Source organism: Chryseobacterium sp. OV279 (assembly GCF_900128945.1).
Classification (GTDB): Bacteria; Bacteroidota; Bacteroidia; order Flavobacteriales; family Weeksellaceae; genus Chryseobacterium.
Genome location: NZ_FQUD01000002.1, coordinates 220,951 through 278,621 on the forward strand (window position 1 = coordinate 220,951; position 57,671 = coordinate 278,621).

The following is a 57,671-nucleotide window of genomic DNA, read 5'->3' on the forward strand; positions in this document are numbered from 1 at the left end:
TTGTACGCTCCGGTTTCTGCAAAAATAAAAAAGCAAAAGGTGAATAGGTCACAGTTCCGCAAGAATGTTTATACAAAAGAGATGATTGATTTTATTATAGAACAGATTAATACCCATGAGAAAACTAAACAACAAATAATTGATGAATACAGGATACCAAAAACTACATTGTATAAATGGGTTAATAAATACAACATGGGGAGTGATTCAAACTAATGACCTAAGCTTTTCGATCTTAATCAAAACCTATTTTTTTGATTAAGAAGATAATATTTAAATTATAAATTAAATGAGGAACTCACTAAAGCCTAATTATAATAAAATATATAACGACATTATTGCAAAAAAGTTTCCTGATAAAAAAGAACTTTGTTGTCATTTACTAAGAAAGAAAAGTCTATCAGTATTGGATATAATTGAGATTAATGAATTATTATTTCAAAGCAAAAAGCAAAATTCCAATATAGCCAATCAAAAGTTTCGTGCTTATGATAAATCAACAATCCTTCAGATATTGGATTTTCAAGAAAAAAATGGATTGAGTAATACGCAATTGGCTTTGCATTATAAATTAAGCAGAAATACTGTTGCAAAATGGAAAAAACAATTTTACGTTAAGTTCTTTTAAAAAAACATATAGTATGAAAAAAACAATTATCCTTTTGGGAGTCATGTTCTGTGGATTTATTTCCGCTCAAAGTGTAGGGATTAATACTCCTACACCCAACTCTAACTCTATATTAGATATAGTTTCAACGAAGATTTTTCGCTCTCGTTTCATAAGTTAAAATTAAGGTTTTATGCTTAACTCTAACTGGAAGCTAAATTAGGATATCCACTTGTCTTATGTATTGTATTGTATTGTATTGTATAAAAGCCCAATAGGCAAGAAATGAAACAAGTTTTAACTTGTAAGGCAGAGAAAACTCTTAATTATTAACTTAAAAATATAAATAAAATGAAAGAAATTTTTTTTCTGATCATGTTAATGTTCGGATTTGCCAGTAATTTTGAATGTCAGGCATATGATAAAATGAAAATTATAGGTGGATTTAATGCCGATGTAATTGCTAACGGAACTGGATTAGCGGTGGGATCTACGTCTGTTGGTTTTGATGGATCTAATAATAATTTAGTTTCAATTGATTTTAAGGCTGCATCCGGAAGTTTGTCTCGGAGTTTTGGATTACCAGCAAATGGTATTATCAATTCAGTAGTTGCATCAACATTCGGACTTAGCTATCAGTTAGCATCATACTCTATGTCTAATTCATTAAGAATGACGGCTAATGGAATTCCATCAACTATTACCTTTGCTACTCCTAAAGCATCCAAAACTTTATATATGCTTGCGTCTAATAGCGGCGGGTCATCTACTCTTGTTATCAATGTTATTTTTACAGATGGAACATCACAGTCTTTTTCAGGAGTTATATTGCCTGATTGGTATAACGGAGTAAACTTTGCTGTAGAAGGTGTAGGTAGGATTAATAGACTTACTAATGCCTCTGAACAAGCTTCACCTAATCCAAAATTATATCAGATACCATTGTCTATTGCTCCAAATAATCAATCAAAACCTATTCAGACGGTAAGTATAAACAGAATGACTGGAGCTGGCAGTATTTCAAATATTTTTGCTTTTTCAATTGAAACCTCAACATTAGGGCTAAATGAAGTCAAATTAGAAGATGGAAAAGTTAGTATTTATCCTAATCCTGTAAAAAACCGTGAATTATTTATTAAAGGAGAAAGCTTTAAGAAAGTTTTAAAAGCTGAAATTTATGATATGAAAGGTTCTCTTATGAAGTCTATTACAGATCCGTTAAGAAATTCTAATAAAATTAATCTTGAAAATTTGAATCCAGGAAACTACATCCTTAAACTTGATAATTTTTCTTCAGAAATAATTATTGAATAGGAGAGGTGGGATAGAAGTCTATTCCAAGACTTTAAATAGAAAGAGCAAGAGATACAGTATGCTTGCACAGAATTTACCTCAATAGTCGGAAAAAACATTACCCGAAGTATGAGCGGAAAAGGAAATTGTTATGATAATGCTGTAACTGAGAGTTTTTTCAAGTCCTGAAAATCCTCACAATACGATAATTCAAGAGTGCACGATTATATACATTTTAATCTTGATAGTAAATGGGCATCAGCTAGCCTTTCAACATTGGTGCCGCAGTATGATCCACAAGTTTTGGATATTAACGGCCGATTTACTTTCGGACTTATTTCTTATTTAAACGTGACAGCAACACAGATATTGACTTTAGAGTCGACAAGAAGTAAGAATGGGATCGTCTACGACGGAATTATTAAATACGATATCAACAGTCTTTCTAGTTTAGCTTTAATAAAAATTAAATAATGACAAAGTTTAAAGTTTTTAAACCATATTTCTACTTTTAGATAGCTGCTTTTTTGACATAATTACAGGTGTTATACTGAAGATAAAGTTGGTATGGTAGCCAATGGCTGAAAACCAGAATTGAAGAAAAATAACTCAAAAACTTAAACTTGGTGGAATTATCCCAACAATGAACTAAGCAAAAATTTTATACATCACTTAAAAATATACCTAATTTAAAATGGATAGCATTTGTTTTCGGTCCTCTTTATTATTTGTTTTATTTTTTGTCAGCCTTGAAACTGTTTGCAGCATCAAAAAAAGTGCTTACAATTTCGACAATGTAAATGTTTCAGGAAGTATGCCGCTTCAGGATGTGGATATTTTAAATTACAGTCCAGAAATTTTTCAAAATATTGCTGACATAAGTGCTATTAAAAATAATTGTAACGACCAAGACGCACATAAAGAGAGCAGAACTGAAGAAATTCCCAAAAATAAAAATGGGGTTAACCTAATATCCAAAGAAAAAATATTATCAAAAAAGAGTGGCAATGTAGATAAGTTTATTAACATAATTTATGTGTTCGGTTCTTTTCTTACTGCTGTATTAACAGTACTATCTAGTTTTTTTTATAAAAACTATATGAAAGTCCATACCAAAATTAATTACTTGAATATAGAAAAAGAAGTATTTGAAAATAGAGTTAAGAGCGTAGCTGTTGATGATCTGATACAGCTTGTAAAAGCAAACGATCCTTCTTTTTTAACCAGATTTGAGAGCATTTACCCAAGTTTCGTTGATAAGTTGCTGATCATGAACCCTAACCTGTCCAATGGAGACATCGTGTTTTGTGCAATGCTCAAACTTAACTTTTCTTCAAAAGAAATCGCAAGTTTTACATTTGTTCAGCATAAATCTATTCAGCAGAAAAAATATAGAATCAGAAAAAAGCTTCAAATTCTCAGTGATCAGGATTTATACTTATTCTTCAAAAAAATTGAATAAATAGAGATGAAATGCAACTCACTAAATCTTAATCTGTAGAAGCGGAGAAGGTGTTAAATGACAGTTGATATGCAACATCAATGATAATATAAAAACTAAACTGACATTCTAAAAATGTAAATATATTAGTTAATGTAATATGTATTATACTAGAGCAAAAGGTAGATTTAAGAGGTTTTTATATCCCAACATCAACATTCATAACCGTTTTGTTCTCTTTCTGTGAACCTTTGCTCATTTTTTTAATGCTGTGATACAAAAGTGTGTTGATGTTTTTTCAGACTTCAGGGAAGTGCGTGGTGGTAGTTCGTACAGAATCTTGTCGATCTTTTTAAAATAAGATGGACTAAAAAAGACATTCAGTCTTGAGGATATTTCAAATAAAACAAGTTATAAGTGCAATTGGGCTACAAGACCTTGAAAAATGCTCCTACAAATATACTACATCTGGGGTGTTCAGTAACAATCTATATACGTAATTGATAGCGAATTTAGATATTTGTAAAATAAAAAAATGATATATGAATAAAAAATTAATTGATATTAACGCTTTTGTTGTAATTTCGGGTAACGCAAGGTGCTATAATCTTTCAGAAGAAGATTCTGTAAATCAAAACAACAGCAGTTTGAAGTTTTACTTTTTGGCTTTATTATTACTTATCCCTTTTTTAGGATATTCACAATGGACAGAAACCTCCTTACGAGCGCAGAAAGTAAAACCGTCTAATGAAAAATTAGAGTATGCAGCACTTTATTCACTGGATGCTGATCAACTCAAGATGATGTTGAAAGATGCTCCAGAGCGTTTTTCCAGATCTAAAGGAGTTACTGTTTCGCTTCCTGTGGCAAGTGGAAAAATTGAAAAGTTTCAGGTCTGGGAATCTTCCAATATGGATTCTGAGCTTCAGAAAAAATATCCGGACATCAAATCATATGTAGGAGCCAGTGTTTATGATCCTTGTGTATATCTGAGATTCAGTCTGTCACCAGTAGGGTTTTCTTCCATGATCACCCGTTCTGGGATAACTGAATTTATCGAACCCTATACGGAAGACCGAACAGTATATGCTGTATTTGACTCAAATGCTAAAAGGGGGCAAGAGAAACAGCCTTTTGAGTGTTCTGTTGAAGAGACCGTAGAGAAAAGTATTCTCGAAAATAATAAGGGGATTGTCAGTAAGAAAATGGCAGGTTTTAATGTTTTCAGACTTGCTTTGTCCTGTACGGGAGAATATGCACAATATCATTTAACTGCAGCGGGTACACCTGTCACAGCTACAGATGGCGAGAAAAAGGCGGTGATTCTCTCTGCAATGAATGCTTCCTTAACCAGAATGAATGGCGTTTTTGAAAAAGATCTATCATTGCATTTTAATTTAATAGCAAATAATGAAACAATTATATTTTTGGACCCGACTGCAGATCCGTATATAAATGGGGGACCAAATGAAGCCCACACGCAGATATCTACAAGAATTGCAGCTGCAGATTATGATATGGGACATTTGATAGATAGAAAATATGCAAGCGGAGCTGCTGGTCTAGGGGTTATCTGTAATGATAACGGAAAAGGGGCTGGATGGACTGCCCATAATTTTCCTGAAGGAGATAAATTTGATATAGACTATATTGCTCATGAAATGGGACATCAGCTGGGAGCAGGACATTCTTACACCTTCAGATCTTCACAAGCAGACCAGAAAGTAGAACCAGGAAGTGGGAGCACTATAATGGCATATACTGGAATTACAGAAAAATCTAATGTGCAGTTTAATTCCAATGATTATTTTCACACCAACAGTATTACACAAATTAAAAATAAAATAAACAGTATTGCCTGTGGGGTCAATACATCTTTTGTAAGCCAAGCTCCGCATATCAATGCGGGTGCAGATTATATAATTCCAAAGTCGACAGCATTTGTTTTAAAAGCGACTACAGCTGATGCCGCTAATGCTGGTTATACATATACCTGGGAGCAGGCAGATCAGGCAGCTGCCGCACAGATAGGAGCAGGGAATATTTCTTCAGCTTATCCTACAAAGCCTACAGGCCCTACATTTAGATCATTTACTCCGATAAGTTCTCCGGTAAGGTATTTTCCAGATTTCAATAAAGTACTTTCAGGAGTTTTATCAACCCGATGGGAAGCAGTATCAAGTGTAGCGAGAAATCTTAATTTTGTAGCTACAGTAAGAAACAACAACCCAGTGCAGCCGCAGGTCTCCAAAGATGCAATGATAATAACAGTAAATGCTGGATCTGGACCATTTCAGGTAACAGCTCCGATATTCGGACAGTCATTATCCTCAGGAGGGACTGCTAGTGTGACTTGGGATGTTGCCAATTCAAATCAGGCACCGGTCAATACAGCCAACGTTAATGTAAAACTGTCTACAGACGGTGGGCAGACATTTACTGTTATTGCAGCCAATACACCCAATGATGGAAATGAGCAACTAACAATACCTCCAGGATCTACTTCTGCAAATGCCTATATTTTGATAGAAGCTGTAGGGAATGTTTACTATGCGGTAAGCCCAAGTTTTGTGATAGATTACAACGCAACAGGAGAAAGTTGTAACACCTATACTTATAGCGGAGCTGCAGTTCCTATTCCGGATGGGCAAAATGGACCAAATGATGGGCAAAATGGTCCTATATCGGGTCCTAAACTGGAAGTTCCTTTATTGATAAACAATACAGGAGTTGTTACCAGAATAAAAGTAATCCCTTCTATTTCGCATACTACTGTCAGGGATTTGGCAATTGGTATAGAAAGCCCTAGTGGATCGTCAGCCCTTATATGGGACCATCAGTGTAATACACAGTCTGGTATTACTGCTGCATTTAGCGATACAGGTAATGCTGCCATCTGTACGTCACCGATTCAAGGGGAAACAAAATCTGTTGAATCTTTAGCAATCTTTAAAGGACATCGGGCGCAAGGAGAATGGAAATTATTTGTTTCAGATCAATTCACTGACAATATAGGAACACTCAATTCATGGGCTCTTGAAGTATGTACAAGAGAAACTCAGACTTTAGGAACTAATGATTCTTCTTCGCCACTGTCCGATGATATTAAGATCTATCCTAACCCAAATGACGGTCACTTTTTTATAAAGTCCAGAAACTTAAAAGGAGAAGTTAAGGTTGTTTTATTTGATTCCAGTGGAAGATTAATTCACACTTCCGCATACAATAGTGAGGGTGACAGTACAAAAGAATTTAATATTAATGCACCAAAGGGCGTCTACATTATAAATATCAATTCTTCAAAAGGTGTTTATAATAGTAAATTAATCATAAAATAATTAATCTTTATATATAGTTAATTCGAGAATACAGGAACCAGTTGATAACTAGTTCCTGTATTTGTGATCTTCATAATAATCACTTCTATGTATTGAGAAAACTTCTCCTGTTTTGAGTGGTAATATGCTTTGGGAATTAATCGAAAAAATTCATTATTAAAAATGAAATACAAATACATCCTTTTTAACCGGGATATAGTGAAATATTTTAAATATGAATCAGGTAAATATAATAGATGAAGTATGATTTTAGTAGCTAAATACCTTGGACTTTATAAAGCAGGAATAAAAATATTTGATTAAGCTTTTTAGACCAAACACTTGAATCTGGTGAAAAATGAAGAGAGAAGCACAGTCTTAAAATCAACCGAGAAGCTTGGAATTAATATTGAATTATTATTCAAAGTGGCCAAAAGAACACAAAATAAACATTATAAAAGCTGTGTACTATCTTCAATTCTTAATAACCCTGTTTCAATACACTAAGCTTCAATTCTACATAGCTTTCTTCATTTTGTGAATTTCAGTTTCTCAAATAGACTTATTATCAGACATGAAGTATATGTGTAGGTGATTTGTAGTGTCGGGTTTATGTAATTTATTTTCAGAAACTTATATTTTTGAAAAATAATTTGTTAGGTATGATATATCACTGTCTTAAAAATTACAGTTAATAACATTCAGTTAAGGAAAACTGATTATTAATTTTTTAGGTTTGCCGTTACTTAGAGAATGAAGAACATCATCATAGATGTGATAAATGTTGCTTGAGGAAAAATAATACTGAAATGATTTTAAATATTTCATAGAATCTATGAGCAAAGTGTTTCAGGCATACATGTAATATTACATAATTCTTTGTCTTTATACTCTGAAACCTTTGTTCATTTCTTTACATAGTTGAGACTGAATAAAAATGATTACCAACATACTTTATGTAAAAATTAGATGAACGCTATTACATACAAATCCTAAATTTACACAGGATGATGACTTTTATGGTATGCTCGATGATTTTAAGGATAATAAATGATTGAGCTACAGAATATACAATACTAAAAATATTTTTTTGGCAATAACATGAAATTCAGCTCTAATTAAATTATTAAAACTATGAAGAAATCCTTTATCTATTTTTTACTTCTATCCTTTCTAACACATTTGGGTTTAATTCCATTAATGAATGGTCAAATACCTGCGAATTTACCTTATAGTCAGAACTTCTCTGTGAGTAATGATTTTGAATTTATCAATGGAACCCAAATCAATAAGTGGTTTTACGGTTCTGCTACGGGAAATCCTACCAATTCAATATATATATCTAACAACAACGGAACTTCCAATACCTATTCAACCAATTCAACCAGTATAACTCATGCGTATAGGGATATTGTGATTCCTGCAGGAGCTTCTATTGCTACTTTGTCTTTTGACTGGAAAGCAAACGGGGGAGTCTTTTCTTATGATTATTTAAGAGTATGGCTTGTTCCTGCCTCTTATATGCCTGTTGCTGGAACTCAAATTACCGCAGGAGCGGGAAGGATTAAGCTGGGTAATAATTATAATCAACAGAATGCGTGGCAATCCTATGTGAATACGACTTTAAACATCAGTAGTTTTGCAGGTAACACAATGCGTCTGGTTTTCGAGTGGACCAATGATGATTTCTTCAGTGCCCAACCACCATCGGCTGCTGTGGATAACATCAATCTGCTTATTCCCACATGCATAGTCCCTTCAGGTCTTTCTGTAGCTTCGGTGACTTCTAATACAAGTACTATAAGCTGGACGGCGCCAAGTCCGTTGCCTGGTAATGGTTATGCATATTATATTACAACAGCGAATGTTCCTCCTGTCGCAGGGACCCTTCCAACAGGGACAAATTCTGGAACATCTGTAAATTTAACAGCTCTGGTATCTAATACAACTTATTACTGGTGGGTAAAATCTGTCTGCAGTCCTACTGAAAGCAGTTCGTGGGTGGCCGGGCCAAGTTTCATGACAACTCAGATACCGGCAACGATTCCTTATAGCCAAGACTTTTCTGCAGGTAATGACTTTGGATTTGTCAATGGAACCCAGATCAATAAATGGTTTTATGGTTCTGCTACGGGAAATCCCGCCAATTCAATTTATATATCTGATAACAGTGGAACTTCCAATACCTATTCAACCAGTTCAATCAGTATAACTCACGCCTATAGGGATATTGCGATTCCTGCAGGAGCTTCTATTGTTACTTTGTCTTTTGACTGGAAAGCAAACGGGGGAATCTTTTCTTATGATTATTTAAGAGTATGGCTTGTTCCGGTCTCTTATATGCCTGTTGCCGGAACTCAAATTACTGCTGGTGCAGGAAGAATTAAACTGGGTAATAATTATAATCAACAGAATGCCTGGCAATCCTATCTTAATACGAATTTAGACATTAGTAGTTTTGCGGGTAATACAATGCGCTTGGTTTTCGAGTGGACCAATGATGATTTCTTCAGTGCCACACCGCCGCCTGCAGCAGTAGATAACATTAAATTGTTTAGGTGCACTCCTACTACGCCAGTGGTAACGGTAAATGGTATTACTCATAATGCAGCAACAGTGACTTGGCCTCAGGCTAGTGGTGGAACTTCATATATATTAAGATATAGACCTGTCTCAAATGGGACCTGGACTACATTGAATCTGCCGGCCGTCGTTGCTCCGGGAATGACTAATACTTTTAATCTATTAAATTTACTTCCATTAACCCAGTATGAAGTTGAGATTGCTGCAGTTTGTAATGGCAGCACGACTGTTTACTCTCATAATGAATTTTCAACGAAATGTGATCCGTCACCTCCAAGTGTTACGATAAGTAATATTATAGCAACTTCTGCTTTGGTAACTTGGGCTCCGCTTGCTGCCGGTTCTACCTATTATATGAGATGGAAAAAAGTAGGCGTAACAGGGTGGCCAAATCCGATCATTAGCCTGCCTGCTGCTCCGGCAAACACCTACGTACTAGGCAGTATAAATTCTTTGGAACCAGATACTGCTTATGAGGTTGAGATAGCCAGCCAATGTGCAGGACAGGTCACTCCGAATCTATATTCCAACCCTGCAGTATTTACCACAGAGAGAGTCTGTGAAATGCCTCCGCCGGGATTAACGATCACTAACCTTGCACCTACCTCTGCTGAAATTCGGTGGGATCCTTTTCCGGGCGCTGCATATATATTTAGATACAGAAAAGTTGGAATTCCAAGCTGGACAAACATTTCTTTAGTAACAAATAAATATCTGCTGACCGGATTGACAGAACTGACTAAGTATGAGATGCAAGTTGCCAATATTTGTAATGGTGTTTCAGGTACATGTACCCCTCTGTATTATTTTACAACCCCAACAGTGATCTACTGTAATATGTCATCAGGAGATTCAACAAATGAATACCTTTCAAAAGTTACGATAAAACCATACGGGAAGGTTAAAATGGAAAACATTTCAGAATCATCAAAATATACAGATTACACAGAAAACCCTGCAACAATGATAGATTTGATCCAAGGGTCTGTAGGCAATGAGATTTCTGTCGAAAAATCATGGAAAGGAACTAATCATGATCAAGGAATTGTAGCATGGATTGATTTTAACCGAAACGGAGATTTTGATATTGATGAGAGAATACTTGTTTCTCATCCAAATACCACAACTCCGGTTAGTGCAACTTTCAATGTTCCAGTAGATGCATTCGTAAGTATGACTGATTACAAATATGTTGTCATGAGAGTAGCGATGCAGAGAAACGGGCTTCCTGTCAACTGCACTGATTCTAGTAATGGTGAAGTAGAAGACTACCGCGTAAGAATTTCTAAGCAGCCAGTACTCAACTCTATCAACCAGACAGATATTTTAATCTATCCTAATCCGGTAAGTTCAGTATTGTATGTGAAGAATATCAGCAAAAAAGCTGATTACAAAATTTACAGCGCAACAGGTCAGCTTATAAAAAGCGGAATACTGCTGAATAATAAAATAGATGTAAGTAAACTGATCAATGGGGTATTTATCATAGATATTAAAGATGATGAAAAATCAGTTCAAAAGAAATTCATTAAAGAACAATAACTATATCATAGAGCCTTATTTAGGCTCTATGTTTAACCTAAGAGGTATGTATAAACATCGTTAATTGAGCACTGATTATTGGCTATAATGCATCTCCGTAGTAAGCAGTATAATGATAAGGGAAAATTATGTTAATATAATAAATTATGAAAAAAAATACTATTTTGAGTGCTTTTTTAGGATTATATTCCTTGAATGCACAAACTACCATTTTTGAAGACAGTTTCGAAAATTATTCTGATTTTGCCTATATTACAGGCACCGTGGGCAGCTGGACTTTAACAGATCTGGATGGTCAGGGATCCTACTCGTTGGATGAAAGTGAATTTCCGAATGAGGGTATTCCTAAAGCTTTTATCGTCTTTAATAGAGGAGGAATAGTTCCTGCTACTACTAGCATGCAGACAACAGCAAGAACTGGTAATAAGGCAATGGCTTGTTTTAATGTGAGTGAAGGAGATCCTCTTGCGAATAATGACTGGTTGATAAGTCCAAGGATTACTTTGGGATCTTCTGGAAATAGTCTTAGTTTTTGGGCTAAGTCTATAAATGAGTTGTATGGTCTTGAAAAATTTAATATTTGGATTTCCACAACAAATACTGCCATAGCAAGTTTTACAAAGCTTAATCCTGTAACTATAGTAACTCCTCCGGTTACACAATGGAACCAGCATAATTTCAATTTAGATGCCTATTCCGGGCAAAATGTATACATAGCTATACAGTGTGTTTCGGATGATCAGTTTGCGTTGTTTATTGATGATTTTAAAGTTACAGCAACAGGTGCGCTGGATACTTCTGAAGTAAGTAAGAAAGCGATCGGGATTTCTGTTTATCCTAATCCTGCAGTAGATGTACTTACTTTAAAATCTAAAGAAAAAGTCGTGAGTACTGAAGTTTTTGATATGAGCGGAAGAAAAGTAAATGCCAGCCTGAATAATAATCAAGTTGATGTCAGAAATTTAAAATCTGGAAATTACATCATCAACATTGAAACAAAAGAAGGTAGAACAACAGAGAAGTTTATCAAAAAGTAATTTCTTCAATTGTATTTGAAAGAAACTTTTTTCATCATTAAGTGTTTTTGTTTGTAACCTCCTACTCATTGTGGGAGGTTTTTATTGAATGCTGGGGCATGACTCAGAAAAGATGGGTCTTCTTGGTATTTTAATGTTCGAACAGGGGTGCTTTTTCTTGCAGTTATAGTGCTTAAAATAAGTCTTTTAAATATTTTAAGGAAGTTGTGTAGGGTAATTGTAGTATTTCATTTTTATATTTTTTTAAAGTGCCAACGTAAACTTCCCTGTTTTTGAAGACTTTCCCTTTTTCAAACAGTTGATAAATATAAAATACACTCTAATAGACTAAAACTTCTTTAGCATACAGCCAAGGACTAAGTCCATTTAACGATTTATGCGGATGATTACTGTTGTAATCGATCTGCGACTCATAAGCAATTGCATTTACTTCTATTAAAGATCCGAACAAGTATGCATCTAAAACATCTTCTCTGAATGTGCGGTTTAAGCGTTCAATATATGCATTTTGTGCGGGCTTTCCCGGTTGTATATATTGCAATTCAATGTCATTATCTTTACAGAAGTCCACAAAAATCTTGGATAAAAACTCAGGACCGTTGTCGGATCTTATGCGCTTTGGCTTAGGTCTGTATGTGATTAATTCTTTTAATCTTTGTACCAATCTGACACCTGGAATTGAATAAAATGCTTCATTAACCAATGACTTCCTATTATAATCATCAATGACATTCAGAACCCTAAACCTTCGTCCATTAGACAAAGCATCGCTCATGAAGTCAATTGACCATCTCTCATTGACTGTACTTGGGACAATCAGCTTTTCTTTAATCCGACACGGAATACGACGTTTGCGCTTAACTCTTAGTTTTAAATTAATATTTCGATAAACACAAAGGACTCTTTTTCTGTTCCAAAGCAGACCATCCAAACGTATCTTACCATAATAGGTTTCAAATCCCCTTGTAGGATACCTCGCTGCCAAATCCAGTAATTTTGAGATAGCCGCTTGGTCGTCTTTTTTATGCCCATAATAATACATACTTCGGCTCATGCACACGATCTTACAAGCCCTATTAATACTGATTCCTGTTTCGCTAATAACCCCCTCTGCCAGTTCTTTTCGTTCACAGAGTGGCAACAGAAAACTGAAGTTTCTTTACTTCTCCGTTGTCTTTATCAATAATGGAAAGTGTTTTTCCTGCATAATCGACATACATTCTATCTCCGGATTTGTGATTCATGTGCATAACAGGACTCACACACTTTCCCTAAACCTTGTAATGATACCTAAATTGTGAATTCTGAAAACTTACTCCCAATAATATTGGATCTACTACTGAAGGTGCTCCTTTCTGTTTGGAAAAATGAATGATGGAACTGTCAAAACTACTAAAGCTATTAAAAAATAATTTGGAAATGTAAATATGATAGGAAAAAAAGGAAATACAAATAAGGAAAACATATTCTATTTGATTTAACCTTTATGCTTATTGGTTTTTGATAGATGTAGTAGTTAAGTAGGAGGTCTTTATAGTCTATTTATAATAGATACATCTATCTTTGGATCTCATTTATAATTATAAAAACGGTGTGTCTCTAAATAAATTTAGGTGTGGAATTATGGGATAAATAGTATATAATTAGTTTTTATGGTTAATAGTTTATTGGGCTTAGGGAATTTTTTATGTAATAAGAATTTTCTCTTCATAAGTTTTGTTAATCAAGGAAAGTATGATAGTTGTTGTAAAAAATGTAAGAATATTATGTAATGCTAATGTGTTTAGATGTCCAAAAATATATAATTAGAATTCAAATCTCTTAAAATGATAAGCAAATTATTTTATTATGCCACTACATTGTCCAATTTTTATACATCCTAATTAATGAATAAGAAATTACTATTTTATTTTACTCTACTTTTATTCTGCTTATCCGGAAAACTCTTTTCCCAAACTTATCAACTCACAGGAAACCCAGTGAACACCACGGGTTGGACCGTGGTTCCTTCTGCAGCAGTAAATGGAGATTTTGTCATGCTTACTGATGACTTAACAAATAAATCCGGAGCTATAAAGCTGAATGACCCTATTAATTTAAAATACTGCGACAAGTGGAGAATTGAATTCGATTTCAGACTTGATGGAAACGGTACATCTGCCGGAAGAGGAGACGGTTTCTCATTTTGGTATTTACAAAATCCTCCTATAACAAGTCAGTTAGGCTCAGGTTTAGGAATTCCGCAAAATGCAATCGGTTTGATGATCGGCTTTGACCTTTATAACAATACGACAGCCGGTCAAATGAATAAAGTACATCTTGCCTATGGTGTTGTACAAAATACCACAGACACAAACAATATAGAATTTTTCAACACTGCCGGGAGCTCATTTCACTCTGCCGACCTGACTTCTACCCTTCCATTGGTTGGGCCAACCTTTAAACATGTTGAAGTAACGGGAGAAGTAGATCCTGCAATTCCAACCAATTGGATTATTACCTTAAAAATTGATGGAACCACAGTTATCAATCAATCTTTTGTACCAGCAGGAGCAGCGGCAGCAATGACTGTTGGATACTTTGGATTTTCAGCTTCTACAGGAGCAGCATCTGTGAGAAATTCTATTAAAAATGTAAAGATTTACACTGATAAAGTTACTATTTTACAAAATTCTGTAACTCAATCTTTCTGCCCGAATCCTTCCGCAGGAAACGGTGCCGTAAATCTTACTACATTCAATTCGCAATTTGTTACTACACCTGCTAATTACACATTTACTTACTATGTTCTAGGCAGTTCAACACCAATAGCGAATCCCACCAATTATGAATTCAACGCCAATACTACGGTTTCTGTTGTTATTAAAGACAATGCAGGCGTATTGTGTGATAATCCAAATGGGAAAATACTGGTCGTCCTTGCTCCATTTACAGCAAATAATGTAACGATATCCGAATGTAACAATAACAAAGCCGGTACTGCGACATTTAATCTTACAACAGCACCTGTAACCGGAGTACCAGGAGTTATAAAGAAATTTTACAAAACGTTAAGTGACCTCAATACAGGAACCAATGAAATTACCAACCCTGCAAGTTATACTTCAGCACCAGGAATTGTTTATGTGAAAGTAACAACCCCTCAGGGCTGTACCGGAACAGCACAAATTACTCTGGCGTTTCTTCCCGAAGTGATTGCTAATGATGACACCATACGTTCATGTTTTATTGAAACAAATATTACATCCGGTCTGTTTAATTTAACTGCCGCCAACGTAACAACACAAACAGGTGTTATTAAAAAATACTATACAACATTAACAAATGCGATGGGTGGGACTAACGAAATAGTAAATCCAGCAGCATATGTTTCTACCACTGGCGTAGTATACGTTAAAATAACTGATACCAATAATTGCTATACCATAGTAAAAATCAATCTTGTTGTTTTACCTCCAGTACAATCTTCCGTTCTTAAAGATCAGACCATTTGCATTGACGAAACAGCGACTTTAGATGCAGGTCCTGGTTTTGATGGTTATCTATGGAATACAGGAGCCACTACACAATCTATTCAAAATGTCCCTGTAGGAATTTACTCAGTTCTGCTAAAGACAGGAAATTGCTCTACGAATCAGATTGTAAGAGTAAAAGCTGCTCCACAACCTGTTATTACGAGCATCGATATTACCAACAGTACGATCACCATTAATGTAAGTGGAGGAACAGCTCCTTATAAATACTCTTTGGATGGTATTACCTGGCAGGAATCTAATGTTTTTTCCGGTTTAACAAGAGGAGAACACAAAATATTTGTTAAAGATTTTTATAACTGTGACCCTATCGAGGTACAAGTCACGGTTCCTAATTTGATTAATGCGATTACTCCAAACGGAGATAATATTAATGACTATATAGACTATTCTGCCTTGGCTTATAAGAAGAATCTGGTATTTATTGTTTATGATAGATATGGAAATAAGCTCTATGAAGCAGATAAGTTAAGAAATTATAGATGGGATGGCGCCGCTGGTGGCAAAAAAATATCAACTGCCACGTATTGGTACACAATCTCTTGGAATGAAAATGACAAAAACAATACTCAAACAAATTACAATGGCTGGGTATTAGTGAAAAACAGGGATTAGCATACCTGAAGTCGAAAATTGGTCAGGTTCCATCAGGGCTGGACTGTTTTTTTCTTTATTTTTTACTTGGAAGTCAGCCATCATTATTTACGATATCAAATAGATTTCATGCACACTTAAAAAAATAATGTTCATGAGGATATATATGTTTTACAACGTCAGTTAATAAAAAGTTTTTATAATGAGAATAAATATATTACTTTGTTTTTTGATCATATTTTCAGGTTTGTTTTTTAACAGAGTAAAATCTCAGACTTATCAGCTGACAGGAAACCCTGTGAATACTACTGGCTGGACAATGGTAGGGTCTACCTTGATAAACACCGACTTTGTACAACTTACTCCTGATACCAATGACCAATCAGGCTCTATAAGATTAAATGAGCCCATCAACTTAAAATATTGTGATAAATGGAGGGTGGAGTTCGATTTTAGAATGGATTCTAATCAAACTTACAATGGAGATGGTATCGCATTTTGGTATCTTGCAAATCCACCAATCGCGAGTGTTCTTGGTTCAGGTTTAGGGGTATCTCAAAACGCCATTGGTTTTATAACCGCTTTTGATACCTATAACAACGATATCGGAAGCTCGGGTATGAGTAAAGTACACGTTGCTTATGGACAGGTTCAAAATACGACTGACACCAATAATGTTGAATTTTACAATGTTCCAGGAAGCTCTTTTCACTCAACTGATCTCAATGTAACACACCCATTTCAAGGAACAATTTATAAACACGTTGAAGTAAGTGGAGAAGTGGATCCTGCTGCTCCTGCCAATTGGATTGTAAAAATAACCCTTGATGGTGCCTTAATCGTCAATCAATCCTTTGCTCCTTCCGGAGCAGCGGCAGCAATGACGGTGGGGTATTTTGGATTTTCAGCTTCTACAGGAGGAGCAAGGTCCAAGCATTCTATTAAAAACGTAAAAGTGTATGTGGATAAAATCCCTTTATTGCAAACCGCAATTACCAAATCCATTTGCCCCGACTTAGCAGGAATGGCAACTATTGATTTAACAACATTAAATCCACAGTTCACAACAACTCCCAGCAACTATATCTTTACCTACTATATTACAGGAAGTGGAACTCCAATTCCCAATCCTACAAATTTTCAGTATAGTTCAGCCACAAATATCTCTGTGGTCATAAAGGATCCAACATCAGTATTATGTGATAACAATGATGCAACAATAGCTTTAAAAGTTGCCCCCACCGTCACGGTAAACGAAGCCACTTTAAGATCTTGCTTCATCGAGACAAGTCCAGCAACAGCATTATTTAATCTTACAACTGCTATTGTAACAGGAACTCCTGGAGGAATGACCAAAACCTATTATCCATCTCTAACAGATGCGCAAAACGGAACCAACCAAATCACCACACCGAACGCATATATTGCTCCTAATGGAGTGGTTTATATTAAAGTGACCAATTCAGAAGGATGTTACGCCATAGCAAAAGTAACCCTGATCGTTCTGGCTCCTGTTCTTTCTACTGTTCTAAAAGACAAAATTATTTGTATTGAAGATAAAACAACTTTAGATGCAGGTCCGGGCTTTGCTTCTTATCTATGGAGTACCGGAGCAACAACGCAGGCTATTACTAATGTAGGGGTAGGTGTTTACTCTGTAAAACTAAAAACGGGGGAATGCGTTGCCATTCAAAATGTAAAAGTATATCCTGCTGAACAACCTGTTATTACCAATGTGAATATTTCAAGCAGTACAATCACAGTAAATGCTATTGGAGGAACTCCACCTTATCAATATTCATTAGACAATATCAACTGGCAAAATTCTAATGTATTCACTAATTTACCACGGGGAGAATGCAACATATTTGTAAAAGATGCCTATGACTGTGAACCAATCGACGTCACAATAACTATTCCTAATTTAATTAATGTAATTACTCCTAACGGAGATGGAGTAAATGACGAAATAGATTATTCAGCTCTTTCCGGTAAACAAAATCTGGTCTTTAGTATTTATGATAGATATGGTGCTAAAATTCACCAAGGTGATAAATCTAATAAATACGCATGGGATGGAACTATCGGTGGCAGAAAGGTATCAACAGGAAACTATTGGTTTTCTGTAACATGGAGTGAAAATGATAAAAAGAACACTCCGAGTAAATATTCAGGTTGGATACTAGTGAAAAACAGAGACTAATTGTAGTTTCCCCAAAAACAGGCACATATAAAAATATAGTTTCTGAATTTGGACTACTATGAAAAACAATAAATTTTCAGAAGTTCAGATCATAAAAATTTTGTTTGAGCAAAATCAAGAAAAAACAGAAAATGATATTTGTCGAGGACGTGGTATCAGGCAGCTAACTTTCTACAAATGGAAGAGTAAATATGGAGAGCTCGATGTACAGCAGTTTTCTAAAATGAAAGAATGGAATCACAAACGGGTTTATAGGATTTACAAATCGATGAAGCTGAATTTGAGAAATAAGTGCAAGAAAAGGCTTCCGGCAAGGGTAAAAGAACCATTGCTTCGTCTCATTTATCCAAAAATAACTTGGAATGGATTTTATGCACGACACTCTGGAATGTAGCAAAACGTGAGAAACTTAAATATTGTTAACGATTTTAACAGAGAAATTTTGAATATCATAATTGATACGAGTTTACCATCCACAAAAGGAGTTTCTCAACTAGAGCAACTTATATACCCTTGTTACATAAAAGCCTTAGGGTTAAATTCTCAAAAGCTGGAAGTCCTCTCTTATTCCAATAAGTTAGTCTCTTGTATACGCCCGCCTCCTGTATATAGGAATTTACCAGAATTTTTAGATCTTACTATTAAATTTAAATAACAAAATGAAAAAAATAAATATAATTTTTATAATATTTTTCTTACTTAGTATAAGAGTCTTAGGACAAGTAGGAATAAATACGTCCTCTCCAGAATCAACGCTTGATATACGGGCAAAAAATCATACTGGTTCCACTCCGGGAGCAGTTACTGCACAAGATGGGGTTTTAGTACCAAGGGTTAATTCTTTATCTATTAATGGTAGTATTAATGGACAGTTGGTATATCTTATTGGTGATGCAGGAGGATTTAGTAAAGGGTTTCATTATTGGAATGGTATTACTTGGACATCTCTTGATGCAACAAATGATGCTTGGACTAATGATAATGCTAATACAATGATAAAGTTAAGTACAAAGTCAGATGGTTCTACTGTAAGAGATACAAATACGGATTTTATAGCTACAGATGATGGAAGAATAGGTATGGGAACCAGTAACCCAAAAGTCACAGTTCAGATAGAAGGCAAAGTAACTACCCCGTCAGTTGCTGACGGATTTACAACTCCTCGATTAACACGAGCCCAGCTTTCTGCAAAAGATGCTTCTTATGGGAGTGACCAAAATGGAACATTAGTTTTTGTAACAATATTAGACGGGACTGCTGTAAATAAAGTATCGAATGTAACATCTGTAGGTCTGTATTTTTATGATGCTCCAAACAGTAAATGGTACAATATCACATCATCTTCTTCTAGTGTGGTAGAGAATTTTAAAATCATTACAGGAACTTATACACCAACGAGCCCTTATGTTGTACAACCAGATGACTATATTCTAATATTACGATATAATATAGCTTCTACAGGAGGGAACTCTACTGCTAATATCAGTAATACAAACCCATATCTTAATAATACAGCAAATTTACTGTTACCTGATCCTACAACTTGTCCTGGAAGGATTATACAATTTATTAATGATTCTGATAAATTAGGGGTAACTACATCAGAAGATGTATTTACAAATTATGCGATGCATTCTGCTAGTGTAGACACTAATAGCTACAATTCGAAGAGTAGCAGTGCTAATTATGCAGTTCAGGCAGGATCAAATTATTCACAATGGAAAATAATAAGTGATGGTACAAGATGGATAAGCTTACAGGTAATTATAATTTAAATTGATAAAATAAAGCTAAAAAAGAGAAACCCTTAGTATAGTTTTTATACTGGGGTTTTATATTCTAGTTTGAATATAAAACAATGTTGAATTTGCAATTATTTGTAACAAAATTTGTAAACTTTTTTGACACTATCCCACGAAGTGTGTAAGTTAAAAAGTTAGGGCTTAGATTTTATAATCTGAGCCTTTTTTCAAAAATAAGGATAAATTGGTTTAAAACAATCCCCCAATTTTGAATAGGCATCGTCCATTTTTTGGTGGACTCTTTCAGAGCAAGATACACCGACTTTAGTACAGCATCATCCGTAGGAAAAGACATTTTATTTTTGGTGTATTTACGGATTTTTCCGTTGAGATTTTCAATTAAATTAGTGGTATAAATGATCTTACGGATCTCCAAAGGAAAATCAAAAAATACAGTAAGTTCATCCCAATTGTTTCGCCAGGACCCGATAGCATAAGAATATTTACTTTCCCATTTTTCCGCAAAATCATTTAGAGCAGCTTCAGCCGCTTGTTTTGTTGGAGCGGTGTAAATATGCTTCATATCGGCAGAGAATTTCTTTTCTATCCTTCCAAACCACATATTTGCAGGCATTTCTGATTTGATGGACAACACAAATTTGGGTTTGAGATTCAGGAAAAACAGAACGGATAGTCTGGGTAAATCCGTTTAAATTATCGGTAAGGGTATTAGAAACTTTCGTCAGAAATACAGAGGCTTCACTCCCTCCCAAAAAAAATAGTTATTAGGATAAAGCTCCAAAAAAATTCTGTCTTAGATATAAAAGCTACTTTCTGTAAGGAGCTCAGGATCTTATCTTTAGCGTTTCAATTAATTTGGTGTGAAATTTTAGAATTGGTACAACGATATCTCAAATAATATAATGTATGCAATTAAAAAATCACAAACAATTGATAATAAAGATGAGCTTATAAAAGTAGCTGAACGATATATAGAACCTTTCGAAATAATTGAAAAAAATGATCTCATAGAATACAGAAATCTTGAAATGAAGCTCAGAAGTAATTTTTTGACAAGTTTAGTGATATTTTTTTTATGCTTTTATTATTATAGCTAAAACTATTGGGTAACGCTATCCTATTAAAGTCACAAAAAAATTTTAGAGTTCTTAATAGTTTATGACTAAAGAGGCTCTGCATTGTATTTACCTTTATTTAAAGTGAGGCAATGCAGATATATTTGTACACTGAAGTAGGTTGGTGTCACAAATTGTGATAATCATAAACATGAATGTCTAGCTCAATTCAATTCAGTTTAGTATTAGGTAATTGTAGTAGTTAAGTAGTAGCCGTTTTTAAATTATTTTATAGATATATTTCTAACTTGCAGCTATTATTGCTAGCATATGTATATATATACACAGAGAATTTGTGTTGAACGTAAATTTTTAATTTAAAATAATAAGCATGTGATTGTATAATAATATATTCAAATTAATTTTGAAGAAAAGATGTTTCACCAAATGAAATGTTATATGGACTTGTAGAGTCTGTGTAGTTTTTATTGGAGCAGAAATTGAAAAATAGTTGTTCCTTTTGAACACACATTATTAGACGTTAATCAAATCATTTAAAATATATGAGGCCAACACAACAAGAAAGGAAAAGAGACCCAAGCGGAGCTTATTCAACAATAATTAAAAACGGGAAGGAGTTATTTCACAATGATGAATGATGATGCAGGTTCTAATAAAACTGGTGAAGATTTGAGGTATTATTTGGAAGCTTCATTTATCATTGGCGATAAATATGGTTATGCAAATACGACAGTAGACCAAAATTTTCAAAGAATGTTAATCGATATTTTTGCATTTGTCCTTTAAAACGGACCAGTTTATACAACTAATTAATTTTTATCCTTAAGTACATATCTGATGAAAATATCAAGACATTATCTTTTCAGAAGGCATCTTTATATTTTTTAATATTGATTCCCTAAATTTTGCCATTTATGCATTATTTTAGAATTGATAGTGACAGTGATGGGATAATGAGTTTATTTTATATGTGGTTATTGTAATTTTAAAGATATCAAGCAGAAATATATGCGATACCAAACTAACTATTAATGGATATAGAAAACTAATTTAAAAAATAAAATAAATGCCTGATTTGTAAAAATCTAGGTATTTTTAATACTTATTGATAAACATTTTTTACATTATGAAAAAACGCCTTCTTTCTGTTGCTGCTGTAGCTTTCTTCGGAATGGTACTGAATGCACAACAAATCAAATTCGAGGAGTATGATTTACCAAACGGTTTACATGTAATTCTTCATCAGGACAATACAGCACCGGTAGTTACCACAGGGGTAATGTATCACGTAGGTTCTAAAGATGAAGTAAAAGGAAGAACCGGTTTCGCTCACTTTTTCGAACATCTTTTATTTGAAGGTACACCTAATATTAAAAGAGGTGAATGGTCTAAAATTGTGTCTTCCAATGGGGGACAAAATAATGCTAATACTACGGAGGATCGAACATATTACTATGAAACATTCCCTTCGAACAACGAACAATTGAGTCTTTGGATGGAATCTGAAAGAATGCGTCAGGCAGTGATCAATCAGGTTGGTGTAGATACGCAGAGAGAAGTTGTAAAAGAAGAAAAAAGGCTGAGGGTGGATAACCAGCCTTATGGAAATCTATTTACAGCTATCCAAAAAAACTTATTTACAAATCATCCATACAACTGGCCAACTATTGGATCAATGGAAGATCTGAACTCTGCAAAACTAGAGGAGTTCCAGGCATTCTATAAAAAATATTATGTACCTAATAATGCTACTCTTGTTGTAGCAGGAGACATCAAACCAGATCAGACAAAAAAATGGATCGAGGAATACTACGGCGGAATTCAAAAAGGAACAGTAACTCCAAAAAACTTTCCCAAAGATGCACCCATCACTCAGGAAAAAGAGGTGACTGCAACTGATCCTAATATCCAGCTTCCAGCTTATGTTTTTGCATACAGAACACCTGCTAATAAAGAGAAAGATGCTTATGTTTTAAATATGCTTTCCTCTTACCTTAGCAATGGAAAATCATCTATATTATATAAAAAATTAGTAGATCAGGAGAAAAAAGCACTTCAGGTAGATGCTTTCAATCAAGGGCTTGAGGACTACAGTATCTTTGCTTTCTTTGCTATTCCAATGGGGCAGACTACAAAGCAAACTTTACAATCTGATATAGACGCTGAAATCAAAAAACTTCAAACAACGTTAATCTCCCAGGAAGATTATCAGAAACTTCAAAACCAATTTGAGAATCAGTTTGTAAATCAAAATTCAAGCATTCAGGGAATTGCCGCTTCACTAGCAACAAACCATGTATTGATGGGCAACACTAACTTAATCAACAAGGAAATTGACATCTACAGATCAATCACAAGAGAAGATCTTCAGAATGCCGCTAAAAAGTACCTGAATCGTAACCAAAGAGTAATCATTAATTACGTACCTGAAAAAAAATAGTCCTTGACGACATCAGGTTTAAAAAGTGATTATAACAAACAATTATTTACAAATGAAAAAGCAATTAACATATATAGCGGCAGCGTTTTTATTTACAGGAATGCTTTCTGCACAAAAGATAGATATTAATGCAATGCCTAAACCGGGACCAACTCCTGTCATCAACATTGCAAAACCAAAAACTTTTCAATTAAGCAATGGTCTTACGGTAATGGTTGTAGAAAACAACAAATTACCAAGAGTAAGCGCCAGCCTTTCTATGGACAGACCTCCGTATTACGAAGGAAATGTAACAGGAGTTAGCGAGATCATGGCAGAACAGTTCGAAAACGGAACTACAAACATGAACAAAGACGAATTCAACAAAAAGGTTGACTTCTTAGGCGCTAATCTTAACTTTTCTTCAGCGGGTGCCTCAGCAAGTTCCCTTTCAAAATATTTCCCAGAAGTACTGGGATTAATGGCTGATGCTATTATTAATCCTAAATTCTCAGTTGAAGAAATTCAGAATTCTAAGGAAAGAGCAATTGAAGGTTTAAAGTCTGAAGAAAAAAATGCGTCCTCTATTGCATCAAAAGTTTCCAATGCCTTACAATATGGAAAAAATACTTCCAGAGGAGAATTTGAAACCGTTGAATCTATCAATAAAATTCAGTTAGCAGATGTTCAGAATACTTATAAAAAATATTATGCTCCCGATAACGCTTATTTGGTTATTGTTGGAGATGTTAAATACGATCAGGTAAAACCTTTGATCGAAAAAGCATTCAACAGCTGGAAAAAATCGAATACTGCATTTACCACTTTAGAGCCAGCATCTAATGTTGCTAAAACTGAAGTTAATGTTGTGGATGTTCCTTCAGCTGTACAGTCTGTGGTTTCTGTTGGAAATCTGAATACTCTGAAAATGAAGGATCCTAATTATTTCCCTGCAACTATTGCTAACTACATTTTAGGTGGCGGTGCTGAAGCGAGGCTCTTCATGAACCTACGTGAGAAAAATGGATTTACCTATGGTGCCTACTCCAACATGAATGCAAGCAAATATTCTCCTGAGTTTTCTGCTCAAGCAAGTGTGAGAAATGAGGTTACTGGTAAGGCGGTTAAGGAATTCATGAATGAACTTAATGCAATTTCTACAGTAAAGCCGGAAGAGCTTGAAAATGCAAAAGCAAAATTAAAAGGAAATTTCATCATGTCTTTAGAAAAACCTGAGACTATAGCAAGATTTGCTTTAAATCAAAAAATTCAGGATCTTCCTTCCGATTTCTACACCAACTATTTAAAATCAATTGACAAAGTAACTGCTGCCGATGTTTCCAGCGCTGTAAAAACAACTATCTTACCTAATCAAAGCAGAATTTTCATTGCTGGTAAAGCTTCTGATATCTCCGAAGGATTAGAGAAATTAGGATATCCTGTAAAATACTTTGATAAAGATGCTAATCCTGCATCAAAACCTGTTACTCAAAAGGTCGATGCAAGCATTACAATTGGTTCAATTGCTGATAAATACATCAATGCAATTGGCGGATTGGCTGCAGTTCAGAAGATCACTTCTATTTCCAGCGAATCTACTATTAAAATGCAAGGAATGGAAATGAATTTGAAAATGATCCAGGCAAAAGAAGGGAAGATGTCCTCGAACATGAGTATGATGGGAAATACAGTTCAAAAAACAGTTTTTGACGGAAAAGATGGTTATATAGAAGTTCAGGAAAAAAAGACTCCTCTAAACGAGAAGCAGAAAGCAGAGATGTCTCAGGAAAAAGAATTATTCCCGGCATTGAGTTATGCTAAATCTGCCGAATATAAATTAGCAGGAATTGAAAAATACAACAACGAAGATTCTTACGTAGTAAAAAGGGCAAAAGACACCTATTATTATAGCGTAAAAACCGGATTGAAAACTGGTGAGGTGAGAGTAGAAGAAGGGGGTTCTACTACTACAAGTTATACGGATTATAAAGATGTATCAGGAGTAAAACTACCTCATACAATGCTTCAGAATATGGGTGGAAGGGACTTAACCATAAGTATAAAATCTTATCAGATCAATCAAGCTAAAGATTCTGATTTTAAATAAGAATAAACCCTTTTAAAGAAAAAATGGCAACATTTGTTGTCATTTTTTTTTGATAATCAATTTGATCTAAAATGGGCTTTATGAAATTTTCTGTTATGTATTAAAACTATATATTTGAAAATCCGACACATTTCTACAGACCTTAATCAATCTTCCTTGTCCTATTTTTTGAGGTTCAGATGCATGTACAGTGAACCGAGTGGTAACCCAATTGGGCACAAAGTAATATTTAACGATTAAATGTAGAAATATGCTTTTACTTTGATTCTTTGCATCACAATACTTTTGATCACTTCGGAAGAAGATGTTTATAAATTTGTATTTTCTTCATATAATAGTTGAAAACACTAGCTTTTTATCCTGACCCAATTGAATGAGTCTATTTTGCGTTACCGTTTCAAAATTATAGGGTGAACGAAAAAAAATATATACTGTTCAATGAGATCGGCTAAACTCGTGTTCATAGTGGGTTTAAAACAACTGCTTTTTATTAATGGTGATTTTCAATCATCAGCAATGATTGAAATAGGTATATCAAAAAAAACGAACACTCTTTCTAGGGGTTACCGTATTCAATAAATCCGTAGAACAGCGGATATTTATCAAATGTAGTAGCAGTGTAGATGTTTTTTTTTGTATTTTATTTTAGGAATTCTATCTTTGAATAACACAAATTTCAATATATTTTAATACTAATTTATTTTGTTCTTGAGCAAAGAATTTTTCAATAATAATAATTCTCTTCATAAGGTTGGTTATTATTGTCAAACCTTTGCTCATTTTATTTGGTATGAAAACAGTTTAAATAAAACCTTATGTGATTGTATGTTGCTAATACAAATGCAATTCCAGTTAGTACTGTGAACACAAGTGTTTTACTTTCAACAGATGGTGATCTTACTTTCCCTCACTTATTGGTTGCCAGTATTCCAAATAATGGATCCTATACCTTTAAGGTTCCCGACGGAATTGGTACAACGAATAATGCGAGATTAATGATCAAAAGCAATTGATAATGTCTTTTTTAATGTAAATACAACAAACTTTGCGCTCAATTCAACAGTAGGAGTAAATAACATAGAAAAAGTTGACAGTGGATTTGTTATTTATCCGAATCCTTCTAAAGGTATTTTTATAATTGAAGCCGATGCGAAAAAAAGTATTACCTATAGCGTATTTGCGATAGACGGGAAATTGGTAAGTCCGAAAATAGATGTAACAAACAGGAAAAATATCCGAACGTCAGGGGAAATACGGTTGCACATAAAAAAGGATTGAAAGAGGGGAACAAGGTTATATCTATAAATAATATTATGAGCAAAGAGCTTCATACCTATAGGGAACTTTTACAGCGAAATAATACAGGGATATTATTAAAATATATTGATAATCATATTCATATTCAATCAATAAAGATTAAGCTAGAATAAATCCTATTAAATAATTCTTTATAACCTGTTTAAAAATTAAATTATAGAAATTTTTATAGTATGTTTGTTTTCGATAAAAAAAGTTTAATTATATGATTGCCATATTTTTGTGTCTTTTTTTTTCCTTAATAAATTAAACGACAGGTAGGGGCAAAGAAAAGCGGATTTCTATTGGCAGTCATGGTAACGGCAGCAAATATCTAAGATTGTAAAGCCACAGAATTTTTATCGAGTACTTTAGTTTACTTTTTAAATCTGGAAAAATTATTCTTACCGATGGGGGATATAGAGGTGAATCATAAATGAGGTTAACTGAAAATTTGGGTACATTACTCAAGTAATTGTGCGCTATGAGGATAAACAAAAGGATTTTACAAGTATATTGAAATAATTATGTTTATATGAAAAGAAAAACTATAGTAAGTTCTTTAATATTATTACTCGTATTTATTTTTTTTTATTCACAAGATAATGCGGGGAAGCAAGATCATATCGATAGCCTTATTAAGATTGTTGATGCCCGCAAAGGTGCTTCCAAAAGTAAGCCTATGGACTTGATCCGTTTATACAACGAAATATATTTTCAGTCAAATGTCATTGATTATCAGGAAGGAATGTTAGAGGCTCTTCGTGGAATGTCTGTTATCTATATGGGACAGCAGAATTACCATTTAGCATTACAAAAGGTTTCAGCCGGTAAAATCTTTGCTGAAAAAATCCAAGATTATTCTGCTTGGGCGTCACTGCTGATTACAGAAGGAATGATCTATACTGACATAGACTATCCTAAATTATCAAGAATATCTTTGGGACAAGGATTAGCATTGGTAGAAGAAATGCCCGAAAATGATCTGAAAAGAAAAAGAAAAGCCATTATTTATAGGACGATGTCCAGAAATGTTAAGAAAGATTATACGTCTGCGGTAAGCGATTCAATTATATTCTATCTTAATAAAGGATATTATGAGGCGAAAAATATTAGTTCCCTGAAAGAAAGGAATTCGTATCTGTCTTCATTTTCTATGGACTTTGCCAGTTTATATTGGGAGAATAACCAAATTACAAAATCCGAGCTATATCTTAGCAAATTCCATTTGTATTCGAAAGATGTGAATAATAAGTCGGACTACATTTATTACTATGGTTTAAAGGGAAAGATTGAGAATAAGAAAAAAAATTATATGCAGGCTTTGGACTACTTTGAGAAGTCGGTGGCATTGATTAATAGGTATAATGTCTATCTGAAGGCTTTAGGTGATGACTACGCAGATATGGCAGAATCATACCGGGGTTTGGGTGATCACGAAAATGAGAGCATATATGCTTTGAAGGCAAAAAAAATAGCAGACGAGTTTACTAAAAGTGAAAAAAAATCTCTTGATCATGAATTGCAAGCAAAAACTAAAATTATTCATAATAAATGGGAAAATAGGCAAAAATATATTTTGACTGGAACACTTTTGCTGATAGTAATGGGAGTCATATTTTTTATCACTATTTCAAATAAAAAAAGGGCTGCTGTAAGTTTAAACAATGGAAATTTCACAGATGAAAACGCAGTTTTTCTCAATCAAAAGCTTGGTCATGAAAAAAATGTGAGAAATGGGGAACTTGCTGACTTAAAAGAGTTGATAGAGCTGGCTAAAAATGATGACAAGTCTTTCTACATACAATTTTCCAGAGTGTTTCCTAGATTTGAAGAACAACTTCTAGCAATAAATTCACAGCTTACGTATTCAGAAATAGAGTACTGTGCTCTAATAAAATTGAGGTTTGACACGAAGCAGATAGCAAAATTTAAAAATGTCACAATAGATTCTGTTAAGAGTAAAAAATACAGACTAAGAAAAAAATTGGATCTTCTTCCTAGTGATGACATTTATATAATGATTTCCGGTATTGGCTAAATGTATGAAAATGTCAAATACTGTAGAAAGACAGACAATATTTTAAGACAATAATAAAAAAACTGAAGTTACGGAGACAAATTAGTAAAACTTTATGCTATTGAGTTTTGAAACATAGGTGTTTTTTTTAGTTTTCTGGAGAAAGTAATAATGCCGCTAGAAGGAAGGATACTTTACAATATTTTGGTAAATTTGCGGCCATAATTTTTTTTAAACGAAAAAGATACAAATTTTAAAGGCAGGGATGAAGCTATTTGTAATGCATGGGTTGTATGTAGTTACCATTGCCCAAATTGTCACAGAAGCAAAAGTAGCTATTGGAACAGTGTACAAACATTTTAAAAACAAGGAAGATATTGTACAATAAATCTGGATACAGCAGAAATATGAAGAATCTACCTACATTTTTAAAGAATATAAAATACAGAGTAGTATTCAGGTCCACTTCAATTTTTTGTGGGAAAGAATTGTTCGTTATTTTATAGAAAATCCACTAGAATTTCAATTTCCTGCCAATTTGCAACATCACCTATACTGACAAAGGAAATACATGAGGTTGCTATGAAAGAGTTTCTCAAATTTGACGAATTATTTAAAGATAATTTGTTTAAGCCACTGACTGCAAGGCGTCTTAGACTTTTTACATTCAGTACTATAAATGGTTGGATTTTGTGGGCTCTTGATAAAAAAATGGTGATTGATAACGAAGTAATAAGTATGTTTTTACAAATGAGTTAGGATGCTGTAAGAATATATTTTTTTTTATAAAAATCGACGGAATATTCCGTCAGTTTTTGTGCTTTTGATTTTAACATTAAAAAATTCAAAAATGTCAAGGAACGATTTAAAAGGGAAAGTAGTTTTAATTGCTGGAAATGGGAAAAACCTACGCGGATTATTAAGTAAGGATTTTGCTGCAAAAGGTGTAAAATTGACCATACACTATAATAGTGAAAGTTCTAAAATTGAAAGTGAAAAACATTATCAGAAGTACAGACTTTAGGTGCTGAAGCATTTTTGTTTCAGGGTGATTTGACGAAAGTCGAGAATATTACCGAATTTTTTGATCATACTATTACCCGGTTCGGAGGTATTGATGTTGCAATCAATACGGTAGGGATGGTACTTAAAAAGCCATTTACGGAAACCACTGAATCTGAATATTACTTGATGTTTGGAATCAATTCAAAGGCAGCTTATTTCTTCTTACAGGAGGCCGGTATAAAAGTAAATGACTTTACTATGGTCACTTCATTATTGACAGCTTATACATGTTTGTATTCTATTTATGCTGGTGTAAAAGCTCCGGTAGAACATTTTACAAGAGCAGCTTCGAAAGAATTCGATGATAGAGGAATTTCAGTGACAGCTGTTGCGCCTGGTGCAAGGATACGACTTTCTTCTATGGTCAAGAAAGTACCGATGCAGTTTCATATCACAAATCTGCATCAGCATTAGGAGGGTTAATGGATATTAAAGATATTGCACCATTGGTGAGTTCTTAGTAACCGATGGATGGTGGATAACTGGGCAGACTATCTTTGCAAACGGTGGCTACACCACTAGATAGCCTATGGACAACCAGCAATTAGACTAACCTGATTGCTGGTTTTAAATAATATTATAATGCACGATTTAAATAATATAATAAGAAAACAACCCAAACGTACTTTCCCCAAGAAAAAGATGTTGTGTTTAGTTTCCAATGTTGCACAACTTGGCGGAAGCTCTTCAAGGTGGGATTCTATACGCTCTTTGTTATTCTTTATGGATTTCCCCCACACAAATGTATAGCGGTTAGCATTGGCCTCTATTTTAGTACCATCGGTAAAAACGGTCTGCAGGCTCACTAGACCTTCATTTTCTAAGTAAAGGACAATCTGTGCAAATATATCTTTGAGTTCACCTTTTAATCTTTCACCCCTGAATCGGTTCAGAGTGTTATGATCAGGCCGGTTCATCGCACTAAGCCACATAAAATGAACATTCTCTTTAAGAGCCTGTTTTAATTTTCTGCTCGAATAAATATTACACAAATAACCACATACCAATACTTTTAAAAGCATTTTGGGATGGTACACTGAGGTGCCTCCAGTTTGTAATTCCGGATTAAGTTATTGATGTTAAGACCGTCTATGACTGCTGAAACAGACCGTACAGGATGATTATTTTCTATCAACTCCGATAAATTGGGAGGAAAAAGAAAATTTTGCTTGGGATTATAATCTTTAAAGACTACTTTAGAATTAATCGACACACAGCAAATTAATCAATTTGCACATACTAGGAAAGCTTTTGGCTTTCCTTTTTTTGAACACAAAAAAGCTGCCCCACTTTTGAGACAGTCTCTCTTTTTTCTATGGCTATGAAAAATACAGTGTTTTTTTATTGTATTAGTTATTTAATATTTTTTTTGATTCATTTTTATCGCCGTATTTAATAATAAACACTCCCTTAGGAAGTTCTCTATTGAAATAGATTTCATCACTTTTTACATTTCCTTTTTGAATTAGTTGACCACTTAAATCATATATCTGATAATCTCCAAACATTGGACTGCCCATTAGTTTCACCTTGTTTTCGGATTTAATATATACTAATTTGTTTTCAGATATATTCTTAGTTTCAGAAGTTCTCAATACACCGGTAATTCTTATAGCATAGTCTTCTACTTGTCCGTACTGAAGTTGTGAGCAGGCTGTAATTTCTGGAAGCACAACATCGTTAAATGTTAAAGCGTCTACTGCAACCCTCATTCTTAAATATGTGTCTTTTACTGCAGAGGCAGGAGGTGTAATATTATTTATAACCTCATTGGTTGATTCTGGTGCTGCAGATACCGAACTATTATTTACAATCATTTCAATATCCTCGAACGCTCCATTATTATTATAATCTATCCAGACTTTTGTTTTAAATTTGTCTGCTTGCTGAAAACCATTATCATAAGAGACTTTTAATTCTGTACTTGAATTTGAAGAGATATCAGTATAATAGGCTGGTCTGATGCATGTAGCTGATCCGTAATCTTCATAAAACTTAGGAGTCTGCTCATCAGAATCGTAGCCGTTGGTTGTACTGTTTATGGAACCGAATTTTACTTTAGTAGCCCCTATTCCAAAATTATTATTCAAAGGATTTACAATTCCTAGTGGATTACAGAAAGAAGGTGTTAAAGAAACAGGAGACGGAATTACAACGGAAGGATCTTTGCCTGCTGTTGAATTTAGCAGGTTCTTTCTGTACTCCATCATCAACAGTACCGCCCGATCTCTCTGTCCTTCTGAAAATTTTCGGTTAGTATTGGAATAGTTCATAATATTATATTGCACTCCTTGATAATTTTGACCAGTACAGGGATTAAGTTGAGAATTAGCTGGCGCCGGATGCTGAAAAAATGCAGATCCTGAGACTTCTGTATCACAAACCAGGTCATTATCTAACGAGCAGTTTCCTGTTCCGGCAGGTGGGCAATATCCGGTATTACCACTTGTTATTTTGTAGTCGCCTCCTTGAAAAGTATGATATAATCCAAATGCATGTCCGAGTTCGTGTGTAAGTGTTGTGTCGTGTTGATTCTTAAGTGTTGCTACTTTCATAAAGCTTTCGTAAAAATAGTCATACGTTTCTGGAAATCTGGCATACCCCATCAACCCGTCACTCCGCTGCTGTTCCCCGTTAAAACCTATGATAACGTAGATGTTGAAATAGGAGGTTTCAGGCCAATGTGGTGCCAAGGTCTTTATATTACTTGCATCTGCGCCTACACCTGGGTTTGTTGATGATATAACATTTTTCACCCCCTTTGTATCATATAATGAAATCGTACTTCCATTATATCTCATGATTCCACTCGTAGGTTGACATGCTGGAGATCTTTTGGCCAGTACTAGTTTAAATGGAATTACATTGCCTCCATCAGCTCCAGATCCCTCTGGATAGAAACCATTTCCATACGTTGTTGCATACATTTTGTTGGCTCTGTCTATCCAGTTGATGACATCTTGATCCGTCAGAGAGAGATTGGCATTTGCTGGTGCTTGAGATTCAATGACGTGAACTACTACGGGGATTTCATAAACCTGGCCATTATAGAGACCGTTCCATGAAGTTGTAGCACCCAACTTGTTAAAATAAGATTGCTTGTCAATACTTCTCAATTTTGTTTCTACTGCTTCTCTTTTTGTCTTCAGATTAGGAAATCTGTTGTCCATTCTTTTTAGTTCCTCATCAAAGCCACAATAGTGCTCTTGGGCCTGAAAAAAAATGTTAATAAATAACAAAAGGCCGGAAATAATACTTATTTTTTTCATTCTTTTTTTGATTTTAATTGTATACTTTTATAATTATTTACTTAATTGAATTAGCCACTTGAATCATTCTTTGCTGATTTTTATTTTCAATCATTTCACAGGATTTGCCTATGTATTCTTCTTGTTGCTCTTAGCTTATTTCTTAGTTTGGGCTTTCTGATGTTTAACAGATTTGTGTCGGATAGATGTCAAAAGTTGAGACGTGCTTTGATGAAAGATTTAGAATAATACTACATAAAGAGATAAATCCTCCCTGAATTACACGAATTTCTGTGGAATAATGCTTAGACTAAAGGATAATTATATCAGCAAGTTTGACTAAGAACCGAGATTAAATTTTTTACAAAATTCATAAATTCTCCAAAGGTTCATTATGTGAGTTTGCCTGATGAATCTTTTTCTCTATTTTCTTTTTTTGATTTAGAGTTTATTTTCATATTCCTCTTAAATAAAACAACCAAAAGTAATAACAAGCACAAAACAGTTACGATTGAGAATATATAGAGATCATTCATTGTATATAGATTTTGTATAATAGTTTATTAGCTGGACTGACCTTTTTTAAAGATTAATTAATTATAGCTTTTTGTCCGTAGTCTCAATGATAAGTCCCTTTAATAATTTTCAGGTTGTACATCGCTTAACACCCTAACACCTTTTTTTGTATTTAAATATTAGCAAAAGTATTCTTAAAGTTATATATGTCGGCTTGTTTATTGGGTCAAAATGGGTCAAAAGTAATCATCTTAGTTTCTATCAATAGAAAGAAGGTGCTAAAATAATGAGCTCTTGACAGATGTCTTTTTCATTTTTCCAGATTCTTATTCTTTAAGAATAGTGAAATCTAATGCTCTGAAATTTGCTCTTTTTCATAGTTTTTAACAAATTATATAATAATTTTAATTTATGTGAAAAAACAGGAAGTTTAACCTAAAAAGACATTCCAACTGATGTTTTCTGTAAATTCCATCACGACAACCGCTTTGTTTTTTGTGTGTTGTCGCTTCTTCTTTTTTACCTTATCATATTCCATATAAAATGAATCCGACTGTGTAATTTGTGCTACCAGAATATAAATTGCTGAGACAGATCATTATTGCCAATTGGGAAGGTTGAAAAGATTCTTTGTGTACCACCCACAGCTAGTTTCCCATTATGGATTTTGTGGTACAGGAGTTATTTTAAGGTATTTTGACGTTCTTTTACCGAGTTTTAAGAAATAACGAGTGCCTGAAAGTGGTGTAAAATAAATAGATTGGCTGGACTTATGTATTAAAATTGTATTTTATTTGTAATGAAAGGGTCAACTTTTGTCTTTTATGTTAACGAAAAGAAATGTTGCTGATCGAAATCCACAGCATATAAAAAATGAACAAGCAATTATTTGGAAAACTATTTGCAGGCAAAGGATTTGTCAGCAGTCTTGGAATTCAACTTCGTATTATGGGTATTAGTTAATTATTCCCAACGACTTTATCGATGACAACCCTATCTGAGCAGGTGGATTTCTAGAAGTATGATTATCATAATATATATGGATAAAATTCCTTTATTGCAAACTGCAATTACCAAATCCATTTTCATCCTTGTTTCTTGGCATAATAATTTATTTTTTAATTAATAATCTAATAAATCTGTTGAATAAGCTGTTAACATTTTAGTTATTAATGTTTTCATCAGAAGTAATTAATTCGCTTTTCAGAAATAATAAAAGATTGATTTTCAAAGAATAGGAGGTCGAATAAATATTTTTCGTTAAAACGACTATTAATAATTTGGAGCATGTTTCAGTGAAGATTCTACTAAATTGATCAACTTAACAAAAGGAACTCAGTATACATTATCTTATTCAGATTATGCAAACAGAGCAGGTGGTCAGTACAAGGATTGGTTCCAGGTTTGGATCGATTATAACAGAAATGGAGTTTTCGAAATTTCAGAATTAGTAGGAGCAAAGAGTGCTATCCCTAATGCTAATAAAAGACACACCGGAACAATCGTATGTATAGTTCCTGCAGTCGCTTATTCAGGAGATAAGACATTAAGAATGAGAGTGGCAAGTACTTTTTTTAATACGACGAGTGATCCCTGTGGCAGTCCAATTGTTCCTGTTAATGGAGGTGGATTTATTTCAGCGGGTTCTTTTAGAGATTTCCCAGTGAAAATTACTGGTGCCCTTGCTGTGGATGAAGTAAAAGGAACGAATTCTGAAATTGAAATTTATCCAAACCCTGCAGATACTTTTGTGGAAGTTAAAAGCCTAAAAGGAAAAGCAGATTATAAAATTTACAGTGCTGAAGGAAGACTGGTGCAAAGCGGTAAATTAGATGGTCAGAGAATCAATGTGTCTTCACTTATAAAAGGTATGTATATCATTACTATTACCAGTGAGACGAAAACACATAAAACTAAGCTCATTAAGAAATAATTTTTAGTTTGTTTTATATCTGACAGTGTGTAGAATTAAAAAAAAATGTTTTATGCATTGTTGGATATTTTTAACATATAATAGACATCGGATTTATATTTAAAATGAAATAATTAATGATACTATTTATTCAAGAAAAGCTAGATTAGATCGAAATTTCGACGGCACTTTTTAAACAGGAATTTAATGCGGATAAAAAACTAAATTCGCAACCTTATAAGAATAATTAAGAAAAGTATTTTAAGATTGCATAATTTTCAGAGTATAATCATATTTTTCTTCCATTTGAGAAAAGAAAGATTGAGTTTTAAGACGTTATTTTTGTTAACTCAATTTTTTTACAAAATATACTCGTTAAAAACAGTTGAAAGGTTTCAGTTTTAAGTTTTGCATTATCCTTTTATATTTATTTTATCTAAAATCCCTTCTATGTAATTGTTATCCTTGTATTGATTGAATCCATTAATTGTTTGAGAATATGTTTAAATTTACCCAATATTGGAGTAGTCGGTAATTGTATTTTATAAATCATGAATAAAAAATTAACACTTGAGCAATTCAAGAAGAATGTTCTTTCAGATAAGGGACAAAAAGATTAAAAAAAAATGACTGGTGGAATTTTAGGAGCTTGTCATTTTCTTCCTGAACTTACTTCTGATTTTAAGAATTAAAATCAAAAAAAAACACTTTAATGCATCGGATTAGCCTATATAGAAATGTACTTAGACTATGTTCGTTATATAAATCGTAAACTTTAACAACAAAATTTTCACAAAATGGAAAAAAGATTAACTCTTGATCAATTCAAGAAAAATGTAGGAACACAACAAGCAGATTTAAAAAAATTAACAGGTGGAGTTTTAGGAGCATGTCATCCTTCTACAACACAGCAAGCTGTTGATAATGTCATTGGAGGCATTAAAAATGCTTGGGACGGAATTTGGAAGCCATAATAAATATTGGTATAAAAAGGAGAGGCTATCTCAAAAGGCACTCTCTTTTTTATTAGTTTTTTTTTTCCAAATAATAAAAACTTTCGATTTTTTAGAAGGAAAAAATATGTGTTATGGTTTTAAAGGTTCAAAAAGCAGTTTTTTTCAGGCTGCTTTTACCATTTTCCTGAGATTGTGTGCAATGGCAAGCAATCCTGTTTCTACCTCGACCTTGTCTTGTCCTCGAAGCATGAATCTTTTAAATCTTTTATTATGTTTGATTTGAGCGAAAACAGGTTCTACATCATGACATCTTTGTTTTCTGAGCTTTACCTCACGTTTTGTATTGAGAAGCTGATGAACTTTGTGTCGAAGTTTTGAAAGTTTTGGATTTGAGGGTGAAGATGTTACTGTTTTAGACTTCTGATCTTTATCAAAATAATTATAATTGATATAGGCTTTAATTTTTTTCTTTTGAAGAAAAGTATAGTTTTCTTCTGAGCCATATCCTGCATCAGTTACTATTTCTTTTGGAGATTTATTATAAAGCCGTTCAAAGTTCTCAATGTGAGGCAGAAGAGTTTTTGTATCACCGGGATTGGGATGCAGGGTTTAATTAATGATGAACTGATTCTCTGTACTTATAGGCAGCCTTAAGCTGACCGTTACGCATATGATCTTCTTTCATTCGCATAAAAGAGGCATCAGGATCTGTTTTTGAATAGCTGTTTCTGCTTTTTAGAATCTCCTGCTGTTTTTCATATTTTTCAACATAGGCAGGCCAGTTCTTTTTCGCATAATCAATTTTTTGACGGATTTTGGAGGGGATTTTCTTACTCTTCAAAGTGTGGTCTATGGTTTCTATGACAGACTTTACTTTTTCTTTATCCATAGATTTAAAAACTAATTCAGAAGTATCCTTCATCTCTTCTTTGGCTACTTGCTGAGTATAGATCCAGAGCTCTTCAAGGTGGGATTCTATACGCTCTTTGTTATTCTTTATGGATTTCCCCCACACAAATGTATAGCGGTTGGCATTGGCTTCTATTTTAGCACCATCGGTAAAAACGGTCTGCAGGCTCACTAGACCCTCATTTTCTAAGTAAAGGACAATCTGTGCAAATATATCTTTGAGTTCACCTTTTAATCTTACCCCTGAATCGGTTCAGAGTGTTATGATCAGGCCGGTTCATCGCACTAAGCCATATAAAATGAACATTTTCTTTAAGAGCCTGTTCTAATTTTCTGTTCGAATAAATATTACACAAATAACCACATACCAATACTTTTAAAAGCATTTTGGGATGGTACACTGAGGTGCCTCCAGGTTTGTAATTCCGGATTAAGTTATTGATGTTAAGACCGTCTATAACTGCTGAAACAGACCGTACAGGATGATCATTTTCTATCAACTCCGATAAATTGGGAGGAAAAAGAAAATTTTGCTTGGGATTATAATCTTTAAAGACTACTTTTGAATTAATCGACACACAGCAAATAAATCAATTTGCACATACTAGGAAAGCTTTGGCTTTCCTCTTTTTTGAACACAAAAAAAGCTGCCTCACTTTTGAGACAGCCTCTTTTTTTGTGCTTAAAATTCCATAGTAAAAATTTTAAAATAATATTTTTTACTGCTGTTTTATACCTGCCCAAAACAAATACAGCTTATTCTTTACCACTGCGGAAAAACACAAAACTATATTCTCAATCCGAGCATTATAATTCTGAAGCTAATTAATATAACAAATATCTACAGATGAGTAAAATAACTCATAGTATTTCCAATAGCTGCATTCAAAAGTTATGGATTATCATCTAACCTGCGTAAAACAAGATAAGGTCATCTTCTTAGCCTGCATACTATAATTACGTGTTTTTTCATAATGCCCACCGTTTGACAAATATTTACAGTAAAGGTAAAATAACCCATAGTATTCCCAATATCAGCATACAATAGATAGAAATCAATATCTGAACTGAATGATAAAATATCTCCTCCTCTTAACTTGCATGATAAAATAAACACAGCTTTACCAATAACACCTGCGCAAAATAACATAAGGTCAAATTCACTACCTGTGCAAAATGAATCAAGGTTAGTTTTTTTTTCTTCCTTTTTTCAATCTCCTTTCAATCTCTTTCAATCGAAAGAAGTAATACAATGAAGTTTATGTATTTATTGTCAATGATTTAACTTTTTATTGAGCTTTTTTAGAGTTCTGAAGAAAAGGGAGGTTTGTTGTTGCAAAATGTGTCTTTGTATATTAAAGTCTATTTAGGTAGATAACGCCAGTAAACTGCATCTAAATAAAGCATTGTAAATAAAATAAAAAAGAATTAGGTTACTGTACTATTTGTAGAATTTACCTTTTATTCATGATCTATATGTTTTTTTGCAAATTTTTTCAAAGCAGTTATAAGTTCCGGATTATTTACTTTAATCATTTTACCAGTACTGTCCGTCTTTTCTATTTCAAAAGGAATGTTTTCATCCTTATTTAATCTTACTAATTCTTTCTGAAGTGTAATAGCTAAACCAGTATTGATCCGACTTTGAGGTTCTAAAAGATCTCTGTTATCTATTTGGAGTAATTGTCCTATTTTATTTAGATTATCACTACTTGGTTGGTAATTATTGGAGTTCCATTGACTTACTGTAGTATAGTCAACGTTTACCCATAAAGAAATGAGACGCGAAGATATTCCAGCGTCTTTAGAAACTTGTTTTATTCTGTTTATTTTTTTTGACATAATTCTTTTTTTGTAAAAAGTTTGCGTGATACACAAACTTTTATTATATTTGCTTAAATGAATTAAAAGCGATTTATTATGAAATAATAAATGACATTTCATAAATGATGTCTCTCATGAAAGAAAACCGCAAATATTCCACATGAGTTGACATGGGTTCGCCATTATCTATTAGATTTTATTATTTTTGCAATCTAATAGGGCGAACTTCATGTAAGACTTTGTGGAACCATGGGTAAAATCATGGTGGCTCTTTGCGGTGCCCCTTTCAAAGCTTTGGAGTTCGCCTATTTTATTTTCTCCAAGTTTGCTTGAGCACATCGTTTCATAACCCTAATAAAAAAATATGAGAACGATTATTTTAGCTTTAACAGCGAAAAGCCCTCCTGACATTTTTCTTTAACAGAATGTTATATTCATTCAGTTAACAGAAAATTGGCTCAATAGATTAATATTGAGCAATACATTCTACTTAAACTTACACCTTAAAAGTAGTGTTTTGCTATGTAATTGCCAAATACTAATCCACAAAGAGTATTTCAGCGCTATTATAATTAGGCGAATAATCATTGGGGTACCACTACTTGGAAGAATCATATCCTACAGTCATGTTATCAAAATTTATTCGGGCTAGAGGCTATAATTTCGAATTTCTGTACGTAACAAATTTTAAAACAACAAAAACTATAAAAACACAAAGAAAATATACAAAACAGACATGAAACTGACCTTCACTTATTACAACGATACATAAGGCTGTACTATTTGTACTGTAAGAAATAAAAAAGCCCTTTCCGCAAAAGTTGACAGCTGCGCAGGAAAGAGCATTAATAGTTATTAACCATTAACTTTTACAAAAGTATGAAAAAATCCTATATCAGCATAGGAAGCATTGCATGTGCTTTTATGCTGACGGCAGCAAGCACCTCTTTTCAAGCACAGGAACGGAGAAGTTCAGATACTATTATTCAGCGAAACAATGCCTCTGAAGTTTCTGTACTAAAGAAAAAAGCCGATACCTTATCTCCTTTATCTACATCAGATAGAGAACAGGTAAAAGATATCGAAGAAGTGGTTTTAAATGCAGGCTATTACAAGGTCAAAGAAAAGGAAAGAACCGGAAGCATCGCCAAGGTCTCTGCTAAAGAAATTGAAAACCAGCCTGTATCTAATGTATTATCAGCCGCTCAGGGAAGAATGGCAGGGGTGAGTATTACCCAGAACAGCGGTGTTCCGGGTGGGGGCTTTGATATTCAGATCAGAGGAAGAAACAGCCTCAGGACAAGAAGCAACAGCAGCATTGACGGTAACCAGCCGTTATATGTAATAGACGGCATTGCGATTGGTGGAAGCGTAACTTCCCCTTATTCAGGAACGATTCTGCCGGAAGCAAGCATTAACCCACTCAACAGCATTAATCCCGGTGATATAGAATCCCTTGAAATTTTAAAAGATGCCGATGCCACCGCCATTTATGGTTCAAGGGGAGCTAATGGTGTGGTGCTTGTAACCACTAAAAAAGCAAAGAAAGGAAAACTTTCCCTTTCTTTTAATACCTCTTATGCCCTAAGTGAGGCGTTCTCTAACCTGAAAATGATGAATACCGAGCAGTATCTCAGTGTAAGAAAGCAGGCTTTTGACAATGACGGAATCACGAATTATCCCGCTGCTGCGTATGATGTGAATGGAGTATGGGATCAGAACCGCAATACGGACTGGGGTAAAACACTAATCGGCAATACCGCCGCAGCTTCCAACACCCAGCTGTCACTCGGCGGAGGAAGTGAAACCACCACCTTTTTAGTGAGTTTGGGACATCAGGAACAGACCACGGTTTTCGGAAAAGATTTCAGGTATAAAACCAACAATATTTCGAGTAATATCTCACATCGCTCTTCGGATAAGAAATTTATGCTCAATCTGTCGAATCTCTTTTCGATGCAGGAAAATAATGTGATGAATCAGGACATTACAAGAAATGCTTTTTTATTATCACCAAATGCCCCAGCTTTGTATGACGCAAACGGAAACCTGAACTGGGAGAAAAATACCTTTAATAATCCTATAGCGGCTTATAACTCTACCTATTCCAATAAAAACTTACAGTTTCTCAATAACCTCAGTACAGAATATGAAATATTTTCTAATTTCAGGGTTAAATTAAACAGCGGGCTTAATTACCAAACATTTGAAGAATGGTCTTTAATTCCCCATACCATTTACAATCCCTCATCAGGATTAACCCCAACCTATTCACAGGCATATACCGCAAACAGCAATAAGCTCTCATTCATTGTTGAACCTCAATTAAATTATTTATTTAAAAAAGGAAAACATCAATTAGATGTTTTAGCTGGCGGAACCTATCAAAGCGATGTTACGAATCAAGAGTCCCTTCAGGGATATGGATTTCAGAGCAATGCTTTTATCCAAAATATTGGATCAGCACAGGCCAAGGTTATTTCTGATCTGGTGAAAACAGAATATAAATATGCAGCGGTATTCGGAAGAATTAATTATCAGTTTGACCATAAATATATCCTGAACATTACGGGAAGAAGAGACGGAAGCAGTAGATTCGGAACTAATAACAGATTTGCCAACTTTGGAGCGGTAGGCGCTGCATGGTTGTTCTCCAAAGAAGATTTATTCAAATCTCTCAACTTAAAATGGCTATCCTTTGGAAAACTGAGAGGAAGTTACGGTTCTTCCGGAAGTGATAATATCGGGGATTACCAGTACAGGGATACTTTTATTACTTCATCAACACTTATTTATAACGGAGTCGTAGGATTATCCCCGTCAAGACTCTTTAATCCTGATTTCAGCTGGGAGAAAACGATAAAACTGGAAACGGCACTGGAATTAGGATTCTTCAATAACCGCTTCAATCTAACTGCTGCATGGTACAGAAACCGCTCCTCCAATCAATTGGTAGGATATCAACTACCTGCCATAACAGGATTTACCTCCGTTTTAGCCAATTTGGATGCAACAGTTCAGAATACAGGATTGGAAATTGAACTCAGTGGAAAACCAATTACAACTAATGATTTCAAATGGGATACCGGTTTTAATATCAGTTTTCCAAAAAATAAGCTGATCTCTTTTCCGGGTTTGCAAGGTTCTACCTACGCTAATTCCTATGTAATCGGAGAACCTGTTTCTATTGTCAAATTGTATCATTTAGAAGGTATTAATCCACAAACAGGACAATACCAATTCACGGATTATAATGGGGATGGTAAAATCACTTCTCCAGACGACAGGCAGGTGATTAAAAATATAGGGATAGAGTTTTTCGGAGGGTTGAATAACAGTTTTACTTATAAAAACTGGAATCTTTCATTCTTAATTCAATTTGTGAAACAGCAGAACAGAAATTACAATTATATCATGCCCTCTCCGGGAATTATGAGCAATCTTCCCGTAGAAGCCCTTAACGTATGGTCAGCCCAAAAACCTGATGGCTATTATATGCCGTATCATTCCACAGCAACGGCTTCTCATACTTTATTTCAGGGCAGTGATGCGAGTGTTTCAGATGCATCATTTATTCGGTTGAAGAATCTTCAGTTAGGATACAGAATCCCGATAGAAAACAGTAAAAGTATTATTAAAGAAGCTAAGATTTATTTTCAGGGACAGAATGTGTACACATGGACAAAATATTTTGGGGTTGATCCCGAGTTTTCCTCCATCGGCTTTTTACCACCCTTAAGAACCTATTCTTTAGGAATGCAGATCAGCTTTTAATAAAAAAACAATCCAAAAAAAGAAAAAATGAAAACCTCTATAAACACCATAATCTATATCCTTTTTCTCATCTTATTACAGTATTTCTTTGTTTCCTGTGAGAGAATGATTGATGTCGATTTACCAAATAATCAGATACCTTCAGAACAGGTATTCGAGGATGTACAGACTGCGGATGCGGCTTTAGCCGCATTATACAGCGGACTTTGGGATAATTCCCCTTTAGCCGGAGATCAGACCGGAAAATTGTTGGGAACCTATACCGATGATCTTTCGTATTATGCCACGACGTCTACCAACGGGATTTTAGACCTTTTCCAAAACACCCATACCGATTCCAATGCAGCGGTATATGCGTATTGGGCTTCAGCGTATCAGAAAATCTATATGGCAAACGCCATTATAGAAGGAGTTGAAAAATCTTCTTCTTTACCTATTGTAGATAAGAACAGGCTCAAAGGCGAAGCCTTATTAATTAGAGCGATGCTCTTTTTCTACTTACAGCAAATCTATGGTGATATTCCGTTGCCCACTACTACCGATTACAATATTAATAAAGTTCTCCCTAAAACAGGTTCCAATGAGGCTTTAATAAAAATTGAAGCAGATATTAATACAGTAATCAACCTGATTTCTGATGATTACCGCAATGCGGAAAGAATTTTTCCCAATAAAAAATCAGCCCAATTCCTGCTTGCCAAAGTCTATATGGCTCAGAATACACCAGCTAAGTGGGCAGAAGCAGAAACCCTATTAAAAAACATCATTCAAAGCCCATTGTATACCTTTCAAAATGACATCACTAAAGTTTTTACCAAATCAGGAACCCATATTTTATGGCAGCTCAAACCAAAAAACCCGGGAGATGCTGTAAAAGAAGCCAGTATCTATTATTTCACAGGGGCAGCACCGAGTTCCTTTGCCTTGTCTCAGGATTTGGTGAATGCTTTTTCAGCAAATGACACAAGAAAACAAAGCTGGATGGCTCCTGTTACGGTTAATGGAAATACGTGGTATCGTGCAGAAAAATACAAGAATAGGTCAAATAATACAACAGAATATTCGGTGGTTTTCCGATTGGAAGAAGTGTATTTGCTTTTAGCCGAAGCTTTGGCTCAGCAGGATAAGCTCACGGAAGCTTTGCCGTACCTGAACAAAACAAGACAAAGAGCAGGACTGGTTGCCATTACGAATCCTGTTTCCAAAGAAACCCTGCTCACTGAAATTTTACTGGAGAACCGGAGAGAATTCTTCACCGAATTCGGACACCGTTTTTTTGACCTGAAAAGGCTCAGCCGTTTACAAACATTAGTTCCTGTAAAACCAAACTGGAAAGATTTCCACAGGGTATTTCCAATTCCTCAGAAAGAATTATTGCTGAATACCAACCTTAATCCACAAAATGAGGGGTATTAAAATTAAAGAGCAGCATGATGAATAGAATACAAGAAAAATTGATGCTCATACTGTTGATGGGTTTGACAACAACTCAATTGCTTTTTGGGCAAAAGACTGAAACTAATAATAATCTTAAAAAAGATAAAGACACCTTAGAGGTTTGGATGTCAAAGTTTTATACCATTACCAACCTCAAAGCATCTCCTAATGACCGTTATGTGCTTGTGGGTAAAACGTACAAAAGAAATAATGACACAGTTTTGGTTTTTGATACAGAAAAATCCAATCAGCCCATTCATACCCTAGTTAAAAAAAGTAACATTCTATTTTTTGATGATGATAAATTACTCACTTCAGGAGACGGAAAAGCAGAATTGTTGAATTTAAAAACCGATCAAAAGAAAAGCTATGAAAATGTGCAGAGAGCTGAAACTTTAGATAAAAGCGGACACTATTTTATTTTGAACAAAGATAAAACCCTGAGTCTGTACGATAAAAACAGTAAGTTTATCAATTCTGTTTCGGGTGTTTCACAATATACCACCGATAAAAAATCAAAAATTTTTATTGCTGAAAAAGAAGAAAATAAACAAACTAAAGAAAATACAAGTTTTGTGTCAGTTATACTCAATGACAACACACGCAGCAAAGAGAAAAATTCAAACAAAGAAACTTTGTATTCGACAGAAAATGAAATCACAAAACTGGAATTAGCCCCATCAGGAAAATATTTGATTGTTACGGAAAAAATACAGAATTCAGATCATTTGCAGGTTACTTTTATACCTGCAAATGCACCTGCAAACGAAAGCATGTCTACAAATCAGAGAAACCCTGATACAAAAAGAGCTTTCAAAAGCTTTTCAGGGAAAGCGGATTTTGTTACCATTACTGAAATTGGTAACGGAAAATCCTATTTCATAGATTTTGACAAGAGGATTCCCCCTGCCCAGCAGGAAATGGTGGAGGTGTGGTATGGAACCGATAAAAATTTACGAAAAAAGAAATACGGAACACAGGAACATGAATACCAGATCTGGAACACTGAAACAAATCATTTGGAAAAGCTTCCGACAAACAAATTTTCAACGTTTGCAGCAATGGGGAGCAGCCGTTACTTTTTAGCTTTTAATACAGAAGAGGAATTTAATTATGTCAATACATCTCTTGTATTTCCGATTGATCTTTATGATATAACCATTAAATCTTACCGTCCCCTTTTTACTGCTTCCTCCAAGGTTACAGGAACAAAAGATGGGACGTATATTGTAGGATTTGAGGAAAATCAAGGGGACTGGGTTTTGTATGATCTTACATCGTTTGCGAAGAACCTGCCCAGTCTGATTTTTATCACTGAAAAAGGGTTTAAAAATCCTGTATTCAGCAGTGATAGCAGGTTTTTATTCTTTGAAAGTGACAATGGTCTTTGGCAATATGATCTAAAATCCCAAAAGATGAATCCAGTAGGAATTGCTAAAGGAAAAGAAGTAAAAATAATGGATAAGAAAATCCAATCTGCTTATACACAATACAACGCTAGGTTTGAACTGAGTACTATAGATCTTCAAAAACCAATGCTGTTAAAAGTACGTGATAAAAAGAATAACCTGACCTCTTATATCAATTGGAGAAGAGGGAAAACAGAAATACTCATTCCACCGACTCAAAACAGAATTAAAGATGTTAAATATAGTGAGAACAAAAGCCCTATTTTTAGTATTGAGGAAAACTACAACAGTCCTCCTTTACTGTATCGGTATGAAACTCAATTCAAAAACAAAGAAAATAGAAAAACAGCGATATTCAAGTCCGGTAAAGAAGATAAAGTAATTATCAATCTAAAACAGGAAATTTTATCATATACCAATATGGCAGGAACAAAGCTGAAAGGAATATTGTATTATCCCATAGGTTTTAATCCCAATCAAAAATACCCTATGGTGGTAAGGGTTTACCAGCAGCAGGCTGAATCCTCCGGGGTTTATCCAGTTCCGGATTATGATGAAGATGGGTTTAATGTGAGGTTACTCTTGGAACATGGATATTTTGTATTTCTTCCGGATATTATTTATGATGAAAGAGGAACGGGAATTGCTGCGCTGGATTGTGTAAACAGTGGACTGGATCAATTGCAAGCACATCCCAATATTGACCAAAAGAGAATAGGACTCACGGGGCATTCCATGGGAGGCTATGAAACGAATTTTATAGCAACAAAATCAAACCAGTTTGCAGCTTATGTTTCAGGTGCTTCTGTAAATAATATTGTAAAGTTTTACTTTTCTTACAATGCTCATTTTAATCTTTTTGACTTTTCAAGATTTGAAAATGGGCAACATGAAATGAATGTTTCGTTTTCAGAAGATAAAGAAAAGTATTTTAAGAATAATCCGATTGATGATGTAGAAAAGGTAAGCGCTCCGATGCTTTTATGGACAGGTTTAAAAGATGAAAATGTTACTCCGGATCAGACCATGGCATTTTATACCGGGCTTCTACGAAACCGAAAACCTGTTATTGCTTTATTATATCCCAACAAGGAGCATGATTTGGGTAGAGGGAGTAAAGAGAGTGAAGATCTAAATCTTAAGACCTTGGAATGGTGGGGATATTTCCTGAAAGATGAGAAAAACGTTCCATGGATAGATAAAGAAATGATGAAATATCAAAATAATTAATTATAAAAAAGCCGTCTCTTTCGAGACGGCTCATTTAATTACGGCTGAATCTCATGTAATGTGATTCCGCACATCGTTGGTGACACTAAGCTTTGAAGTGGTGTACTTCCATCCACTGACCAAGTACAAACTGGTCCTTGATTAACGTCACTACAGTCTTTTTCTGCATTTACGCAGCTGAACTGTCCTCCTCCAAGGTTTACTACTCTGTAACCCTGTACAATTGCTTTCGTTTTCTCATTAACCACTTTGGTGGCAAATGCTGAGCCTGTACCTAATAGGACTAAGGCTACTGGAAAAATGAATTTTCGCATAAAATAAAATGTTATTTGTTGCCTACTCTTTGGACCGGTTTTCGGCTTCCCCGGATGTAAAATATTTGGTTATGGGTTTTGTAAACTGGTATTGAATAATTTTATCATTGATAATGGCGTACAGATATTTATCTGTAACGATGAAATCAGAAACACTGTGCTTGTCTTTTTTAAAGAGGTAAAAACTTCCTACATATTCAGGCTTATCCGTTTTGTAAACGTCAATAATACTGGCTTCCTTCCAGGCTCTTTTAGATTCATGCTTACCCATAAGATCAGACTGGTTAAATAAAAGATTTTTATGAACAGCCGAACGAAGGTTAACCTTTAATGGCGGAGCACTCATCTTATGAATTCCGTCAGCAAGGCGCTTTGACTCTATTTTAGCAAGCCGTATCGTATCTATGGTATTCATTTTCTTTTGAACATTCAGATCTGTATCCATAACAATAAACTGGTTTCTGTAGGTATAGGTGTAAATAAGCTGTGACCGGAAGTTGTCTGCAATAAAACTTCCATCAATATCAAAAACACCGTCAATTTGTTTTTGAAGTATATCAGGATGTAACTGAAGCTTTTTATGATCTGCATCTAAATTGAGATCAGCCAGTACAAATTGCCGGGTTTCACTGCTTTGTGTTCTTAAGACAAAGTGAAGAGAATCCAAAACGATCAGCTGGTTAAAGTAAGCATCATTAAAACTGATGGTTTTTGATTTGGGATTTCCCAGCCTTCCTCTGAATATAACAGGTACAGTTCCATCATGAATATAGTAGTAAGGCGCTTTAACCGCTAATTTAAGATTCCGGAAAGGATGCTTCATGTTATCCAAATTGATCCTTATGGACGTTTGATTTGATAAAGCCTTATTGACCGTTAAAAGAGTTTGAGGAAATTTTCTGTTTCCGAGGTAGATGTTTTCGTTATCATACCCAGCAAAATAATAGTGGGAATCACTCAGCTGCAAGCTTTTTTGTTCCAGTGTGGGATGCATCATAAACCTGCGGGTAAAATTATTCTCCTTTTTCATGATCTGTTCAGAAGAGAAAAATAGATAGATAATAATTCCTATGTTGGTAATAATTACCGAAATCATCAAAGAAATATAATGAGTAAGCCTTCTTTCATTCTCTCTTTCAAGAACAACAATGGCAGCTATTGCCATAAGAATACATATGATATTAAAGATCAGATGCTCTGTCCAACCCATCTTTTCTAAAATGCCTCCGCAGGAACAGGGTATAAATTCACTGTAATTAAGGATTAGAAAAATATACACAGTAAATGCAACCATAATTCCCAAAGAGGCGTAAAGTCCTAATCGTTTTGTATTGGTGAAAATGAGTGCAAGCACAATCAACAGTTCTATAATAATCACAGCATAAGAAACAAATCCGGCATAAGCACTTAATAGAGGCGACTGAGCGATCTGAACTTGAAAGTTTTCAAAGTCAAATATTTTACTGATTGCTGCGTAGCAAAACAGAAGGATAAAAAAATAAGCAATCCATATTGGAAGTTGTGTCAGTTTCTTTTTCATGATAAATATTTTAACAATGGTATAATAATGTCCAGAATACTTTTACACCACAATAATTAGGCATAGCAGATTTTTCGTTTACCGTGACAGTCGTAGTGAAAGTCCCTGTGATTTTCCATATTCCACTAACGGGACATTCTTTTCCCGATTCAATGATGAGTGGCGGCTGAGTTTCCATATTGGTTCAAAATTTGGTTACTTATTGGTTTTCCAGTTGTCCCGATCCTTTGGAGGATCGGTTTCACCGATTTGCGGTTCTTTTTCAAGTTCAGTACTGTCTGATTTTAAGACAATTCTTTCAGTTGTAATGATGGGCACATCCGGATATGGAATGTACGGAAGACTTTCTTCGCGACAGGATAAAATAACAATTGAAAGTAAAATTCCTGCAACAATATGCAGTGTCAATATTTTGGTTTTCATGATTTAGGGATTAAAAAATTAACAATCCCCGGCCGGTAGTTTTTTAGAATTCTGAAAGCGAATTTAGGGCATGAATTTTTCGAAAAAAAAGGTTGGTGGAGCCTATTTATAAATTTTTTGGAGCCTATTTATAAATAGGCTCCACATATTCGATTGGTGTAATTTGTTGTAAATCAGATTGTTTTATTGATTTTATTAAGTGTAATTCCTTAAGAGTAGAAATAATTTTTTGCTTGGTTCATTTTGCTTAATTTTGAATCATATTTATAATATCATTAACATTATATTGTTAAATTATTTTTATTTTGAAAATAATATTCTATTTTTTCGTGTTCTTTTGCATTTTGATTAATAGTCAGAAATATCCTGATTACAGGATACGCTATGATAATTTTGAAGAAAACGATGAACGTGCCCTTGAGTTTGTCAATGCATATATTAAAGAGGCGAAAACATTTAAAAATTATAAGGAGTTAACGCAGGCATATCGCGACGCTATCAGTTTTTCGAGAAATAAAAAAATAGAATACGCAGATAGTGCTGTATGGGCTGCTAACCAGGCATGTGACCCCGATCTTATTGGTAATTCCTATCTTACCAAAGGAAGTGTTTACTATTTTACTTACAGAAAATACCAGAAGGCGCTTGATGAGTATCTGAGGGCTTGGAAATACCTTAATGAAAGTAAAGATCCCTATCTGCGTCATAAGAATATGTACCATATTGGAGTTGTCAAAAGTTACCTTGGATATTATGAAGAAGCGTTTACACTTTTTTCAAAATGCCGTTCCTATTATAGAGACACCTATGTGCCCTCAAATTTTCCGAACCTTCGGTATAACATGAAAAAAGGTTATCTGAACAGCCTTCATCAGATGGGTATCTGCCTGTTTTATCTGAAAAAAACAAAAGAAGTTTCCCCACTAATAGATGAAGGATTGCAGGCGTCTGCTGATGATAAAAATTTTTATATAGAAAGAAGCTATTTTTATAAGCTCAGCGGGATTTTAGCCTATCTAAGGGAAAATGACAAAGAATCCTTATATGACTTTAACATCGCTTTAGCAGGAATTGAAAAGAAAAGTGATTTTACCAACACATCGCTGATCTATTATTTAAAAGGTAAAATTCTATTAAGAAACCATAAAGAAAATGAGGGTATTAATTACTTGGAAAAAGTAGATAGTATTTTCCTGGAGCGAAATTTTGCCCATCCTTCGGTAAGAGAAGCATTTGAGCTGCTTATCACATATTACAAAGATAAAAATGATAATAAGAAAGAATTGTATTATACTAATCAGCTATTGCAATTTGACCGGGTGATGCTTAACGATTTTAAATATCTTTTAGATAAAATCCATAAAGAATATGACACCAATGACCTGCTTACATCCAAAAAAAGATTGGAATCCTCAGCATTTTACGGATTTGTTATTGCGGGAATTTCCTTCGGTGCTCTGCTCGTGATTTCAGCAAGGTATTATAAGGTAAGGAAAAGTGTTAAAAAGTACCAGATTGCAGGTGATCAGACTTTAGGAGAAGAAGGGCATAAAGATGCAGTTTCAGCAAAAATTTCTAAGCTGCCTGGGAATCTGGCAGATGAAATATTGGATAAGCTCAAAATTATGGAAGAAAACAAATTCTATTTAGAAAAAGGGCTTACCCAAAATGAGCTCGCTAAAAGGCTTAAAACCAATACTGCTTATTTATCGGCGATTATTAATGAATATAAAGGAACAAGTTATAATACATATCTCAATAGCTTGCGGCTTGAGTATGTAATGGAAAAGCTAAGAACGAGTGCGGAATGGAGAAAGTATTCCATTGATACGATAGCTGATGAATGCGGATTTGCCAACAGACCCAAATTTTCTAAATTTTTTATAGAATTAACTGGCTTAACGCCTTCAGAATATATTCAAAAAATTAAGGATGAGTCTGGTGATCCCTAGCTTTATTATATTTATTAACAGCTTTATCATTCTTAATAATTAAAAATTTCTACTTTTTATTTAAAATATGCATACTAACTTGTTTTTTAAAAAGTGTAAGCGATTACAGCTGAGTTTAGAGAAAAAACTTGAACAGATCGGCTTTGAACAAAAAAATGATCCTATAGATTTATACGAGCGTTCCTTGATGGAGATTGATTCTGCTATAAGAATCATCAAACAGGAGGTAAGTTCATTTGAGTTTTCGACTGTTGCGGACGAAGTATATTTTTTCAAGGAAATCAAGCCGGCTTTTATTTCGCAGTTTATTTATTTTTCAAAGCTTTTATCGATTGAAGCAGCTAAACCTAATGCAGGGGAATTAAGCCTGAAAGAATATTTTGAATGTGAATTGGAAGTATTGAAAAGTTTTTATGAAGACCATATGGACTTTTATGAGTATTACAGGCGTAAAGCCACCTATCTTGACCAAAAATATTTTGTCAGGAATCAATTTGACCTGAAAACCAAAATAGCATCCGGCCTTTATGATTATGATGAAAAATTTGCCACTTCACATGACCACCTTATTTCACAGATCATTGCTAATGACCGCTTGGAAAAGTATCTTTTAAAATCCATTGCTGAAATTAACGTGTATGTATACGAAAAGATAACTGATAAATCTCCGCTCCAATGGTCGGCTTCAAAATCTGCCCTGGTGGAACTTTTATATGCGCTCCACAATACCCGCTCATTCAATGGGGGCAATATTGAGTTTAGCGAGATAATTAAATTTACTGAAAAGTCACTAAATATTAACCTGGGAAACTTTTATAAGACACTTCATGAGATAAAAAGCAGGAAAATTAACCCAACTAAATTCCTTCAGCACCTAAGTGATAACTTGAATCAATCATTCCAGGATAGTGATCAATAGACGTTTTCTTCTGTTTATGCCCTATAAATCGAATTATTTACTACTTTTCCACAATTCCTTTATTGATAAGGGTTATATAAAAATCTTTCGGTAGTACCGATGACCTACCGAAAGAAATCCCGCCTGATTTCGAAAATTTGTCAAATAAACTAATTTTTGAAATCATGGCAATATCCATTATCACCAAAGAAGATCTTCAGCAATTTAAGACTGAATTACTGGAAGATATTAAAGACCTGCTTCAGGTAAGAACGACAGAACAAAAATTATGGCTTCGTACCTCTGAGGTCAAAAAACTTCTGAATATTTCTTCGGGAACCTTACAAAATTTGAGGATCAACGGAACCCTATCTTATACGAAGATAGGGGGAATCTTGTATTATAATTACAAAGACATTGAGAAACTATTGACGGATTCTAAATAGTCACAGAAAACAGGAAATCATGAATCAGACTAAAGATATCATCAATTTTTTTGCCCATGTGATTAAAGACAGCCGACTGTATCCTTCCCATATCAGTCTCTATGTTGCGCTTTTCCAGTGTTGGAGCATGAACAGGTTTCAAAGCCCCTTTCGTATTTGCCGTACAGAGGTAATGGGATTGGGTAAGATAAGATCTTTAGGAACTTATCATAGGTGCATTAAAGAGCTGCATTTAGCTGGATTTATTTTATATTCCCCCAGTTACGACCCTTATAAGGGAAGCCTTGTTGAGATTATTGATTTTGACGAGTTTGAAACATCAATAAATAAAGCATTCCCGGAGCAAAAATTATCAGCACAAAAAGAAGGCGTTTTTTCCGCACCTACATTTTATGAAGTAGAATTGTATTTTAATGAACGTGACTTGCCCTCTGCTCAGGCACATCAATTTTATTCATTATATAATTCTAAGAGATGGAAATTAAGTGACGGGAAATTAATGAACAGCTGGCAGGCTGCTGCAAGAAGCTGGATTTCTAAGGAAAGAAAAATTGGCTGCTAAAATTTAAGGTTTTCAGTGAAAGAAAAAATAAAATGAAAAAAATAGATCCGCAAACACCCCTTTGGAAGCTGACGGTTGAGGAATTTTTGGAAATTATCAAAAACTTTGGTTCGGAAAACAGGCATGAATACGGACTGAAAGGATTAGCAAAAATTCTGGGCTGTTCCGTTTCAAAAGCTTCGGAAATAAAGTCCTCCGGAATTTTGGATGAAGCCATTATACAAAAAGGGAAAATTATCATCATTGATAAGCAAAAAGTACTAGAGCTTTTTGCCAGGAAGTAAAAATGTATTATCAGGAGCTTATACAAAAATTTTGGGAATCTGGTCCAAAAGCGCAACTGGGCACAACCGGTGTTGCGATATACCTGTATTTGCTGAAATTGGCGAACGATAATAACGGATACGATGTTACAGTTTCCGATGTAGCAATTGCTGATACATTAGGAATAACGAGAAAAACGGTAAAATCTGCCAGAGAATCGCTGCGGAACTCAGGGCTGGTTCAGTATGAAAGCAAAAATGGGTATTCCTGTTCTTACAGAATAGTGCTGAATTATTCTTTACCAATCCAAAAGCAAGAAAAAAAGCAAAAACTAAAAATCAAGCATAATTCCCAGGCATCGATCGCAGAAAAAAATGAAAATTTACCATCGGTTGATTTATCTGCCATAAATACTCCCGAAACTACAGAACAGAAAGAGACCGCATCCTTTGATAATAGAGTACGTGAACTGTTTAAAACAATCAGCATCCCTTCTTTGGAGGAATTTATGGCATATGCCTATATGCTGAGTGGCTATGAAGTATCTATGGACTCTGATATTAAGGAAAAATACGCTTTGTGGACTGGTAATGATTGGTGTAATAATTTAGGGAAACCGATAACCAACTGGAAATCCTCATTAAAAAATCTTTTGCCCTATATAAAAAACAAGGCTGATAACGGACCGTTATCTTTAGAGTCAATCCCTACTATTAAGCCTCCAAAGTGATCTCTGAAAGGAGAAGTTTACCTATTTAAATTCTAAAACTATAAAAATGAAACTATCAGATGTAAAGCTCGGACAGAAAGTAAGTATGAATGGCATTCTTGCCGAGTATAAAGGAATTCAAAAAGTTAAAATCCCCAATTTCGGGAAAGTAGAAAAAAGAGTTTTCAGAACAGATGAAACAGGAGATTACCTATACTATAATCTTAATGACGGCTCAAAAACATTAAAGAGTGAGAAAATTAAATTGCTGTAGTGGTCTTTCAAACCGAATATAGTTCTGATAAGAAGGACAAAATAAAAGCACGCTAAATATAAATTATGGCTATTCCGGAAAAAGATTTTAGGCTTGTCAGAAAGATATTTGAAGATAAAGATGAAAGAATTCCTGACAGGATACGCATGGGGAACCATTTCGTCGATGATTTTATTTTTGAAGACCAGGAGGCCGCTGATATTCCTATCAATGCGCTTCGTGTTATTTTCAATATTATTTCGATTATCAGCAGTGAGCAGTTCCGTCCTGAAGACCGTAAGAAATGGGTAATTCCAATTTACAGGTTTTCTAAAATAATTAATACATAGAAGTACAATCATAGATTTAATTTTTATTGGTTTTGGGATTTTATTGTATCTCTTATAACCGTCCAAAAGGTTTGAAGTTTAGGCTGGTTTCGGACTACAATGTTTCAAATTTTTACACCAGCCCATCGACGTAATCCTAGTACCAGGCATTCGCTATTTTATTATCGAGGCTATTTCATCGAATTTTTCAAGCAACAGTAGTTTATAAAGTTCTTTAACTTCTTTCCAATCTATAGCATGGTACTTAGTTTCTTGTCCTCCGAAAATTACAGAAAGTGACAGGTCTTTATTTACCTCAATTACATTTTCAACATCGGTTATAACTGAAACCCAAAAGGCTCCATGCTCGTCATCCATTAGCTGAATGTCTGATATAGCTTTTACTATATCCGCTTCATCAATATTGTCTTTTTGAAATCCGCTTGCGTATTGTATATAGTTTTCTGTCATTGCATTAACATTTTTGATCCAAAAATCAGTTATATAGTGTATTTGTTGATTTACAAAAATAGCTTCACCATGAAGATCTAATAAGGCTAAATTAAGTTTTAATATGCTTTACCATAATTGCTGAATAAATCTCTCACTATTTAATATCTATCTCCAGTCGCTGTCTTCTTATTTTTTAGGTCGGTAATTTTCCATAAATCATAATTCAGTTTATACATGATCTTAAATGTTTCACAAAATTTTTTAACACTTTGACTAAAATCTTCATTAAAAGGTGCTATAATTTTAAATTCTCCTACACTTCCTGGTTGATAGCTTGAATGCGTTTCAGTAAAATCAAATATATATTTACGCATAATTCTATAAATCATGCTCTTGTTTGTTTTGAAAAGTTCTGGAAATTCATTTCTTCTCTCATTTCTTATAAATTCATATTCTTCATATTCAAAATCCTTAAAATCAGAGAGTGCTAATAACAACTTCCAGTATTTGTTATCCATGTAACGTAAGTTTTCACTATAATGTAAATTCATTGATAGATATAATCCCTTATCGTTAATCCCTAATTTATAACCACAATTTGTTTTGATTGACGTAATGATTAATTCGGGACCATAAAGAAACTCATAGAATTTATCATAATCCCATTCGTCTTTAAAGTTCCCATAAGATAAACATTCTTCAAAAATTTGGGCAAGAGCATTAACACAATCCAATGTTTTTGAATAATGTACCTCTGTATTCGCAATCCTTTGTTCAGAGTGATATGATTCCAAATAGTTGTTGATTGGTTCGATCAATGAATCAAAACTCTTCTTTTGCTTCTTCATTTGCTGTAATCTCTATGATTTTATCGTTTTTTGAGACTTATTCTCCATTTAATTCTTTTATTCATAAAACTGATAGTAAAACATTTGCCTTTCGAAGTCTTTTAAAACAATGTTCAAAAATATCATCAAAAATGCGAAGAACATAAACAGTTATACATGGAAGTGTCCTTCATTCCCGGCAATCATAAGAATTTCTTGCGTATGAACCGTGAGTAGTTGTATAAAGCGATTTTCAGCAGTCTCAACCAGACTACCGTTTTCAAGATAGCCGAATTTATGCTCACCCTCCCTGCCAAATACGTACACGTACTGTTTTGCTGTATCAAAATAATCATTTGAAATGCGTGGCTCAGTGCTAACAGCTATGTTAAAGATAAAGCCCTTTACCTCTTGGGCATCCACATTAAAGATCTGAATATCATCAGGTGCAGAGACAATCAATACCTTGATCTTATATTCATTGCCCGCTACGATATCTGTGTACTCAAATGATTTGTTTGTAAATTCAGCCATAATATTTTTATTTAAATCTAAAATACGACTAATTTCCAAAATATCTCTCTTGCAGGGATCAATTACTTATTTAGGGTAAAATATACTTATTGATGAAGTGAACCTGCGTGAAAATTACCCATGTTTTCTTTTAACCTGAGTAATTTTTACCCAGCTTATTATAAGACCTGCATAAAAAAGTATCAGGTACATTGTGATCTTAAATAATTACGATTAAATCTGAACCTGTGCAAAATAGTGTCAGGTACATTCTGATTTTAAGTAATTACGGTTAAAGTTGAACCTGCTTAAAAATTACCCATGTTTTCTTATGTACTGAGTATTTTTTACTCATCTTATTGCATCACCTGCGCAAAATAGTATCCTGTATGTTCTGATCTTAAATAATTTGCAGCCTAAAGCCGAACCTGCGTAAAAATCACCCATGTTTTTTTCTAACCTGAGTAAATTTTACCCACCTTTTTGCAGAGTCTGTGTAAAAATATATCAGGTTATATTATTCCCCTGAGTGAAATGGATACAGGTCGGTGTATTCTCCCTACTTCAATATTTACAATATCTTTTTCTTTCAAGAGCAAAAATGTTCAAATGGAATCAAGGTGCTGGTTATTAATATTTTATGTTTTGGTGTATGCGCTTTTCAGAGTTCTGAAAAAAGTGGGCGACTTAATAGAGCAAGATGTGTCTTTGTACGTACAAACTTTTCAAGTTGTACTTCCAAAGACGATCTTGCTTTTTTTTTGCAAAAAGGAGAAAAAACGGCGGAACTTGTTTTTTTGTTTCGGGGAAAATCAGGAGCAATATTCCAAATTAGCCCAGTATATTCTTTTTTAATCTCCACATATTCCAGATGAGTCCAGCTTGTTCTTATTTAGCCCAAGCCCGATGAATACTATTGATTTCACGGTTTTTATGCCCCAATTTTGCAAAAGAAATTTTAACCAAAAACAAAATGAAAACACGAATTTATTTTTCTGCTCTTCATCAAAAGGATAATATCAACCCTTATTTACCGAGAAGCGCAGAGCTATTTTAATCGGATAAAGCTTCACTGAG

At 34.2% G+C, this 57,671-nt stretch carries 40 protein-coding genes and 4 pseudogenes (1 of these 44 running past the window's edge); 31 read left to right on the forward strand and 13 right to left on the reverse strand.

The features are described from left to right. The 7 genes from BUA72_RS08995 to BUA72_RS09025 form a co-directional block, all read left to right on the forward strand. Positions 1 to 216, forward strand: partial view of a transposase gene (locus tag BUA72_RS08995; RefSeq protein ID WP_317043237.1) — the 3' end only. 264 nt of this gene lie to the left of the window's left edge; only the last 216 of its 480 coding nucleotides appear in the window; the start codon falls outside the window, past its left edge; its stop codon occupies positions 214 to 216. Positions 217 to 289: 73 nt separating this feature from the next. Further along, a complete protein-coding gene (locus BUA72_RS09000; RefSeq protein ID WP_072922663.1) occupies positions 290 to 628 on the forward strand; it encodes a transposase in 339 nt (112 codons plus the stop codon). Between the two features lie 330 nt (positions 629 to 958). Next, positions 959 to 1,921 carry a T9SS type A sorting domain-containing protein gene (locus tag BUA72_RS09005; protein ID WP_072922664.1) on the forward strand — a complete coding sequence of 321 codons (963 nt, stop codon included), beginning with the start codon at positions 959 to 961 and terminating at the stop codon, positions 1,919 to 1,921. Positions 1,922 to 2,594: 673 nt separating this feature from the next. Beyond that, positions 2,595 to 3,362, forward strand: a complete 768-nt coding sequence (locus BUA72_RS09010; RefSeq protein ID WP_072922665.1) for a helix-turn-helix transcriptional regulator — start codon at positions 2,595 to 2,597, stop codon at positions 3,360 to 3,362. Positions 3,363 to 3,883: 521 nt separating this feature from the next. Beyond that, a complete protein-coding gene (locus BUA72_RS09015; protein ID WP_072922666.1) occupies positions 3,884 to 6,679 on the forward strand; it encodes a reprolysin-like metallopeptidase in 2,796 nt (931 codons plus the stop codon). 1,179 nt (positions 6,680 to 7,858) lie between these two features. After that, on the forward strand, positions 7,859 to 10,783 hold the full coding sequence (locus BUA72_RS09020; protein ID WP_072922667.1) for a fibronectin type III domain-containing protein: 2,925 nt from the start codon (positions 7,859 to 7,861) through the stop codon (positions 10,781 to 10,783). Between the two features lie 146 nt (positions 10,784 to 10,929). Continuing rightward, on the forward strand, positions 10,930 to 11,820 hold the full coding sequence (locus tag BUA72_RS09025; RefSeq protein WP_072922668.1) for a T9SS-dependent choice-of-anchor J family protein: 891 nt from the start codon (positions 10,930 to 10,932) through the stop codon (positions 11,818 to 11,820). A gap of 319 nt (positions 11,821 to 12,139) precedes the next feature. Here the strand turns inward: BUA72_RS09025 and BUA72_RS09030 are convergent, their stop codons facing one another. After that, on the reverse strand, positions 12,140 to 12,874 hold the full coding sequence (locus BUA72_RS09030; protein WP_139259580.1) for an integrase core domain-containing protein: 735 nt from the start codon (positions 12,872 to 12,874) through the stop codon (positions 12,140 to 12,142). Positions 12,875 to 13,706: 832 nt separating this feature from the next. Between BUA72_RS09030 and BUA72_RS09035 the strand changes: the two genes are divergently transcribed. The 4 genes from BUA72_RS09035 to BUA72_RS09050 all read left to right on the forward strand — a co-directional run bounded on the left by BUA72_RS09035 (position 13,707) and on the right by BUA72_RS09050 (position 19,925). Further along, positions 13,707 to 15,968 carry a T9SS type B sorting domain-containing protein gene (locus BUA72_RS09035; protein WP_072922669.1) on the forward strand — a complete coding sequence of 754 codons (2,262 nt, stop codon included), beginning with the start codon at positions 13,707 to 13,709 and terminating at the stop codon, positions 15,966 to 15,968. A 181-nt stretch (positions 15,969 to 16,149) separates the two neighbouring features. Beyond that, on the forward strand, positions 16,150 to 18,150 hold the full coding sequence (locus BUA72_RS09040) for a T9SS type B sorting domain-containing protein (RefSeq protein ID WP_072922670.1): 2,001 nt from the start codon (positions 16,150 to 16,152) through the stop codon (positions 18,148 to 18,150). 58 nt (positions 18,151 to 18,208) lie between these two features. After that, a complete protein-coding gene (locus BUA72_RS09045) occupies positions 18,209 to 18,544 on the forward strand; it encodes a transposase (protein WP_072922671.1) in 336 nt (111 codons plus the stop codon). A 265-nt stretch (positions 18,545 to 18,809) separates the two neighbouring features. Next, entirely contained in the window at positions 18,810 to 19,925 is a 1,116-nt protein-coding gene (locus tag BUA72_RS09050) for a hypothetical protein (RefSeq protein ID WP_072922672.1), read from the forward strand. 175 nt (positions 19,926 to 20,100) lie between these two features. Here BUA72_RS09050 and BUA72_RS09055 read toward each other — a convergent pair. After that, positions 20,101 to 20,620 (reverse strand): annotated as a pseudogene (locus tag BUA72_RS09055) (transposase); the annotation flags it as partial. A gap of 1,495 nt (positions 20,621 to 22,115) precedes the next feature. Here BUA72_RS09055 and BUA72_RS09065 point away from each other — a divergent pair. From BUA72_RS09065 to BUA72_RS09090, 7 genes and pseudogenes are all read left to right on the forward strand, one after another. Then, the gene (locus tag BUA72_RS09065) at positions 22,116 to 23,429 is read left to right on the forward strand and encodes a M16 family metallopeptidase (protein ID WP_072922674.1); all 1,314 of its coding nucleotides are present in this window, start codon (positions 22,116 to 22,118) and stop codon (positions 23,427 to 23,429) included. A 52-nt stretch (positions 23,430 to 23,481) separates the two neighbouring features. Then, positions 23,482 to 25,515 (forward strand): M16 family metallopeptidase, encoded by a 2,034-nt coding sequence (locus BUA72_RS09070; protein ID WP_072922675.1) that lies wholly within the window; start codon positions 23,482 to 23,484, stop codon positions 25,513 to 25,515. A gap of 860 nt (positions 25,516 to 26,375) precedes the next feature. Then, positions 26,376 to 26,528, forward strand: coding sequence for a hypothetical protein (locus tag BUA72_RS24415; protein ID WP_175548871.1), 153 nt, complete (start codon positions 26,376 to 26,378; stop codon positions 26,526 to 26,528). Between the two features lie 91 nt (positions 26,529 to 26,619). Then, a complete protein-coding gene (locus BUA72_RS24815; protein WP_410493307.1) occupies positions 26,620 to 26,793 on the forward strand; it encodes a T9SS type A sorting domain-containing protein in 174 nt (57 codons plus the stop codon). Positions 26,794 to 27,346: 553 nt separating this feature from the next. Then, a complete protein-coding gene (locus BUA72_RS09075; RefSeq protein WP_072922676.1) occupies positions 27,347 to 28,852 on the forward strand; it encodes a transcriptional regulator in 1,506 nt (501 codons plus the stop codon). A gap of 229 nt (positions 28,853 to 29,081) precedes the next feature. Next, the gene (locus BUA72_RS09080; protein WP_262484409.1) at positions 29,082 to 29,219 is read left to right on the forward strand and encodes a TetR/AcrR family transcriptional regulator; all 138 of its coding nucleotides are present in this window, start codon (positions 29,082 to 29,084) and stop codon (positions 29,217 to 29,219) included. Positions 29,220 to 29,681: 462 nt separating this feature from the next. Next, positions 29,682 to 30,422: pseudogene (locus BUA72_RS09090) on the forward strand (SDR family oxidoreductase). 154 nt (positions 30,423 to 30,576) lie between these two features. Here BUA72_RS09090 and BUA72_RS24610 read toward each other — a convergent pair. Continuing rightward, a pseudogene (locus tag BUA72_RS24610) lies at positions 30,577 to 31,103 on the reverse strand (transposase); the annotation flags it as partial. A 142-nt stretch (positions 31,104 to 31,245) separates the two neighbouring features. Then, the gene (locus BUA72_RS09100; RefSeq protein ID WP_072922679.1) at positions 31,246 to 33,165 is read right to left on the reverse strand and encodes a zinc-dependent metalloprotease; all 1,920 of its coding nucleotides are present in this window, start codon (positions 33,163 to 33,165) and stop codon (positions 31,246 to 31,248) included. Between the two features lie 1,807 nt (positions 33,166 to 34,972). Here BUA72_RS09100 and BUA72_RS09105 point away from each other — a divergent pair. Next, positions 34,973 to 35,593: a T9SS type A sorting domain-containing protein gene (locus tag BUA72_RS09105; protein WP_072922680.1), complete on the forward strand. Its 621-nt coding sequence runs from the start codon at positions 34,973 to 34,975 to the stop codon at positions 35,591 to 35,593. Between the two features lie 776 nt (positions 35,594 to 36,369). Beyond that, a complete protein-coding gene (locus BUA72_RS24420) occupies positions 36,370 to 36,546 on the forward strand; it encodes a hypothetical protein (protein WP_175548872.1) in 177 nt (58 codons plus the stop codon). 144 nt (positions 36,547 to 36,690) lie between these two features. Here the strand turns inward: BUA72_RS24420 and BUA72_RS09110 are convergent. Both BUA72_RS09110 and BUA72_RS09120 read right to left on the reverse strand, forming a co-directional pair. Then, positions 36,691 to 38,009, reverse strand: a pseudogene (locus BUA72_RS09110) (IS1182 family transposase). Positions 38,010 to 38,898: 889 nt separating this feature from the next. After that, positions 38,899 to 39,279: a hypothetical protein gene (locus BUA72_RS09120; protein WP_072922682.1), complete on the reverse strand. Its 381-nt coding sequence runs from the start codon at positions 39,277 to 39,279 to the stop codon at positions 38,899 to 38,901. An 861-nt stretch (positions 39,280 to 40,140) separates the two neighbouring features. Here BUA72_RS09120 and BUA72_RS09125 point away from each other — a divergent pair. Genes BUA72_RS09125 through BUA72_RS09135 form a run of 3 tightly spaced genes read left to right on the forward strand, consistent with a single transcriptional unit; the run spans position 40,141 to position 47,111 of the window. Beyond that, complete coding sequence (locus tag BUA72_RS09125; RefSeq protein ID WP_072922683.1) at positions 40,141 to 43,035, forward strand: SusC/RagA family TonB-linked outer membrane protein; 2,895 nt, start codon at positions 40,141 to 40,143, stop codon at positions 43,033 to 43,035. Between the two features lie 27 nt (positions 43,036 to 43,062). Next, positions 43,063 to 44,451, forward strand: a complete 1,389-nt coding sequence (locus BUA72_RS09130; RefSeq protein WP_072922684.1) for a RagB/SusD family nutrient uptake outer membrane protein — start codon at positions 43,063 to 43,065, stop codon at positions 44,449 to 44,451. A 14-nt stretch (positions 44,452 to 44,465) separates the two neighbouring features. Further along, complete coding sequence (locus BUA72_RS09135) at positions 44,466 to 47,111, forward strand: alpha/beta hydrolase family protein (RefSeq protein WP_083544167.1); 2,646 nt, start codon at positions 44,466 to 44,468, stop codon at positions 47,109 to 47,111. Between the two features lie 38 nt (positions 47,112 to 47,149). Here BUA72_RS09135 and BUA72_RS09140 read toward each other — a convergent pair whose 3' ends face one another. Genes BUA72_RS09140 through BUA72_RS09150 form a run of 4 tightly spaced genes read right to left on the reverse strand, consistent with a single transcriptional unit; the run spans position 47,150 to position 49,388 of the window. After that, on the reverse strand, positions 47,150 to 47,425 hold the full coding sequence (locus BUA72_RS09140; protein ID WP_072922686.1) for a DUF6520 family protein: 276 nt from the start codon (positions 47,423 to 47,425) through the stop codon (positions 47,150 to 47,152). Between the two features lie 22 nt (positions 47,426 to 47,447). Next, a complete protein-coding gene (locus BUA72_RS09145; RefSeq protein WP_072922687.1) occupies positions 47,448 to 48,965 on the reverse strand; it encodes a DoxX family protein in 1,518 nt (505 codons plus the stop codon). A gap of 10 nt (positions 48,966 to 48,975) precedes the next feature. Next, on the reverse strand, positions 48,976 to 49,143 hold the full coding sequence (locus tag BUA72_RS24425) for a hypothetical protein (protein ID WP_175548873.1): 168 nt from the start codon (positions 49,141 to 49,143) through the stop codon (positions 48,976 to 48,978). Positions 49,144 to 49,160: 17 nt separating this feature from the next. After that, complete coding sequence (locus tag BUA72_RS09150) at positions 49,161 to 49,388, reverse strand: hypothetical protein (protein ID WP_072922688.1); 228 nt, start codon at positions 49,386 to 49,388, stop codon at positions 49,161 to 49,163. Positions 49,389 to 49,693: 305 nt separating this feature from the next. On the opposite strand from BUA72_RS09150, the gene BUA72_RS09155 reads away from it, so the two are divergent. From BUA72_RS09155 to BUA72_RS09190, 8 genes are all read left to right on the forward strand, one after another. Continuing rightward, the gene (locus tag BUA72_RS09155; RefSeq protein ID WP_139259581.1) at positions 49,694 to 51,340 is read left to right on the forward strand and encodes a helix-turn-helix domain-containing protein; all 1,647 of its coding nucleotides are present in this window, start codon (positions 49,694 to 49,696) and stop codon (positions 51,338 to 51,340) included. A 79-nt stretch (positions 51,341 to 51,419) separates the two neighbouring features. After that, complete coding sequence (locus BUA72_RS09160) at positions 51,420 to 52,259, forward strand: RteC domain-containing protein (protein ID WP_228407854.1); 840 nt, start codon at positions 51,420 to 51,422, stop codon at positions 52,257 to 52,259. 164 nt (positions 52,260 to 52,423) lie between these two features. Beyond that, positions 52,424 to 52,684 carry a helix-turn-helix domain-containing protein gene (locus tag BUA72_RS09165; protein ID WP_072922691.1) on the forward strand — a complete coding sequence of 87 codons (261 nt, stop codon included), beginning with the start codon at positions 52,424 to 52,426 and terminating at the stop codon, positions 52,682 to 52,684. Between the two features lie 19 nt (positions 52,685 to 52,703). Next, positions 52,704 to 53,246, forward strand: a complete 543-nt coding sequence (locus BUA72_RS09170; protein WP_072922692.1) for a hypothetical protein — start codon at positions 52,704 to 52,706, stop codon at positions 53,244 to 53,246. A gap of 32 nt (positions 53,247 to 53,278) precedes the next feature. After that, positions 53,279 to 53,530, forward strand: coding sequence for a DUF3853 family protein (locus BUA72_RS09175; protein WP_072922693.1), 252 nt, complete (start codon positions 53,279 to 53,281; stop codon positions 53,528 to 53,530). 2 nt (positions 53,531 to 53,532) lie between these two features. Next, positions 53,533 to 54,240 (forward strand): helix-turn-helix domain-containing protein, encoded by a 708-nt coding sequence (locus BUA72_RS09180; protein ID WP_072922694.1) that lies wholly within the window; start codon positions 53,533 to 53,535, stop codon positions 54,238 to 54,240. A 46-nt stretch (positions 54,241 to 54,286) separates the two neighbouring features. Further along, positions 54,287 to 54,493, forward strand: a complete 207-nt coding sequence (locus tag BUA72_RS09185) for a hypothetical protein (protein WP_072922695.1) — start codon at positions 54,287 to 54,289, stop codon at positions 54,491 to 54,493. A gap of 65 nt (positions 54,494 to 54,558) precedes the next feature. Next, the gene (locus tag BUA72_RS09190; protein WP_228407855.1) at positions 54,559 to 54,822 is read left to right on the forward strand and encodes a hypothetical protein; all 264 of its coding nucleotides are present in this window, start codon (positions 54,559 to 54,561) and stop codon (positions 54,820 to 54,822) included. A gap of 153 nt (positions 54,823 to 54,975) precedes the next feature. Here BUA72_RS09190 and BUA72_RS09195 read toward each other — a convergent pair whose 3' ends face one another. The 3 genes from BUA72_RS09195 to BUA72_RS09205 form a co-directional block, all read right to left on the reverse strand. Further along, positions 54,976 to 55,272, reverse strand: a complete 297-nt coding sequence (locus BUA72_RS09195; protein ID WP_072922696.1) for a hypothetical protein — start codon at positions 55,270 to 55,272, stop codon at positions 54,976 to 54,978. 140 nt (positions 55,273 to 55,412) lie between these two features. Further along, on the reverse strand, positions 55,413 to 56,102 hold the full coding sequence (locus BUA72_RS09200) for a hypothetical protein (protein WP_072922697.1): 690 nt from the start codon (positions 56,100 to 56,102) through the stop codon (positions 55,413 to 55,415). A 150-nt stretch (positions 56,103 to 56,252) separates the two neighbouring features. Then, a complete protein-coding gene (locus tag BUA72_RS09205; protein ID WP_072922698.1) occupies positions 56,253 to 56,615 on the reverse strand; it encodes a hypothetical protein in 363 nt (120 codons plus the stop codon). Positions 56,616 to 57,671 lie beyond the last annotated feature (1,056 nt).

Bases quoted from the DNA above. Each gene is read 5' to 3' on its own strand.
- BUA72_RS09045 (WP_072922671.1), top strand. From the start codon at position 18,209: ATGAAAAACAATAAATTTTCAGAAGTTCAGATCATAAAAATTTTGTTT.
- BUA72_RS09140 (WP_072922686.1), bottom strand. From the start codon at position 47,425: ATGCGAAAATTCATTTTTCCAGTAGCCTTAGTCCTATTAGGTACAGGC.
- BUA72_RS09180 (WP_072922694.1), top strand. From the start codon at position 53,533: ATGTATTATCAGGAGCTTATACAAAAATTTTGGGAATCTGGTCCAAAA.
- BUA72_RS09005 (WP_072922664.1), top strand. From the start codon at position 959: ATGAAAGAAATTTTTTTTCTGATCATGTTAATGTTCGGATTTGCCAGT.
- BUA72_RS09070 (WP_072922675.1), top strand. From the start codon at position 23,482: ATGAAAAAGCAATTAACATATATAGCGGCAGCGTTTTTATTTACAGGA.
- BUA72_RS09205 (WP_072922698.1), bottom strand. From the start codon at position 56,615: ATGGCTGAATTTACAAACAAATCATTTGAGTACACAGATATCGTAGCG.
- BUA72_RS09015 (WP_072922666.1), top strand. From the start codon at position 3,884: ATGAATAAAAAATTAATTGATATTAACGCTTTTGTTGTAATTTCGGGT.
- BUA72_RS24420 (WP_175548872.1), top strand. From the start codon at position 36,370: ATGGAAAAAAGATTAACTCTTGATCAATTCAAGAAAAATGTAGGAACA.
- BUA72_RS09065 (WP_072922674.1), top strand. From the start codon at position 22,116: ATGAAAAAACGCCTTCTTTCTGTTGCTGCTGTAGCTTTCTTCGGAATG.
- BUA72_RS09130 (WP_072922684.1), top strand. From the start codon at position 43,063: ATGAAAACCTCTATAAACACCATAATCTATATCCTTTTTCTCATCTTA.
- BUA72_RS09075 (WP_072922676.1), top strand. From the start codon at position 27,347: ATGAAAAGAAAAACTATAGTAAGTTCTTTAATATTATTACTCGTATTT.
- BUA72_RS09195 (WP_072922696.1), bottom strand. From the start codon at position 55,272: ATGACAGAAAACTATATACAATACGCAAGCGGATTTCAAAAAGACAAT.
- BUA72_RS09125 (WP_072922683.1), top strand. From the start codon at position 40,141: ATGAAAAAATCCTATATCAGCATAGGAAGCATTGCATGTGCTTTTATG.
- BUA72_RS09170 (WP_072922692.1), top strand. From the start codon at position 52,704: ATGAATCAGACTAAAGATATCATCAATTTTTTTGCCCATGTGATTAAA.
- BUA72_RS09175 (WP_072922693.1), top strand. From the start codon at position 53,279: ATGAAAAAAATAGATCCGCAAACACCCCTTTGGAAGCTGACGGTTGAG.
- BUA72_RS09020 (WP_072922667.1), top strand. From the start codon at position 7,859: ATGAATGGTCAAATACCTGCGAATTTACCTTATAGTCAGAACTTCTCT.
- BUA72_RS09030 (WP_139259580.1), bottom strand. From the start codon at position 12,874: ATGAGCCGAAGTATGTATTATTATGGGCATAAAAAAGACGACCAAGCG.
- BUA72_RS09000 (WP_072922663.1), top strand. From the start codon at position 290: ATGAGGAACTCACTAAAGCCTAATTATAATAAAATATATAACGACATT.
- BUA72_RS09150 (WP_072922688.1), bottom strand. From the start codon at position 49,388: ATGAAAACCAAAATATTGACACTGCATATTGTTGCAGGAATTTTACTT.
- BUA72_RS09135 (WP_083544167.1), top strand. From the start codon at position 44,466: ATGATGAATAGAATACAAGAAAAATTGATGCTCATACTGTTGATGGGT.
- BUA72_RS09010 (WP_072922665.1), top strand. From the start codon at position 2,595: ATGGATAGCATTTGTTTTCGGTCCTCTTTATTATTTGTTTTATTTTTT.
- BUA72_RS24425 (WP_175548873.1), bottom strand. From the start codon at position 49,143: ATGGAAACTCAGCCGCCACTCATCATTGAATCGGGAAAAGAATGTCCC.
- BUA72_RS09145 (WP_072922687.1), bottom strand. From the start codon at position 48,965: ATGAAAAAGAAACTGACACAACTTCCAATATGGATTGCTTATTTTTTT.
- BUA72_RS09050 (WP_072922672.1), top strand. From the start codon at position 18,810: ATGAAAAAAATAAATATAATTTTTATAATATTTTTCTTACTTAGTATA.
- BUA72_RS09025 (WP_072922668.1), top strand. From the start codon at position 10,930: ATGAAAAAAAATACTATTTTGAGTGCTTTTTTAGGATTATATTCCTTG.
- BUA72_RS09185 (WP_072922695.1), top strand. From the start codon at position 54,287: ATGAAACTATCAGATGTAAAGCTCGGACAGAAAGTAAGTATGAATGGC.
- BUA72_RS09190 (WP_228407855.1), top strand. From the start codon at position 54,559: ATGGCTATTCCGGAAAAAGATTTTAGGCTTGTCAGAAAGATATTTGAA.
- BUA72_RS09120 (WP_072922682.1), bottom strand. From the start codon at position 39,279: ATGTCAAAAAAAATAAACAGAATAAAACAAGTTTCTAAAGACGCTGGA.
- BUA72_RS09040 (WP_072922670.1), top strand. From the start codon at position 16,150: ATGAGAATAAATATATTACTTTGTTTTTTGATCATATTTTCAGGTTTG.
- BUA72_RS09100 (WP_072922679.1), bottom strand. From the start codon at position 33,165: ATGAAAAAAATAAGTATTATTTCCGGCCTTTTGTTATTTATTAACATT.
- BUA72_RS09200 (WP_072922697.1), bottom strand. From the start codon at position 56,102: ATGAAGAAGCAAAAGAAGAGTTTTGATTCATTGATCGAACCAATCAAC.
- BUA72_RS09035 (WP_072922669.1), top strand. From the start codon at position 13,707: ATGAATAAGAAATTACTATTTTATTTTACTCTACTTTTATTCTGCTTA.
- BUA72_RS09165 (WP_072922691.1), top strand. From the start codon at position 52,424: ATGGCAATATCCATTATCACCAAAGAAGATCTTCAGCAATTTAAGACT.